Genomic DNA, 52,647 nt, shown 5'->3' with positions numbered 1-52,647 from the left:
TCGGCCACCGGCTGCAATGCCTGCCGCAGGTAATGGGTGGGCGACAGCAGCAGCAACCCCTCGGCATCGGCGCCGCCGCCGATCAGCGCCACCTTGCGCCGCTTCAGGCTGTCATCGGTCAGCGTCACAGCCCCGGCAGAACGGGTGCCAGAAATCTCGAACCGTGTCAGACGGTTGCGCAGTTCAGGCGGCAGTTCCAGCGCCGTCTCCGCCTCGGTCGCGCCGCTGGCAAAGGTAAGCGTGGCGCGGGCGAGTTCGCGGTCGATCCCCGAAGGGTCCAGCCCGCGGGCCGACACCTCGACCGCCTGTTCGCCCGCCGCGGGCAGGCGCAGCGCGACGATCTGCACCGCCCCATCCTGAAAGCGCACCGGGCGCAGCGCCAGCAACGGGCGCGGCGCCTCGAACACGCGCAGGCGACCGGCATCCAGCAGCGTGGCTTGCAACACCGCGCGCCCCGGCCAGTCCAGCCCGTCGGAATACCAGACCGTTTCCACGGCCCCGGCCTGTTGCAGCAGGGCCGCCCAGCCCGCCAGATCAACCGGGCCGAAAGGATGCGGCTGCATCCCGGCCAGCCGCGCCGCCACCGCATCGGCGGATTGGAACAACGGCAGTTCGGGCCGGTCGCTCAGCCGCGCCAGCGCCACGGTGCGCCCGGCGCGGCCCGCCGCCTCGACCAACACCTGCGCGCGTTCCACCCGGCGCGGCCAGTCGGCGGCATCGGCCCAGGTGCCATCCATCAGCACCAGCAGTGGCAGATCGCTTGCCGGTTCAACGGGTTGCGGGTTCAGCACCGGCCCGGCAAAGGCCAGAATCGCCGCCCCGATCGCCGCCGCGCGCAGCAACAGCAGCCAGAGCGGTGTCTTGTCGGCCTCGGCCTCCTCATCCCGCAGGCCCAGCAGCAGCGCCACGCCGGGAAAGCGGCGGCGGATCGGCGCCGGGGGCACGGCGCGCAGCAACAGCCACAGCACAGGCAGCGCGATCAGGCCCAGCAGAACCAGCGGGGCGGTGAAACCAAGGGGGCCGAGCATGAACATCAGAGCGCCGCCTCCAGCGCGCGGTAAAGCCAGAGCAGCGCGGGTTGCGGCGGGGCCGCGCTGTGATGGGTCAGCATGTGCCAGCCCGAAGCGCGGGCCAGATCGGCCAGTCGCGCCTTGCGTTCGGCCAGCCGTACCAGATAGCGCCCGCGCAGATCCGAGGCGCGCAGGGTTTCATGGCGCAGCGCGCCGGACATGGATTCAAAGATGGTGCGCCCGTCGAACGGAAAATCTTCCTCTGCCGGATCAAGCACTTGCAGGATGACGCCGCGCGCGCCGCGATCCGTGGCCGCCGCCAGCGCCGCTTCGACCCCCGCCAGATCGCCCAGGAAATCCGAGATCAGCACCACGCGGCCATGCGGCGGCACGCCTGCGGTTTCGGGCCGACCGTAATCTTCGGCGCTTTCGGCGGTCAACGCCAGCGCCAACCGTTCCGCCTGCGCCCGGCCAGACCGGGGCGGCGTCTCGGCCCCCAGCAGCCCCACCCGTTCGCCGCCGCGCAGCAGCAGCACCGCCAGCGCCAGCGCCAGCAGTTGCGCCCGGTCGGCCTTGGGCGGGCGGGATTTATCGCCGGAAAACCGCATCGAGGCCGACGGATCGACCCAGAGCGACACGCTTTGCGCCGCCTGCCATTCGCGTTCGCGCACGAAATGCGTGTCGGACAGGGCCGAACGGCGCCAGTCGATCATCCGCGCGCTGTCACCGCTATGGGCTTGACGATATTGCCAGAATTCATCGCCCATCCCCGCCCGCCTGCGCCCGTGATCGCCCAGGATCACCGCCTGTGCCAGATGATCCGCCGCCGCCAGCAAGGGCGGCAGGGTCTGGCCCAGCGCGGCAGCGCGCCCGCGCAGATCGGCGGTCAGGCTCACGCCGCGGCCTCGATCCCGAGGCTGCGGGCTGTCACGCGGTCGATCACCGCGCCAAGGCTTTCGCCCCGGGCCCGCGCCGCGAAGTTGAGCGCCATGCGGTGGGTCAGCACCGGCCGCGCCAAGGCCGCCACATCGGCCACCGAAGGCGCCAGCCGCCCGTCCAGCAGCGCCCTTGCCCGCACCGTCAGCATCAGCGCCTGCGCCGCACGCGGGCCGGGGCCCCAGCTCAGCGTATCGGCCAGAGCCGCGCCCTCCGGCTCGCCGGGGCGGCAGGCGCGGACCAGATCAAGGATCGCCTCGACCACGCTTTCGCCCACCGGCATCCGGCGGATCACGGATTGCGCCTCTAGCAGTTCACCGGCGCTAAACACTTGATGAACCTGCGCTTCTTCGGAGCCTGTGGTGGCAAGAAGGATGTCGCGTTCGGTCGCCCGCGTGGGATATTCGACATCAACCTGCACCAGAAACCGGTCAAGCTGGGCTTCGGGCAGCGGGTAGGTGCCTTCCTGTTCGATGGGGTTCTGGGTGGCCAGAACGTGGAAGGGGCGGCCCAGCGGGCGGTGCTGGCCGGCGATGGTGACCTCTTGTTCCTGCATGGCTTGCAGCAGGGCGGATTGGGTGCGGGGGCTGGCGCGGTTGATTTCGTCGGCCATCAGGAGCTGGCAGAAGATCGGGCCTTCGATGAAGCGGAAGGCGCGGGTGCCGTCGGCGGCGGTTTCCAGCACCTCGGAGCCCAGAATGTCGGCGGGCATCAGATCGGGGGTGAACTGGATTCGGCTGCCGCGCAGCCCCATGACCGTTGACAGAGTGTCAACGAGGCGGGTCTTGCCCAGCCCCGGCAGGCCCACCAGCAGCGCGTGCCCGCCGCACAGCAACGCGGCCAGCACCAGATCCACCACTTTTTCCTGCCCGATGAAGCGCTTGTCGATCGAGGCCTTGGCGGCGACCAGCCGGTCCCCCAGAGATTCGATCTGCTGCACCAGCGCCTCGGCCATGACATTCCTCCTCAGAAGTTTATACTTCGCTATTAGAGCGAATTGGTTGACCGGGCACAAATGACAAACGCGGAGGGGGCACAAATGATCGTGAAACCGGGGGGCGAAAACCTGATGGAAGCGGTGCAGAAGGCCTCGAAAATGGGGCCGCCGCCGGTGCATCTGTGGAATCCGCCGTTTTGCGGCGACATGGACATGCGGATTGCGCGCGACGGGACGTGGTTTCACGAGGGCACACCGATCGGGCGGCTGCCGATGGTGAAGATGTTCGCCTCGATCCTGAAGCTGGAGGAGGGAAAGTATTTTCTGGTCACCCCGGTGGAGAAGGTGGGCATCGTCGTGGAGGATGTGCCCTTCATCGCGGTGGATTTTTCCGTGGAAGGTGAAGGGGATAGCCGGGTCATCACCTTCACGACCAATGTCGGAGACACCGCCACCGCAGGCCCCGAACACCCGCTGCGGGTGGAGCGGGATGCGGCCACGGGCGAGCCTGCGCCCTATGTGATGATCCGCCGCGGGCTGGAGGCGCGGATCGACCGCAAGAGCTTTTACCGGCTGGTCGAGATCGGCGAGACGGCCCCGCATGAGGGGGCGGACTGGTTCGGCATCCGATCCGCCGGGCAGTTCTTTCCGGTGATCCCGGCGGGGGAATTGACGGGGTGACCGGCGTCTGACAAGCGTACACCCCCTGTACACCCCCCGTCGTGCCTTTTTTGCGCACGCCCTGCCCCGAGGCCCCGCATGATCCCCGCCCGTTTTGCCCCCGTTCTGTTCGGCCTGATCCTGTCGGGCCTGATGTCCTGCATCGTCAGCGGCATCGCCACCCTGCGCGCGCTTGGCCCGGTGCCCGGGTTCTTTGGCAACTGGATGGGAAGCTGGGCCTTGGCCTGGGCCATCGCCTTTCCGACAGTGCTGGTCGTGGCGCCGGTGACACGGCGGATCGTGGCGCGGCTGGTGGCGTGATGCCGCAGTGCGGCTTCGGCCTTGCCGCGCGGGGCGGGATCGCTAGAATGGCGCGAACGCGGCCCCTGCGGGCCAGCCATTCCAAGAGGATCAGCCATGTCGATTGAAGCGCCGGAAACCCAGGTTGTCACCACGTGGAAAGTGGCCTGCGACGGGGGTGAAGGCGCGTTGGGCCATCCGCGCGTCTGGCTGTCCATTCCGCAGGATAGTGGCTTTGTCGAATGTGGCTATTGCGACAAGCGCTATGTGATCGACCGCGATCACGCGCATGACGACCACTGAGCGGAAACGCAGTCGTTTCAGGTTTTGGGGGCGCTGGCTGGGCATGGGTCTGGCCGCGCCCTTTTTCGTGGCGGCCTTGTGGGGGTTGGCTGGGCTGGCGGGGGCGCTGATCCCGGCGCCGGTGGCGGTGCAGACGGGCGAGGCCACGGTGGAGATCGGGCTGATCGCCACGCCGATCCATTATGACCTGCTGTTGCCGCTGACCCCCGATCTGCGGGCGCGGTTCGGCTTTGCCGCGCAGGCCGGGGTGGCGGTGGATTCGCCCGAGGCGGGCTGGCTGCTGGTCGGCTGGGGCGCGCGGGAGTTTTACACGGCGGGCGGCGGTTATGGCGACCTGCCGCTGCGGGCGGTGGCCAAGGGCATTGCGGGCGATGCCTCGGTGCTGCGGCTGGAGGCCTGGGGGCGGTTTGCGCTGCGCGACGCGCCCGAGGTGACGCGGCTGCGGCTGACACCGACGGGCTATGCGGCGCTGCTGGCGCGAATCAGTGCCGAACTGGGCGCGCCGGAACTGGTGAAGGCGCCGGGGCTGACGCAGGCGGATGCGTTCTTTGCCGGGCGAAGCGGGTTTTCGGCGCTGCGCACCTGCAATGTCTGGATGGGCGAGGCGCTGCGCGCCGCAGGCGTGCCGCTGGGCCGCTGGACCCCGACGCCCCAGGCGCTGCGGCTGTCGCTGTGGGTCTGGGGCTGAGGGGCGCGCGCTGAGGCGCCCCCTTTACCCCGCCCCATTTTACCCATTGCGCCTTGGCCATCGCGGCTTACAGCGCCACCGCAAAGCGCGGGCCGGTGGCGGGAAGCTCGGTCAGGCCCATCGCGCGACAGGCTGCGGCGGCTGCGGCATTTGCAGGCGGCGCGCCAATGACCAGCGCGGCCCGCCCTTCACCCTGCGCCAGATCGCGCGCGGCTGCGATCAGGGCACGCGCCACGCCCTGCTGGCGGAACGGTTCCTGCACATAAAGCTGGTCGATCACATAGCTGGCGGCGCCGGTGAGGGCGTTCTGCCGCAGGATCAGCAACGCATAGCCCACCGGATGCCGCGCCGGGCTGTCATCGACACAGGCAACCAGCAACCGGGCCTGCGGCGCGTTGAGCGCCAGACGGGCCAGCGCCTGAGGCGTGATGGTGGCGACATCGCCGTGATGGGCGGCAAGGCCGATCAACATGCGATGCACTTCGGGCAGGTCTTGGGCGGCGGCGGGGTGGATGGTGACGGGGATCATGGGGCGTCCTTTGCGGGGGCGGTCCGCAAGGGGAGCGTGACATGAGCGGCCCTTGCGGGCGGCCTGATGTCAGATGATTGGCATGAATCGCTGACCGGCCGCCTATGTGGCGTCGGGCCAATAAAACGAGAAAGAGGCGTTCCGGGTCAGCATGGCGCGAAACCTGCCGCTTTTGGCGGGCGCCGTCAAGCGTTCAGCGCCGCGGTTCAGCGCCGCCGCGGTCCGAACAGCGCGCCAAGGATCGCGCCGAAGATCGCCCCGACCGGCACCCAGAAGAACACCAGCCCCATGGCATAGGCGCCCTCGGCCTGCGAAATGGGCGTGACATAGGGCAAGGCGATACCCGCCAGCAGCACGCCCCCTGCCCCCAGCACCAGCCCGGCCAAGGCCCAAAGCAGTCTCCGCATCTCTCCCCTCCCCTGACTTTGCCCCGATGGGTGGAAGCCCGCGCGGCTTCGTGGCAATACTGGCATGGAACGGCGTGCAGAGGGGCGGAAAATGACGGGTGACCAGCAAGGCTTCGGCAAGGGGTGCCACCTGCATCTGATCGACGGATCGGCCTTCATCTTTCGCGCCTATCACGCGCTGCCGCCGCTGACGCGCAAATCCGACGGGCTGCCGATCGGCGCGGTGGCGGGGTTCTGCAACATGCTGTTCCGCTATGTCGAAGGCAACAAGGGCCCGGACGCGCCGACCCATGTGGCGGTGATCTTCGACCATTCGTCGAAAACCTTTCGCAACGAGATCTACCCCGCCTACAAGGCCAACCGGCCCGAACTGCCGGAAGACCTGCGCCCGCAATTCCCGCTGACCCGCGACGCGACGCGGGCCTTCAACATCGCCTGTATCGAGACCGAGGGCTATGAGGCCGATGACATCATCGCCACGCTGTCGTGCAAGGCGCGCGACGCGGGCGGGCGGGTGACGATCATCAGTTCCGACAAGGATCTGATGCAGTTGATCGGCGATGGCGTGGTGATGTTCGACGCGATGAAGAACAAGACCATCGACCGCGACGAGGTGTTCGAGAAATTCGGTGTGGCGCCGGAGCGGGTGGTGGATGTGCAGGCGCTGGCGGGCGATTCGGTCGATAACGTGCCGGGCGCGCCGGGGATCGGCATCAAGACGGCGGCGCTGCTGATCACCGAATATGGCGATCTGGAAACCCTGCTGGACCGGGCGGGCGAGATCAAGCAACCCAAGCGGCGCGAGGCGCTGGTGAACAATGCCGATCTGATCCGGGTATCAAAGCGGCTGGTGCAACTGGATTGCGAAACGCCGCTGGATTTCTCGCTGGAAAGCCTTGAGGTGCTGGCGCCGGAGCCGGAGGTGCTGCTGCCCTTCCTGACGGAGATGGAGTTCCGCACGCTGACCAAACGGGTGGCGGACAGTCTGAAAGTGGCCGCCCCGGTGGCGCAGGCGGCGCCCGAGGCCGAGGTGGCGGCGCCCGAAGTGTTGCCGTTTGAGGCGGCGGGCTATGAGGCGGTGACCACGGCAGAGGCGCTGGCGGAATGGGTCGCACGCATCCGCGCGCGGGGCTATGTGGCGTTCGACACCGAAACCACTTCGCTGGACGAGATGCGCGCCGATCTGGTGGGGATCTCGCTGGCCGTCGAGGCCGGGCGGGCCTGCTATATCCCCATCGGGCACCGGGCGGGGGGGGGCGATCTGTTCGCCTCGGACAGTCTGGTCGAGGGGCAGTTGCCGCTAGCGGAAGTGCTGGCGGCGCTGAAGCCGGTGCTGGAAGACCCGTCGATCCTGAAGATCGGCCAGAACATGAAATACGATGCCAAGATCATGGCGCGGCTGGGGGTCACGGTCGCGCCGATCGACGACACCATGCTGATGAGCTATGCGATGCATGGCGGGCTGCACAATCACGGCATGGACGAGCTGTCGGAGCGCTATCTGAACCACCGGCCGATCCCGATCAAGGATCTGATCGGGTCGGGCAAATCGGCGGTGACCTTTGATCGGGTGGCAGTGGCCGATGCGGTGAAATATGCCGCCGAAGATGCCGATGTGACGCTGCGCCTGTGGCAGTTGTTCAAGCCGCGCCTGCATCGCGCGCAGGTCACCACGGTCTACGAGACGCTGGAGCGCCCGCTGATCCCGGTGCTGGCCGAGATGGAGATGCACGGCATTCAGGTGGACCGCGATACGCTGTCGCGCATGTCCAACGCTTTCGCGCAAAAGATGGCGGGGCTGGAGGCGGAGATTCACGAACTGGCGGGCGGGCCGTTCAATGTAGGCAGCCCGAAACAGTTGGGCGAGATTCTGTTCGACCGGCTGGGCGTGCCCGGCGGGGTGAAGGGCAAGACCGGCGCCTATGCCACCGGCGCCGATGTGCTGGAAGACATCACCACGCTGGAAGACAGCCAGCCGCAGGGCGCCCGTCTGGCGGCGCGGCTGCTGGACTGGCGGCAGTTGTCGAAGCTGAAATCCACCTATACCGACGCGCTGCAAGACCATATCAACCCGGAAACCGGGCGGGTGCATACGTCCTATTCCATCGCCGGGGCCAATACCGGGCGGCTCGCCTCGACCGACCCGAACCTGCAGAACATCCCGGTGCGCAGCGAAGAGGGCCGCCGCATCCGCGAGGCGTTCGTGGCGCCAGAGGGGCGGGTGCTGGTCAGCCTTGACTACAGCCAGATCGAGCTGCGCATTCTGGCCCATGTGGCGGGGATTCCGGCGCTGAAACAGGCGTTTGAACAGGGGCATGACATCCATGCAATGACCGCCTCGGAAATGTTCAACGTGCCGCTGGACCAGATGACGCCCGAGATCCGCCGTCAGGCCAAGGCGATCAATTTCGGGGTGATCTACGGGATTTCCGGCTTCGGCCTCGCCCGCAACCTGCGCATCCCGCGCGGCGAGGCGCAGGGATTCATCGACCGTTATTTCGAGCGTTTCCCCGGCATCCGCGCCTATATGGACGACACCATCGCCTTCGCCAAGGCGCATGGCTATGTGCAGACCCTGTTCGGGCGCAAGATCCATACGCCAGAGATCAACGCCAAGGGGCCGGGCGCGGGCTTTGCCAAACGCGCCGCGATCAATGCGCCGATTCAGGGCACGGCGGCGGATGTGATCCGCCGCGCGATGATCCGCATGCCGCAGGCGATTGCCGGGCTGGATGCGAAAATGCTGTTGCAGGTGCATGACGAACTGCTGTTCGAGGTGGCCGAAGCCGATGCCGCCGCCCTGACCCAAGCCGCGAAAGAGGTGATGGAGGCGGCGGCGGCCCCGGCGGTGCATCTGTCTGTTCCGCTGACGGTCGAGGCCGGTCAGGGGCAAAGCTGGTCCGCCGCGCACTGACCCCTTCTTCTTTGTAAAAATACCCCCTGCCGGAGGCAACCTGAGCCGATCTGCCGCAGGCGGATCGGCGAGGACCGTCGTGCAACCGGGCCACAGGCCCGGTTGCTCTGCCGGATCACCGCCAGAGGCCTGTCAGATCCGGGGCGGGGTCAGGCGCGGTCGATCCGGCATTGGTAGCAATTGTTGCGGGCAGATCGCACATGCAGATAGGCCACGCGCGGATCGGCCAACCGCGCCGCCGCCTCGGTCAGGATCTGGCCGGTCAGCACCACCGCGCCGGTGCCATAGACGATGCGGTGCTGCCGGCTGTAGCCGCGCAGGATGTAATCGGGCGATGCGAGGATTTCCGGCAGTGACGGGCCGCCGCCTGCCGGGCAGGGATCGGCACACAGGAAGATCGGGCCAGATTCGGCATAGGGTTGCAGTGCCGGAAAGGGCCGGTAGCCAAGGATCAGCATCCCCGCCCCCTGCGGGATCATCCGCAGGCAATGGCGGCAGGGGGTGCCGGGGCCGTCAGACAGCGCGCGTTCGGGCGGCTGGCCGTTGGCATCGGGGCCGCCCGCCTGCAAGGCGCGGACGGCGGCGGTGGGCAGTGGGGTGAAATGCAGCATCATGGCGCTCTCCTTTGCCGCCAGACTGGCGGCAAAGGGGTGGGTCAGGCGACCCGGAAGCTGCGGATTGCGGCGCCGCGCTCAGGCCGCGGGGGCAAGCATCCGGCCCAGCGGGCGGCCACCGAGGATATGCATGTGGAAATGCGGCACTTCCTGCACCCCGGCCTCGCCCGCATTGGTGATGCCGCGAAAGCCCGCCCCGCCCTCGCCCGGTTGCACGCCGGTCATCGCGCAGACCTGCGCCACCACGCGGTGGAAATCGACGATTTCGGCATCCGATGCATCGCGGGCGAAATGATCGTAGGTGACATAGGGCCCTTTCGGGATCACCAGCACATGCACCGGCGCCTGCGGGCGGATGTCGTGGAAGGCCAGCGTATGCGCGGTTTCCAGCACGGTCTTGTTGGGGATTTCGCCGCGCAGGATGCGGGCGAAGATGTTTTGCGGGTCGTAATCATAGGGCATGGTGTCAGTCCACAAACAGATAGTCGGTTGCGGCGATCTGGCGGGCCTTTTCGGCGGTGATGCCGAGAAAGCTGGCCAGCGGGCCGGTATTCTCTTCGACACTCGCAGATTGCCGCATCCGATGGAAGTTCTCGAAATCGGCATCGCGCAGACGGTCGCTTTCAAAGCGCACATCGTAGCGGATGGTGGGCAGCAGCCGCTCCACCGTTTCCTGGGGCGAGTTGTCGGAGGCGAGGCCGACGCGGCGGGCATGGCCCATCAGATAGTCGTCGGTGAAATCGCATTCGATTTCCAGCAGGCGCACGGTTGATTTGTCGTTGTAGAAATCCTGCATCAGATCGACATTTGCCGGGTCGATACAGACGATCAGGCGGTCGGACTTCCAATAATCGAACAACATGCGCATCAGCGCCCGGCGATGGCGGGTGCGCTTTTCCAGCGTGCTCTGGATGCCGCCCAGATCGGGCAGCGGGGTGGAGGCTTCGTTGAACAGATAGTCCACCGCAGGCAGGCCGGTGACCTGGCGCACCCGTTCGACCAGCCGCTTGGCGACATGCCATTTCTTGCAGGTGACGATCAGCAGGGTGCGTTCGCGCCCCAGACTGGCCTCGGTTTCCCAGAAGCGCGGCGCGAAGCGGCGACCGATCCGACCGCGCCCGGTGAGGAATTTATACAGGCTGCGCCCCTCGTTCGAGATGGGGAAGCGCACGCCGGTCGCGTTGTAGAGATTGCCCAGCCGGTCTTTCAGCTCTTTCGCATCGGGTGAGATCTTGCGGGCGAACAGGTAATCCTGCGAGGTCAGCAGGTCATACTGATCGTTGTAGAAATTCACCGGCATCCCATAATCGGTGAACATCAGGAAGGTCAATGTGCGGGTGCGGATTTCATGCTGCGGCACCAGATGGCGCACAAGGGTCTGAAAGAAGGTCTCGTCGGGAATCCATGTGGTGCGGAAAAAACGCATCACATCGCGGCGGCGGTCGCAGAACTCCAGCAGCCATTCCACCGTGCGCCGCCGCAGGCACCACCATTGCGAGCCGATCTGGATCGACAGGTCGGCGGGGATCTTGCGCTCCAGTCCGAAACGCTGTTGCAGCGACATCGCGGTGTAGAACAGCCATTTCTGGGTGCGTTCGTTGAAATAGTGGCGGTAGATCAGCCGTTCCGCCTTGATGCCGGTTTTGATCCAGTCGGAGGTGAAGAAATCGAAGCTTTCGATATAGTCCACATCGTCGCGGTCGAGGAAATCATGGGCATATTCGGCGGTTTTCACCGGCATGCAATCGCCCGACAGCATGTAGAAATGCGTGGCGCGCGGAAAGGCCGCAACGGCGGCGCGCACCGCCTGCAGCGAGGCATCGACCAGGCTCCATTCGCCCCAGCCGCATTTCAGGCGTCTGGCCGCGAAGGTGACCGAGCGGTTGGCGGCCAAGGCGTTGCGGATGCGGTCATAATCGGCGCGTTTGGCGCGGGCGTCGAAATGGATGGCGATGTAATCGCCCGCCTCGGTCAGCCTTTGGGCCTGGGCGATGATGCCCTCGGGATCCTTGTGGCACAGAAGAATGTAAGCAATTCGCGCCATTCAGGAAACTCTACCCGTTTCATCCCAGACAGTGTTTCCATAAAGTGCTTTATGGGTCATTGAAAAGACAGAGATTGTTTGCTTTTTCTCAGGATAATCAGAAGGTGCTGCGGACCCTGCGGCGCTTGAGGCACTGGAGGCGTGGCAGATGGGGTTTCCCGGCACCTGGATGACGGAGAGTGAGAGTGTGGTGTATCGGGTCGTCCCGAAATGCGCCTGCTCCACCATCGGGCAGATCATGTTCTATTCCGATCACGGGAAATTCTTTGACGGCGACATCCATGATGCCACCACCGGGATGCACAAATGGAGCATGGAGGCCAGCCAGCCGAAGATCGAGCGGAACGTGAAGGCGCACAAGAGCTATGCCTTCACCTGCGTGCGCAACCCATACACGCGCATCCTTTCAAGCTTTTTTGACAAGATCTGCGGCATCCAGCGCAATGGCAAACGCTATCGCGGCAACCTCGTGCCGCTGCTGGTGCAGAAATACGGGATCGAGGTCGGCGGCGACGATGGCAAGCAGGAGTTCGACCAGATCGCCAGCTTCCGCCGCTTTCTTCTGTTCGCGCGCGACACCATCCGCTGGAAGAAACCGATGGAGCCGGACATCCACTGGTCGGCCATGTCGGGCCATGTGTCCACCTTCATCGTGAATGGCGGGCGCTATGACCACATCTTCTTCACCGAGACGTTCAACGAGGGGATGCAGCACGTTCTGGACAACATCAAGGTGAAGAAGAAGGTCGATCTGAAGAAGATCCCGAAGTTCAACGAAAGCGAAGGGCATGGCCCGGCGCGGTTGCATCCGGTGGAGGATTACTTCGACGATCTGTCGCGCCATCTGGTGTGGGAGATCTACAAGCGCGATTTTCAGCTTTTCAAATATGATTTCGACAATCCGGCCAACAAACTGCCGATCGGCGAGATTGATCTGGACGAGGTGCACGCCAAGCTGGGCGAATAGGCAGCGGCGCCGATCCTTCTGCGAAGGATCGGAGAGGCCCCCCGGATCGAGGGGCCTGCGATTTTTCGCAGAAAAATCGGGGGATTACCCGGCGACCTTCAGCACGATCTTGCCGATATGGCCCGAGCTTTCCAGCCGCCAATGCGCCTTGGCGGCATCGGCCAGGGAAAACTCGCTGTCGATCACCGGGCGCAGGGTGCCGCGCGCGACCATCGGCCAGACATGTTTGAGCAGGTGGCGGGCATAGCGGGCCTTGGCATAATCGCTTTGCGGGCGCAGCGTCGATCCGGTGATCGTGAGCCGGCGCATCATCACCTCGGCGAAGTTCAGCTCGACCTTCGATCCTTGCAGGAAGGCGATCTGTACAAGGCGGCCCTCATCGGCCAAGGCCTTGATATTGCGGGGCAGATAGCTGCCCCCCACCATGTCGAGGATGACATGGGCGCCGCCCTCGGCCTTGAGGATCGGCACGAAATCCTCGTCATGGTAGTTGATCGCACGTTCGGCCCCGAGGGCGAGGCAGGCGGCGCATTTCTCGGCCGAACCGGCGGTGGTGAAGACGCGGGCGCCCATGGCGCGGGCCATCTGGATCGCCGTCGTGCCAATGCCGGACGACCCGCCATGCACGAGGAACCGCTCGCCCGCCACCAGCCCGCCACGAATGGCGATGTTCGACCAGACGGTGAAGCAGGTTTCCGGCAGGCAGGCCGCCTCGCGCAGGGTCAGCCCGTCGGGGATGGGCAGCGCGTGGTCTTCGTGGCATTTGGCATATTCGGCATAGCCGCCCCCGGGCAGCAGGGCAGTGACCATATCGCCCACCTTCCAGCGGCTGGCGCCCGGGCCGACGGCAGCGACCACGCCCGACGCCTCCAGCCCCGGCAGGGGCGAGGCGGTGGGCGGCGGCGCGTAAAGGCCCGCGCGTTGCAGCGCATCGGGGCGGTTGACCCCGGCATAGGCCACCTTGATCAGGATCTGGCCATGGGTGGGCACCGGCACGGTCACTTCGGTGGGTTGCAGCACCTCGGGATCACCGGGAGACGTGATTTCAATGGCTTGCATCGTGTGGGGTGGCGAGAGGCTCATGCTTGGTCTTTCAGGCTTCCGGGAAGATCGTCAGGGGTGCGGGGGGCGCGGATCTGGCCCAGCAGCCTCAATGGCCCGGCCAGCAGCGCCTTGGACAACGGGTTTTCCCGCAGCCCGGCTTTCAGCTTTTCGATCTGCATCACGTCGCCGATGCGGCGATCGAGAAAATCGCGGGTGTTTTCATGGCCGGGGCTGTCATCGCCGAGCCAGAACAGCACGGTGGCGGAGTAGACGGCAGAGAGCGTGGCACGTTTGGAATACCAGTTCACATCCTCCGACGTATCGCCCAGCGCCGTCCAGATCGCATCGGCAGTGCCCCAGATTGCTTTCGCGCCTTCGGCGGCGTTCTGCGGCAGGGCGAACAGGGTGGAGCCGCGGCGCACCAGTTCCTTGTCTTCGACCAGATCGAGCCGGGCCATGACGGCGGCGGCGATGCGGTCGCGGTAGCGCAGCGCGGCCAGATCCATCTCGGCAAGCTGCGCGGCCATGCGCCGGTCGCCGCGCCGGTGATAGGCCAGCGCCAGATCCAGCGCCCCGCGCGGGAACAGTGCGGCACCCAGCGCGGGCGCCACACCCGAATCGGCCAGAGCGGCCTTGAGGGTGGCCGCAGACCAGCCATCGAAGGGCACATGCGGCACCGCAGCGTCGAGAACGGCCTCGCGCGTGGCGTGAAGGGTGTTTTCCGGGTCCATCGGGCCTCCTTTCCGGGCAGACGGTAGACAAGGCCTGCGCGCTTTGCTATGGGGCGCGAGCCTGCACATCAGTGCAACTCTAGCTTAGGAAGGTGGTGACAACCACATGCAGGTCAGCGTTCGTGACAATAACGTCGAACAGGCCCTTCGGGCCCTGAAGAAGAAGCTCCAGCGCGAAGGCGTGTTCCGCGAAATGAAGCTCAAGCAACATTTCGAGAAGCCGTCGGTCAAGAAAGCCCGTGAGCAAGCCGAAGCTGTCCGCCGTGCGCGCAAACTCGCGCGTAAAAAGGCGCAGCGTGAAGGCGGTCTTTAAGTAGACGTGTCTGAAAGCTGGACGGGGCGACCCGTCTGACAAGATCAACCCCCGTCCGTTTGGCCGGGGGTTTTTCTTTGCGATCAGACCATCAGGAAATCGCTGGCCGACAGATCGGGGGCCCCGTCGAGAATGGCGATCAGCGTCATCCCCCCTGCCCCGTCGCCATTGGCATCGTAGAACAGCTTGCCGGTGCGGGCCTGATAGATCAGGTGATCATCCGCATCGCGCGCGCCGGCCAGCCGGAATTCGCTGTCTTCGACCGTGGCGCCCAAGGCGCTGAACACGCTGCGCTTGAGCGCGATCTGGTCGGCCGCGGTGAAATCGGTCAGCCGGTCGCCGCCGAAATCGGCAAAGCGGAAGGTATCCGGCCCGTCGCCCCCGGTCAGCACATCGCGGCCTTTGCCCCCATCGAGTAGGTCGCGCCCGCCGCCACCCTTGAGGATATCTGCCCCCTTCAGCCCCAGAATCAGGTCGCTGAAGCCGGTGCCGTCGATCCGGTCATCTTTCTGGCTGCCGTGCAGTTCGGGCGGGGCCGTATCAGCCGTGTCGCTGAACCAGACATGCAGGATCGTTTCGCCACTGGCCAGCCGGTCGATGCCAACTCCCATCGCCTTGAATTTGACCTGCCCCCAGACATCCTGATTGAGGATGACAGCGTTATGCGGCCCGGACCCTTGCCACAGCGCCAGTGCCTGTTGGATCGTGCCGTCATCGCCGATGGAGACGGAGATTTCATAGCCATTGCCGGTAAAGCCGGTGCCGATACGTTCGGGCGCCTCCCACATGATTTCCGGGTCGCGGTGATCGGCGAAATAGGGCGCGTCGGACCAGCTGTGCAGGTTGGTGCCCTCTGGCAGATCCAGCCCGGTGGCCCAGATGTTCTGCGTGGTATCTTCGGCATGGCGCCCGGCGGTGGCGGTCAGCGCCTGCGACAGGGCGATGGGGGCCAGGCCGTTTTCGGCGCGGTAGGCCATGATGAGATTGTAGAGCGCGTATTCTTCAAGGCTGAGCGTATCGTTCGGGGTCGGTTGGTAAATGTCGATGGTCATGGCGCCTCTCCTCCGGGAAAACCGGCAAACCTGTCTTGCTGAAATCAGAGGCAGGATAGGCCGCTTCCCCCCGATGCGACAAGCGCGCCGTGGGGATCAGACGGCGAAGGCGGTGGTTTTCAGCACGGTGCGCAGCGCGAAAGAGCTTTGCATCTGCGCCACGCCGGGCAGGCGGCTGAGATACTGGCGGTGGATGCGGGCGAAATCTTCGGTGTCCTGCGCCACGATCTTGAGCAGATAGTCGGCGCTGCCTGCCATCAGGTGACATTCCAGAATGTCAGGGATGCGCGCCACCTCGCGTTCAAAGGCGTCCAGCGTCTCGTCCGCCTGCCCTTGCAGGGTGATTTCGACGAAGACGGTGGTGGGGCGGCCCAGACGGCGCGGATCGAGCAGGGCAACATAGGCGGCGATGAAGCCTTCCTCCTCCAGCCGTTGCACGCGGCGGTGGCAGGCCGAGGCGGACAGGTTCACCTGTTCCGACAGTTCGGCATTGGTGATGCGGCCATTCTTTTGCAACACGGTGAGGATGCGGCGGTCTGTTGCGTCAAGGTCCATACGGGCGGTGATTTCTTCGATGAAGGGGGCCAGTTTCGGGAATTTCTACCACCAGAGGCGGTGCTTGCGCCACAGAATTCAAACTTCCACCAGCGATTCGGGCGCAGGCTGATCGGCACAAACCGTGCCGGGAGACGCGGTGATCTGGGAGGATGAGATGAAGATTGGTTGCCCGAAAGAAATCAAACCGCAGGAGTTTCGCGTTGGGATGACCCCCAACGCGGTCCGGGAAGCGGTGGCACATGGCCATCAGGTGGTTGTGGAAACCGGCGCAGGGACAGGCGCCGGTTTTTCTGATTCTGATTATGTGGCCGCCGGGGCCACGATGCTGGGCACGGCAGAGGACGTGTTCGCGCAGGCCGAGATGATCGTGAAGGTGAAAGAGCCGCAGGCGGTGGAGCGGGCGCGGCTGCGCGAGGGGCAGGTGCTGTTCACCTATCTGCATCTGGCGCCCGATCCGGCGCAGACCGCCGATCTGCTGGCCAGCGGCGTGACGGCGATTGCCTATGAAACGGTAACGGACGAGCGCGGCGGGCTGCCGCTGCTGGCGCCGATGTCGGAGGTGGCGGGGCGGCTGGCGCCGCAGGTCGGCGCCTGGACGCTGCAAAAGGCCAATGGCGGGCGCGGCGTGCTGCTGGGCGGTGTGCCGGGGGTTTCACCGGCGAAGGTGCTGGTGATCGGCGGCGGCGTGGTGGGCACCCATGCGGCGCGGGTTGCGGCGGGGATGGGCGCGGATGTGACGGTGATCGACCGCTCGGTGCCGCGGCTGCGCTATCTGGACGATGTGTTCGGCGGGCAGTTCAAGAATGCCTATGCCAGCGCGGGCAATACGATGGATCTGGCGCGCGAGGCCGACATGATCATCGGCGCGGTGCTGATCCCCGGCGCGGCGGCGCCCAAGCTGATTTCGCGGGCGCAACTGGCCGAGCTGAAACCCGGCGCGGCACTGGTCGATGTGGCGATTGATCAGGGCGGCTGTTTCGAGACCTCGCGCGCCACCACGCACCAGGACCCGGTGTATGAGGTGGACGGGATCATGCATTACTGCGTGGCGAACATGCCGGGGGCGGTGGCGCGCACCTCCACGCTGGCGCTGGGCAATGCGACGCTGCCCTTCCTTCTGGCGCTGGCCGACAAGGGCTGGAAGCTCGCCTGTGCCGAGGACAAGCACCTGATGGCCGGGCTGAACACCCACAAGGGCAAGCTGACCTATGCGGCGGTGGGTGCGGCACTTGGCCTGCCCGCGATTTCGGCGGCAGCCGCGCTGGATCTGTGATCTGATCCTGTCAGAATCGCATATTCCGAGGTGAAAAAGCCCCCTGCCTGCGCGGGGGGCTTTTGCTTTTGCAACACTTCACTTCTGCAGCGCGTCGCGGATCTGCAGCAGCACCTCAAGTTCGGTCGGGCCTGCGGGGGCCGCGGCGGCGGCGGCCTCTTCCTTCTTCGCCATGGTTTCTTTCAGCGTGTTCACCGCCTTGACGATCAGGAACACCACCCAGGCCACGATCAGGAAGTTGATGCAGGCGGTCAGGAAAGCGCCATAGGCAAAGACCGGGGCGCCCGCCTCTTTCGCGGCGGCCAGCGACGGATAGACGGTTTCATCCGAGAAATTGAGATTGAAGAACAGGTTGGAGAAATCCACCCCGCCGGTGACCACCCCGATCAGCGGGTTGATGAGGTCGGAGACCAGCGATGTGACAATGGCGGTGAAGGCCGCCCCGATGATGATCCCGACAGCAAGATCGACGACATTGCCGCGGGCGATGAAAGCCTTGAACTCGTTGAGCATTCCTTGTTCCCTCATATTCACGGGCGGCCGCTTTTGGCGCAGTCTTACCCGGGTCGTGCACAGATGCCCCGCTGTTATCGCACAGTCAAAGCGGTTTTGTGACGGGGAAAACGTGCCTATCTTCGGCAGATCCTCACATTCGGAGCGCAAATGACCGTTCTTGCCAATTTTCCGATCACCCGCCGCTGGCCTGCCACCCGGCCCGAGGCGATCCAGTTGTATTCGCTGCCCACGCCGAACGGGGTGAAGATCTCGGTCGCGCTGGAAGAGATGGGGCTGGACTATGAGCCGCATCTGGTGAGTTTTGCCACCCATGACCAGATGACGCCGGAATTCCTGAGCCTGAACCCCAACAACAAGATCCCGGCGATCATCGACCCGAACGGGCCGAACGGGCCGCTGACACTGTTTGAAAGCGGGGCGATCCTGATCTATCTGGCCGAGAAATCGGGGAAGTTTCTGCCGCAGGCGCGCCGCTACGAGGTGCTGCAATGGCTGATGTTCCAGATGGGCGGGTTGGGGCCGATGTTCGGGCAGTTGGGGTATTTTCACCATTTCGCGGGCAAGGAGATCGACGACCCGCGCCCGAAGGAACGCTATCGCGCCGAGGCGGAACGGCTGCTGAAGGTGCTGGACGGGGCGCTGGCGGGCAAAGACTGGATCGCGGGCGAGTACAGCATCGCCGATATGGCGATCGGGCCGTGGCTGAACACGTTTCTCAATTACTACAAGGCGGGAGAGATCACCGGCTGGGACAGATTGCAGCATGTGCCGGACTATCTGGCGCGGTTTCTGGCGCGGCCCGCAGTGCAGAAGGGGCTGACGATCCCGGCGCGGGGGTGAGGGCGGGGCCCTGCGTCCCTTCCTCCCTCACCCTGCCCTCTCCCCCAAGGGGAGAGGGTGGCGTGGCGCGGGGTGATGAGGGCAGTTTGCATGATGGCGCGGGTTCTGGCATAAGCCCGCGATCCTGCGCGCGAGGACCAGATGGCCGACGATCTTTCCCTTCCCGACGACATGCTTGACGACATCCACCCGCTGTTTCACGGCGCGCCCGCCAGCACCGAGTTCAAGAAGCTGCGCAAGCGGATCGTGCGCGAGGTGCGCGAGGCGATCGAGCAGTATGGCATGATCGAACGCGGCGCGCGCTGGCTGGTCTGCCTGTCGGGCGGCAAGGACAGCTATACGCTGCTGGCCGTGCTGCACGAGCTAAAATGGCGCGGGCTGCTGCCGGTCGATCTGCTGGCCTGCAATCTGGATCAGGGCCAGCCGAACTTCCCCGCGACGGTGCTGCCCGAATTTCTGAAGCGGATGGGGGTCGAGCACCGGATCGAGTATCAGGACACCTATTCGGTGGTGATGGACAAGATCGGGCCGGGCAAGACGATGTGTTCGCTCTGCTCACGGTTGCGGCGCGGCAACCTGTACCGGATCGCGCGGGAAGAAGGGTGTTCTGCGGTTGTTCTGGGCCATCACCGCGACGACATTCTGGAAACCTTCTTCATGAACCTGTTCCATGGCGGGAGGCTGGCAACGATGCCGCCGAAGCTGGTGAATGAGGAAGGCGATCTGTTCCTGTATCGCCCGCTGGCCTTCGTGGCCGAGGCGGATTGCGAAAAGTTTGCCAAGGCCATGAATTACCCCATCATTCCCTGTGATCTGTGCGGGTCGCAGGAAGGGTTGCAGCGCCAGCAGGTGAAGCAGTTGCTGGATGGTTGGGAGGCGCGCAGCCCGGGGCGGCGGCAGGTGATGTTCCGCGCGCTGATGAACGCGCGGCCCTCGCATCTGCTGGACCCGGCGATCTTCGATTTCGCCGGGCTGACAGTACAGACGAGAACATTTGATGAAAATCTTCCGCAACTTCGGGATGAAAATTAACGAAACCGGAACCGCGATTCCCTAACCTGCGGCAGAGGGGGCTATGTCGGCCCCGGCAGGAACGGAGAATCGCGATGCGGGATCAGCTCCGCGCAGGGCTCTGGCAAGGGATGCGGCGGCTCGGCCTCTGGCTGCGCAAGCCGGAACTGATGGTGTTTCTGCCGGCGGTGACGCTGGCGGCCTTCTGGCTGGGCGGGGAGCGGGTGCTGTTCCTTGTGGCGCTGGGGGCGCCGCTGGTGTTTCTGATGGCCGGGGCCTTCCGCTTTCACGACACGCCGCCGTCAGCGCTGGTCGAGGGGTTGAGCGGGCTGTCCTACCGCCCCCAGCTGATTTCCACCTTCGACCGGGTGCTGCGCGAGGCGCCAGTGACCGGGCGCAATACCGGCTGTCTGGTGCTGCAATTCGACGAGGCGGATCTGTTGCTGGACCGGCACGGCCGCGCCACGCAGACCGAGATTCTGGCGCGCAGTGCCGAACGGATCTGCGCCGCGCTGCGCGAGGGTGATACGGTGGCGCGGCTGGAAGGTGGCGGCTTTGCGGTGTCGCTGGCACCGCAGCGGCGGCTGGAACTGGAGGCGATGGTGCAACTGGCCGCCCGGCTGCAGGCGGCGATTGCCCCGCCGGTCAGCCTGGATGCCGCGCGGATCTATGTGACCTGCTCGGTCGGGTTCTGTCTGGGCGCGCAACTGACCGAGCCTTCGGGCAAGGCGCTGCTGGATGCGGCGCAGGTGGCAGCGGACGAGGCGCTGCGCAACGGGCCGGGCGCGATCCGCGCCTTTGCGCCGGAAATGCCGCGCAAACGGGCCGACCGCGATGCGCTGCGCCAGACGCTGGAACTGGCGCTGGATACCGGCGAGATCCGCGCGCATTTCCAGCCGCAGGTCAGCACCGATACCGGGGAGATCACCGGGTTCGAGGCGCTGGCGCGCTGGCATCACCCGGACCGTGGCATCGTGCCCCCGGCGGAGTTTCTGGGCGCGATCGAAGAGGCGGGCCTGGCGGAACGGCTGGGCGAGACGATGCTGTACAACGCGCTGACCGCGCTGACCCGCTGGGAAAAGGCGGGGCTGCGCATCCCGACGGTGGGGGTCAACTTCTCGGCCGAAGAACTGCGCAACCCACGTCTGGTGGAGCGGATCCAGTGGGAGCTGAACCGCTTTGACCTGACGCCCGACCGGCTGTCGGTGGAGATTCTGGAAACCGTGGTGGCCAGCACCGAAAATGACGTGATCGTGCGCAACATCGCCGCACTGGCCCGGCTGGGCTGTGGCATTGATCTGGACGATTTCGGCACCGGCCATGCCGGGATCACCAATATCCGCCGCTTTTCGGTGCGCCGGTTGAAGATCGACCGCAGTTTCGTGACGCATGTCGATGAGGATCGCGAACAGCAAAAGATCGTCTCGGCGATTCTGTCGCTGGCGGAACGGCTGGGGCTGGAGACGCTGGCCGAGGGGGTGGAGACCCCGGGCGAACATGCGATGCTGGCGCAGCTGGGCTGCGGCCATGTGCAGGGGTTCGGCATCGGGCGGCCCATGCCGTTCGAGCAGACGGTGGACTGGATCACCAGCCACCGCGCCCGCCATCCCGCCCCGCCGAAGATCGGCCATCGCGCAAAATGAGCGGCGGAGCGCAGGAATCGCGCCGCGCACCCCGCCCTGCGGCGGGCGAACCGGGAAAACTGCTTGACCTTTCCGCCCCCCTTCTGTTGAACCACGCCTGACCCGAAAGGGGCCAAGCCTATAAAGGACGGTGGGGATCGCAGATGGACGATCAGAACAAGAACCTCATTCTTGCAACCGCGCTCAGTTTCCTCGTGATCCTGGTGTGGTTCGTGCTCTTCCCGCCGGAAGAGCCCGCGGTCGATCCGAATGCCCCGGCAGCGGTGCAGATGACCGACGCCGCGACCCCGCCCGCCGCCCCGGCCGCTGTGGCCGCGCAGCCCGAAGTGGCGCCGGTGCCCGAAGCGCCGCGTCTGGCGATCGACACGCCGAAGCTGCAGGGCTCGATCTCGCTGCTGGGCGGGCGGATCGACGACCTGTCGCTGAAAGGCTATCGCGTGACCCAGGATCCGAAATCGGATCTGGTGCGCCTGCTGTCGCCGGTGGGCGAAGAGCACGCCTATTATGCGCTCTATGGCTGGGCGCCGGGCGGCGCGCTGCAAACCGGCGATGTGCCGGATGCGACGACCGAATGGCGTGTGGTCTCGGGCAGCACGCTGGCCCCCGGCCAGCCGGTGACGCTGGGCTGGACCAATGGCAAGGGCCTGACCTTCACGCGGACGCTGTCGGTGGATGAGGACTACATGTTCTCGATCACCGAAACGGTGGAAAACGCCGGCACCGCCCCGGCGACGCTGCAACCCTATGGCGTGGTGGCGCGGCATGGCCGCCCCACCGGCTTGCAGAATTTTTACGTTCTGCATGAAGGCGTTGTCGGGCGCAGCGACGGCACGCTGTCAGAGATCAAATATGACGATCTCGCCGAATTGCCGGTGGTGGAACGCGAAGGCGCGCAGGCCGAGGTGACAGAGGCCAAGACCGATGGCTGGCTGGGCTTCACCGACAAATACTGGATGACCACGCTGATCCCGGAACAGGGCAAGCCCTACACCGCCGTGATCAAATACAACCCGACCGCCGACATCTATCAGACCGAAACCCGCCAGCCCGCGATGACCGTGGCGCCGGGGGCGACGGCCGAGGTCAGCTCGCGCCTCTTCGCCGGGGCGAAGGAGTGGGAGACGATCCGCGCCTATCAGAACGAGGACGGGATCGCGGGCTTCATCGATTCGATTGACTGGGGCTGGTTCTTCTTCTTCACCAAGCCGATCTTCTGGCTGCTGCACCACCTGCACGGGCTGATCGGCAACATGGGTCTGGCGATCATGGCGCTGACGCTGGTGCTGAAGGTGCTGGTGCTGCCGCTGGCCTATAAATCCTACGTCTCGATGGCGCGGATGAAGGAATTGCAGCCCGAGATGGAGGCGCTGAAAGAGCGCGCCGGGGAAGACAAGACCAAGCTGCAGAAGGAAATGATGCAGCTTTACAAGGACAAGAAGATCAACCCGGCGGCGGGCTGCCTGCCCATGCTGATCCAGATCCCGATCTTCTTCAGCCTGTACAAGGTGATCTTCGTCACGCTGGAACTGCGCCATGCGCCGTTCATCGGCTGGCTGACCGACCTGTCTGCCCCCGATCCGTCGTCGCTGTTCAACCTGTTCGGCCTGCTGCCCTGGGCCGCGCCGGAGCCGGGCAGCTTTCTCGCGCTGGGCTTCATCGGCGCGCTGCCGATCCTGCTGGGCATCTCGATGTGGCTGCAACAGAAACTGAACCCGGCACCCGCCGACCCGGCGCAGGCGATGATCTTCACCTGGATGCCCTGGGTCTTCATGTTCATGCTGGGCAGTTTCGCAAGCGGGCTGGTGCTGTACTGGATCACCAACAACTCGATCACCTTTATCCAGCAATATCTGATCATGCGCAGTCACGGGCACAAGCCGGATATTTTCGGCAATATCCGGGCTGGCTTTGCCAAGAAGCCCAAGCCTGCGGCCCCGGCGAAAGGCAAGAAATGACGGCACGGCTGGCCCATATCTGCCGCCACCCGATCAAGAGCCACGGACGCGAAGACCTCGCGTCCGTTCGGCTTTTGGCGGGGGAGGCGCTGCCATGGGATCGCCACTGGGCCGTGGCCCATGAGGCGGCGAAGCTGCGCGCGGGCTGGAGCCCCTGCGTGAACTTCGCGCGGGGCGCCAAGGCGCCAGCGCTGATGGCGATTGCATGTGCCTTCGACCCGGAGACGGCGACAATCACGCTGACCCATCCCGAGCGTGCGGCGCTGACCTTCCGGCCCGACGCGGCGGAAGATCTGCCGCGCTTTCTGGACTGGGTGCGCGGGCTGACCCCGCCGGAGCGGGCGCAGCCGCAGCGCATCGTATCGGCCCCGCAGGCGATGACGGATACCGAGTTTCCGTCGATCTCGATCCTCAACCTCGCCTCCAACCGGGAGTTGGAAGCGCGGATGGGGATGACGCTTTCGCCCCACCGCTGGCGCGGCAATCTGTGGGTGGAGGGCTGGGCGCCTTGGGCCGAGTTCGATCTGATCGGCGCGAAACTGCGGATCGGCGACGCGGTGCTGGAGGTGCGCGAACGCATCACCCGCTGCAACGCGACGAAAGTGAATGTGACGACAGGCCGGATCAGCGGTGATACGCTGGGGGCCTTGCAGGCCAGCTATGGCCATCAGGATTTCGGCGTCTATGCCGTGGTGACCGAGGGCGGAACGATCGCGCTCGGCCAGGAGATTGAAGTTATATGACCGCCCTGCCCTTTCCGTTGGCCCCTGAACCCGATGACTTCATGCGCGAGCGTGGACGGCTGCTGTTTGCCGGCCCCGTCGATTTCGTCAAGGGCGTGGTGGCGATGCCCGGCCTGCCCCCGGCGGACCGGATCGAGATCTGTTTCGCAGGCCGGTCCAACGTCGGGAAATCGAGCCTGATCAATGCGCTGACCGGGCGCAAAAGCCTTGCCCGCGCGTCGAACACGCCGGGGCGGACGCAGGAGATCAACTTTTTCGCGCTGGGCGATCATCGCTATATGGTGGACCTTCCGGGCTATGGATATGCCGAGGCGCCGGTGGCGACGGTGATGAAATGGCAGGCGCTGCTGAAATCCTATCTGCAGGGCCGCCAGACGCTGCGCCGCGCCTTTGTGCTGATCGACTCGCGCCATGGTGTGAAGGCGGTGGATGAAGAGATCCTGACGCTGCTGGACCGTTCGGCGGTGACGTTTCAGGTGGTGATGACCAAGATGGACAAGCTGTCGCGCCCGGAGCGGGAAAAGAACCTTGATCAGGTGCGCGCGGCGCTGGCGAAACACCCGGCGGCCTTCCCGGAAATCGTGATGACCAGTTCGGAAAAGGGTGACGGGGTGGAAACGCTGCGCGCCATCATCGCGGGGCTGGAGTGAACCATGTGGGTGCTGGCACAGGTCGCGCTGGGGGGCGCGCTGGGCGCATCGTTGCGCTATCTGGCCAATGTCTCGATCCAGCGGATCGCGGGCCATGGCTTTCCGTGGCATACGCTGTTCGTGAATGTCGCAGGCTCGGCGATCATGGGGGGGCTGATGGTGGCGCTGGCGCATAAGGGGGGGCTGCGGTTCGCGCCTTTTCTGATGACCGGCGTGCTGGGCGGTTTTACCACGTTTTCCGCCTTCTCGATGGATGCGATCCTGCTTTGGGAACGCGGCCAGATCGGGGCGGCGGCTTTGTATATCGGCGGCTCGGTGCTGCTGTCGTTGGCGGCCTTTGCGGGGGCCGCCCTGATCCTGCGGGGACTATTGACATGAGCGGTGTAAAACTGCTGACCGTTTCGGCGGATGAGGGCGAACAGCGGCTGGACCGCTGGTTCAAGCGGCGCTTTCCGCAACTGACGCAAGGCGCGGTGGAAAAGATGTGCCGCACCGGGCAGGTGCGCGTTGATGGCGCGCGGGCCAAGGCGAATGACCGCGTGGTGCCGGGTCAGGTGATCCGCGTGCCGCCGCTGCCGGAAAACGAGGCGCCGTCGCGCCCGCGCCCCGACGGGGTGAGTGCGGCGGACGAGAAGATGATTCAGGACTGCGTCATCTTCAAGGACGAGCATATCATCGTGCTGAACAAGCCGCCGGGCCTGCCGTCGCAGGGCGGATCGGGGCAAGGCGACCGGCATGTGGACGGGCTGACCGAGGTGCTGAAATTCGGCTACAAGGACCGGCCGAAACTGGTGCACCGGCTGGACAAGGATACCTCGGGGGTGCTGGTTCTGGCGCGGACCGACCGGATCGCGCGCGCGTTGTCCGAAGCGTTCCGGCATCGCAACACGCGCAAGATCTATTGGGCGCTGGTGGCGGGCGTGCCGCATCCGCGGCAGGGCAGCATCAAATACGGGCTGATGAAGGCGCCGGGCCACGGGCGCGGCGGCGAAGGCGAGAAGATGATCTGCATCCATCCCGCCAAGATGGCCGATTACCCGGATGCCAAGCGCGCCCATACCGACTATTTCACCCTGTGGTTCCTGGGCACGCGGATGAGCTGGATGGCGCTGGAGCCGGTGACGGGCCGCACCCACCAGTTGCGCGCGCATATGGCGGAGCTGGGGCATCCCATTCTGGGGGATGGGAAATATGGCGGCTCGGGTTCGGAAAACCTGGGCGATGGCTGGGGTGCCAATATCGGCGGCGACATGTCGAAGAAGCTGCATCTGCACGCGCGGCGGCTGATGGTGCAGCACCCGATCACCAAGGCCGAAATGGTGTTCACCGCGCCCTTGCCCGAGCATATGAAGCGGACATGGAAAATGCTGGACTGGAACGAAGGCGACGTGCCGGAGGATCCGTTCGAGGGGATCAGATGAGCGGCTGGACGGCGAAACGATTCTGGAAACAGGCCAAGGCCTGCGCCTGTGAGGGTGGCCATACGGTGCGGCTGGACGGGCGGACGCTGAAGACCCCGGCCAAGACGCCGCTGGTGGTGCCGACGCGCGCGCTGGCCGAGGCGATTGCGGCGGAATGGGACGCACAGCACGGCGCGGTGCGGCCTGACACGATGCCCGCGACTCGTGCGGCCAATTCGGCACTGGACAAGGTGGCGACGCAATTCGCCGAAGTGGCCGACATGATCGCGGCCTATGGCGGCACCGATCTGCTGTGCTACCGCGCCATCGGGCCGGAGCCGCTGGTGGCGCGGCAGGCGGCGGGCTGGGATCCGCTGCTGGGCTGGGCGGCGGAGCGCTATGGCGCGCCGCTGGGGACGACGGCGGGGGTGATGCATATCGCGCAGCCTGCGGCGAGCCTCGCCGCGCTTTCGGCGGCGGTGCATGGGCAAAACCCGTTCCAGCTTGCAGCGCTGCATGATCTGGTGGCGATCTCCGGCTCGCTGGTGCTGGGGCTGGCGGTGACCGAGGGGCGGCTGGATGTCGATACCGCCTTCGCGCTGAGCCGAATCGACGAGCATTGGCAAATCGAGCAATGGGGCCCCGATGACGAGGCTGCCGCGCTGGAAGCGATGAAGCATCAGGCGATGCGGGACGCGGCACGATTCTACACCCTGTGCCAATGAGCAGATTGTATCGGTAACATTCGTGCTTAAATTTTGAGCGGGGCGACAGCACATTGCGCGCCCGGCGCGGATGCCCCCGATCGACCACTCAGTTAGCGCTATCGGAACAGTTTTGCTTGACGATCCAAAGCGCTTTACACGAGACTGGCCGATACCGAGGGGGCACTCCCCCCTCTGCGGTTCTTTGCCCCGCCACAGGGGTATCAAAAACACCGCCTGAAATCGGGCGGAAACTCAGGAAGAGGTACGCATGAACAAATCCGTATTCCTTGGCACGCTGTCGGCCGCTGCGCTGGCAGCCGGCCTTGCAGGCGCCGCCACGTTGGATGACGTGAAGGCCCGCGGCGAGCTGATCTGCGGCGTCAACGTTGGCCTGACCGGCTTCGGCGCCCCGGATGCCAATGGCAATTATCAGGGTTTCGACGTGGCAATCTGCAAGGCAGTGGCTGCGGCCGTGCTGGGCGATGCCTCGAAGGTGAAATATGTGCCGACCACCGGCGAGACGCGCTTTACCGCGCTGGCCTCGGGCGAAGTGGATCTGCTGGTCCGCAACTCCACCTGGACCTTCTCGCGCGATAACGATCTGAAGTTCGATTTCGTCGCGGTGAACTATTATGACGGCCAGGGCTTCATGGTGAAGAAGGATCTGGGCGTGACCTCGGCCAAGGAACTGGATGGCGCCACCGTCTGTATCCAGACCGGCACCACCACCGAGCTGAACCTCGCCGATTTCTTCAAGGCGAACAACATGACCTATACTCCGGTCAACATCGCCGATGACGCGGAAGGCCAGCGCCAGTATCTCGCCGGCGCCTGCGACACCTATACCACCGACGCTTCGGGCCTTGCCGCCTCGCGCGCGACGATGCCGGATGCCGAAAACCACATCATCCTGCCGGAAATCATCTCGAAAGAGCCGCTGGGGCCGCTGGTGCGCCATGGCGACAGCCAGTGGGGCGACATCGTCCGCTGGACCTATTTCGCGCTGGTTGCTGCGGAAGAATATGGCGTGACCTCGGCCAATGTCGCCGAAGTGGCGGCCAGCAGCACCAACCCGGAAGTGAAGCGGATCCTGGGCACCGAGGGTGAACTGGGCGCGATGCTGGGTCTCGACAAGGACTGGGGGATGCGCGCGATTGCTGCCGTCGGCAACTATGGCGAGATCTTCGAGGCGAATATCGGTTCGGCCACGCCGATCGGCCTGTCGCGCGGGCTGAACGCGCTGTGGACGCAGGGCGGCCTGCAATACGCCCCGCCGTTCCGGTAATCTGATCACCGACCGGGGCGCATCGTAAGGATGCGCCCCGTTCCACAAAGACCATTCCATCTGAACCGCCCTGATAAGCCCGGACCAAACCGGCTGCGGTCAGATCTCTGGGGGTACATTCCATGGCTTTCGTCCAAGAGGCGCCGAAAGAAGGCTTTCGGCTGTCAATGCTCATTTACGACACGCGCTACAGGGCAATCACCATTCAGGTGGTGGTGCTGTTCCTGTTTCTGCTGTTCCTGTCCTGGCTGGTGAACAACACCATTGCCAATCTGGCCGCAAAAGACCGGACCTTCGATTTCGGGTTCCTGTGGATGCGCGCCGGATATGACATCAACCAGACGCTGATCCCCTACACCAATGACAGCACGCATATGCGCGCGGCGGTGATCGGGCTTTTGAACACGCTGCTGTCGGCGCTGGTCGGCTGCACCATTGCCACCGTGCTGGGCGTGGTGATCGGGGTGCTGCGGCTGTCGAAGAACTGGCTGGTGAGCCGGTTGATGACGCTTTACGTCGAGATCTTCCGCAACGTGCCGGTGCTGCTGTGGATCCTGCTGGCGGCCACGCTCCTGTCGGAGACGATGCCGGAGCCGAAGGATTTCAAGGTCACGCAGGCGATGGTGGAAAGCGGCGCCGAACCTGCCGCGTCGAACATCCTGTTCGGGACCGTGGCGATCACTAACCGCAGCTCGCTGATTCCGGCACCGCTGCTGGACCGCCCGCTGGGCGGGATGGAGATTGCCAGCATTCCGGTGAACTTTTCGCTGCTGGCGGTGCTGGCGGTGTTCATCGGCTCGGTTCTGGTGAACGCCCGCTTCCTGCGCCGGGTGAAGGCGATTCAGGAGGAAACCGGCGAGCGCCCGGTGACCTGGTGGAAATCGCTGGCGATCCTGTTCGTGCCGGTGATCGCCCTGCTGATGGCGATGGGGTTCCATCTGGAGATTCCGGGCTTTCCAACTGATGCCAGTGGCGTTTCCAAAGGGTTCAACTTCAAGGGCGGCATCGAGGTTCTGCACAGTTTCAGCGCACTGACGCTGGCGCTGGCGCTGTATACGGCGGCCTTCATCGCGGAAATCGTGCGCTCTGGCATCATGGCGATTGCGCGCGGCCAGTCGGAAGCGGCCTTTGCGCTGGGTCTGCGCCCGGCACGCACGATGCGGCTGGTGATCCTGCCGCAGGCGCTGCGGGTGATCATCCCGCCGCTGATCAGCCAGTATCTGAACCTGACCAAGAACACCTCGCTGGCGATTGCCGTGTCCTACATGGACCTGCGCGGCACGCTGGGCGGCATCACGCTGAACCAGACCGGGAAAGAGCTGGAATGCATGTTGCTGATGATGGGGATCTATCTGGTGATCAGCCTGATCATCTCGTCGGTGATGAACGCGTTCAACCGCGCCGTGAAGCTGAAGGAGCGTTGAGATGCCGAAACAGCTGACTTATGTGCGCGGCGAAATGCTGGCACCGAAAGAGCCGCCGCTGCGCGAAGCGGGGGTGGTGAAATGGCTGCGCGAGAACCTGTTCTCGGGGCCGCTGAACACGATCCTGACGCTGCTAGGGCTGTTGGCCACGGCGTGGCTGCTGCTGCATCTGGTGCCCTGGCTGATGCATTCGGTGTGGAATGCCGGGTCGCTGGGCGAGTGCCGGCAGATCATCGCCGCCACCTGGGGCGAAGGCGCTACGGGGGCCTGCTGGGCCGTGGTGCGCGAACGCTGGCCGCAATACATCTTCGGTTTCTATCCGCAGGATTTCGCGCTGATCGCCCGGCTGTCCTTCGCCGATCAATATGCGGCGGCGGGCGGCTATGAAGGCGTGTTCGGCGCGGCGGTCAATGGCGCGGTGCGTGAGGCGTTCATCGCCGATCTGCGCGCCAATGCCGGGCTGTTCGACCTGTATGTGCTGGGCTACTGGCGCCCGATCCTGGCCTTTGTGCTGATGTTCGTGGCGATTGCGCCGGTGCTGTTCACCGCCCTGCCGCGCAAGATGATCTGGTTCAGCCTGCTGTATCCGGCACTGGCCTTCTGGCTGCTGTGGGGCGGCACGGTCTGGCTGCCCGTGGTGGCGCTGCTGGGCTTTGCGGTGATGGGCGCCGTGTTCACGCTGCTGAAAGATCAGCTGGGCGTGCCGGTTTCGGCGGGCCTTGGCCTTGTGGCGGCGGTGCTGTGGTGGCTGTTTGCGCAGGCGCCGGTGACGGCGGGGCTGCAATCGGCACTGCCCTTCGGGCTGGCCTCGGTGGACAGTGACCAGTTCGGCGGCTTCCTGCTGTCGATCGTGATCGGGGTCACCGCGATTTCGGCCTCGTTGCCGATGGGCATCCTGCTGGCGCTGGGGCGGCGGTCGGACATGCTGCTGGTGCGCACGCTGTCGGTGGGCTTTATCGAGTTCATCCGGGGCGTGCCGCTGATCACGCTGCTGTTCACCGCATCGCTGCTGCTGCAATACTTCCTGCCGCCGGGCAACAATTTCGACATCATCCTGCGCGTCATCATCCTCGTCACCTTCTTCGCCGCGGCCTATATCGCCGAGGTGATCCGGGGGGGCCTGGCCGCGCTGCCGCGCGGGCAATACGAGGCGGCGGATGCGCTGGGGCTGGATTACTGGCAGGCGCAGCGGCTGGTCGTGATGCCGCAGGCGCTCAAGATCTCGATCCCCGGCATCGTCAGCAGCTTCATCGGCCTGTTCAAGGATACCACGCTGGTCGCCTTTGTCGGCCTGATGGACCCGCTGAAAGGCATCACCGCCGTCGTGCGCGCCGACATCGACTGGAAGGGCATCTACTGGGAGCCCTACATCTTTGCCGGCACCCTGTTCTTCATCATCTGTTTCGGCATGTCCCGCTACTCCATGTGGCTGGAACGCAAGCTGAAAACCGACCACCGTTAAGGAGCGACATCCATGTCGGAACAAGCAATCGACCGCCGCAAGTTGCAGGTCTCGGATGAAGTCGCCATCCAGATCACCAATATGAACAAGTGGTATGGGCAGTTTCATGTGCTGCGCGACGTGAACATGACGGTGCAGCGCGGCGAGCGGATCGTGATCTGCGGCCCTTCGGGGTCGGGGAAATCGACGCTGATCCGCTGCATCAACCGGCTGGAGGAACATCAGGCGGGCCAGATCATCGTGGATGGCACCGAGCTGACCAGCGACCTGAAGAACATCGACAAGGTGCGGTCGGAGGTGGGGATGGTGTTCCAGCACTTCAACCTGTTCCCGCATCTGACGATTCTGGAAAACTGCACGCTGGCGCCGATCTGGGTGCGCAAGGTGCCGAAGAAGGAAGCGGAAGAAACCGCGATGCATTACCTGCGCAAGGTGAAGATCCCGGAACAGGCGCACAAGTATCCGGGGATGCTGTCGGGCGGGCAGCAGCAGCGCGTGGCGATTGCGCGCAGCCTGTGCATGAAGCCGCGGATCATGCTGTTCGACGAGCCGACCTCGGCCCTTGACCCCGAAATGATCAAGGAGGTGCTGGATACCATGATCGAACTGGCGGAAGAGGGGATGACCATGCTGTGCGTGACCCACGAGATGGGCTTTGCACAGGCGGTGGCGAACCGCGTGGTGTTCATGGACCAGGGGCAGATCGTGGAGCAGAACGAGCCGGGCGAGTTCTTCCGCAATCCGCAGTCGGAGCGGACCAAGCTGTTCCTGAGCCAGATTCTGGGGCATTGAGCGCGGTTTTGGGGGCTTGGCGCCCCCTGCCCGACGGTATGGAAAGGGGGCGCGCTGCGCCCCCTTTTGCTTTCAGGCCATGACTTCGCGCGGGATGATGAAATCATCGACGGCGCCGCTGGCCCAGGTGACCGCATCCCATGTGTCGATGCCGAAATCGACGACGAGGGTCGCGCCGGTGGGATAGCGCTGGAAATCGGGCGACAGCGGCGCGCGGGCGACGATGCGATTGGCAAACTCGGCGATGCCGGGGTTATGGCCGATCATCATCACCGTGTCGCCGGTGGCATGGCGCAGCACGGCCAGCATGACATCGGGACCGGCATGATAGAGCGCGGGCTTGAGGTCGAGCGCGGGCGTGCCGGGCAAGGCGGGGGCAATGCCTTCCCATGTCTTGCGGGTGCGCAGCGCGTCGGAACAGAGCACCTGATCGGGCACATAGCCGCGCGAGGCGAGCCATTTGCCCAGATCGGTGGCCGCCGCCGTGCCACGCGCGTTCAGCGGGCGGTCATGGTCAGTCATCAGCGGGTCATCCCAGCTGGATTTCGCGTGCCGCGTCAGGATCAGGCGCTTGGTCATCTGTGAAACGTCCCCCCGTGAAACACCGCCATGTGATAGGCGGAATGGACGGCCAGTCTTGCATGGGATTGCGAGACCGGGCAAGCGCGGCGCACAAGGCAACCGCCAGCGAGGCAATCGCCCCCTGCCCCCGTATCGAGATAGGTGTGGCAAGCGGGCACGTCATAGCCCGCGCCCGTCAGGGCCGCGGCGGGGCAGGCGCTGAGGCAGGGCTGGTCGCATCTGTCGCAGGGGCGCGGGCCGGGGGGCGGCAGGTCGAGCCGCTGTTTCAGCGCCAGCGCGCCGCGATACGAGACGAAAAGCCCGGCACGTTCATGCACCAGCAGCCGCACCGGGCTTTGCCAGGCCGAACCGGAACGCAGCGCCCATTGGAAGAACGGGTGCCAGGGCGGACCACCGAAGGGAAACAGCGCCTTGGCGCCCAGATCACAGGCCAGCCGCCCGATCACCCGGCGTGACCAGCGGTCCATCGGATCGGGGGCACCATCCTGCCATTCCGGCTGGGCGGTGAAATGCGGCCAGAAGCCCGGCTCGGCGGGGCCGATCAGCAGCAGAGTGCTTGTGCCGGGGGGTAGGCCCGGATCCTCCTCGGCGGAGAACCCGCCAAGGACGGTGAGGCAATGCGCGGCAAGCTGCGCCGCGATTCCGGTCAGGGTCACCGGCGGAGGCGTGGCTTGACCCGCGGCTCGGTCGAACGGATCTGCGACCCGGCGCCGTGATCGGTGAACAGTTCCAGCAGGCAGGCATTGGGCAGGCGGCCATCCAGGATGGTCACCGCGCGCACGCCCTGATCCAGCGCCATCAGCGCGGTTTCGGTCTTGGGGATCATGCCACCTGCGATCACCCCATCGGCGGTCATCTGGCGGATTTCCTCGGGGGTGATCTGGGTCATCACCACGCCTTCGGCATTCTTGACGCCCGACACATCGGTCAGCAGCAACAGGCGGTCGGCCTGCAGCGCCCCGGCAATCGCCCCGGCCGCCGTATCGCCATTGACGTTGAAGGTTTCGTTATCCGCCATGCCGGTGGCGACCGGCGCCACGACCGGGATGATGCCGGCATTGTAAAGATCCCGCAGCACCTGCACGTTCATCTCTACCGGGGTGCCGACGAAGCCCAGTTCCGGGTCATCGGCGACGCAGACCATCAGATCGTCATCCTTGCCGGAAATGCCGACGGCCCGCCCGCCCTGATCATTGATCGCCTGCACGATACGTTTGTTCACAAGGCCCGAGAGGATCATCTCGACCACCTCGACGGTGGCCTTGTCGGTCACCCGCTTGCCGCGCACGAATTCGGATTTGATGCCCAGCTTGGCCAGCATTTCGTTGATCATCGGCCCGCCGCCATGCACCACGACCGGGTTCACGCCCACCTGCCGCATCAGCACGATGTCGCGGGCAAACTCGGCCATCGCCTCGTCATCGCCCATGGCATTGCCGCCGAATTTCACGACGACAACGGCACCGGAATAGCGTTGCAGATAGGGAAGCGCTTCAGAGAGCGTCTTGGCGGTGGCAATCGAATCCTGCATGGTCGCGGTCTGCTTTTTCATGGAAGGGCCCTCGGGGTTCGGGGTTTTTCGTAGCTTCTTTGGCGCCCCCTGCCAAGGTTGCAATTCCCATGCCAGCGCGTAGGGTGGCGCCAAATGGCGGAGGCTGCGATGAGCGAACAGAAGGTCATGGTGCTGACGGGGGCAAGCCGGGGCATCGGACATGCCACGGTAAAACGCTTTGGCGCCGAGGGCTGGCGGGTGCTGACCTGTTCGCGCCAGGCCTTCGATCCACGCTGCCCCTGGCCGGGTGGCGAGGAAAACCATATCCAGATCGACCTCGCCTCGCCTGATGCCACCATCGCGGCGATTGCGCGGATCAAGGAAAAGATCGGCGGCAAGCTGCATGCCTTGGTGAACAATGCGGGCATTTCACCCAAGGCGCCGGGCGGCGGGCGGCTGAGCACGCTGGACACCGATCTGCGCACCTGGGGGCAGGTGTTCCATGTGAACTTCTTCGCCTCGATCGTGCTGGCGCGCGGCTTCAAGGATGAACTGGCGGCGGCGAAAGGCTCTGTCGTCAACGTGACCTCGATTGCCGGGGTGCGGGTGCATCCCTTCGCGGGGGCGGCCTATGCCACGTCAAAGGCGGCGCTGGCGGCGCTGACGCGGGAAATGGCGCATGATTTCGGGCCGATGGGGGTGCGGGTCAACGCCATCGCGCCGGGCGAGATCGAGACGGCGATCCTGTCGCCCGGCACCGACAAGATCGTCGAGAAACTGCCGATGCGGCGGCTGGGGCAGCCGAAAGAGGTGGCGGATGCGATCTGGTTCCTGTGTTCCGATCAATCCAGCTACATTTCCGGCGCCGAGATCGAGGTCAACGGCGCGCAGCACGTCTGATCCTTTCATCCTGGCAAAAATACTCCGGGGGAATCGCCGCAGGCGATGGGGGCTGCGCCCCCTCTTCTGCCGCGCGCCCGGCTTTGCCGGTGGAAAGGTGAGTATTTAGACCAGGGTGAAATGGCAGGCCGTTATCCGCCCTGCCGTTTGCCGCGCAGTTTGGCGAAATATTCCACGCGCTTTTTCAACTCACGCTCGAACCCGCGTTCGGGCGGGGTGTAGAAGACCGGGCGCTTCATGCCTTCGGGGAAGTAATCCTGCCCGGAAAAGCCGTCTTCGGCGTCATGGTCATAGGCATAGCCCGCGCCATAGCCGATATCCTTCATCAGCTTGGTCGGCGCGTTGCGGATATGCAGCGGCGGTGGCAGGCTGCCGGTGTCACGCGCGGCGGCGCGGGCGGCCTTGTAGGCGACATAGACGCCGTTCGATTTCGGCGCGAGCGCGAGATAGACCACCGCATTGGCCAGCGCCAGTTCCCCTTCGGGGCTGCCCAGCCGTTCATAGGTTTCCCAACTGTCGATGCAGACCGCCTGCGCCTGCGGATCGGCCAGACCTATGTCTTCGACCGCCATGCGGGTCAGGCGGCGGGCGAGAAAGCGCGGGTCTTCGCCGCCTTCCAGCATCCGCGCGAACCAGTACAGCGCCGCGTCGGGATCAGAGCCGCGCACCGATTTGTGCAGGGCGGAGATCAGGTTGTAATGCTCCTCGCCCGATTTGTCGTATTTCGTGGCCCGGCGCATCAGGCGTTGCGAAAGCTGGTCGCGCGTCAGGGGGGCGCCTTTATAGGCGGCCACCTGCTCGATCAGGTTCAGCAGGGCGCGACCGTCGCCATCAGCCATGTCCAGCAGCGCCTCGCGCGCCTCGGCTTTCAGCGGCAGGGCGCGGTGCAGTTCCTGTTCGGCCCGCTGGGCGAGGCGTTCCAGATCGGCGAGGCTGAGCCGTTCCAGCACCACGACCTGCGCGCGCGACAGCAGGGCGGCGTTTAACTCGAACGAGGGGTTTTCGGTGGTGGCACCGACGAGGAGGATGGTGCCATCCTCCATATGCGGCAGGAAGCCATCCTGCTGCGCCTTGTTGAAGCGGTGGATCTCGTCCACGAACAGCAGCGTCCCCTGCCCGTTCGCCCGGCGGATCTTGGCCTGTTCGAACACTTTGCGCAGGTCCGGCACGCCGGTGAAGATCGCAGAAATCTGCACGAAGGCCAGATTGGTCTGATCGGCCAGCAGCCGCGCGATGGTGGTCTTGCCCACACCGGGTGGCCCCCAGAGGATCAGCGACGACAGGCTGCCCGCCGCCAGCATGGCGCCCAGCGGCGCCTCGGGGCCAAGCACATGGGTCTGGCCGATCACCTCGGCCAGGGTTTTCGGGCGCAGGCGGTCGGCCAGAGGGCGCGGGGCCTCGGGTTGCGGACGGGCGGGGGTGTCGAACAGATCGGACATGGCGCGAGATTACGCCCTCCCCCGCGCGGGGGGAAGGTCAGATGCGGAAGCGCAGCAGCAAGGGATCGCCGCGGCGCTGCACCTCGATGGCCCAGCGGCCGCGGGCGGGTTGCGACAGGGTTTCGACATCCTCGGGCGTGGTAACGGGCGTGCCGTTGATCGCGGTGATCACGTCGCCCGGTTGCAGGCCCACACGGGCGGCAAGCCCTGCCACCTCGGTCACCACCACGCCGTCGGACAGGCCATCCGGCAGGTCCATCTCGGCGGCGACGGCGGGGTTGATGCGGCTGATGCCGAGCCCGCGCAGCACCAGATCGCCGGTCAGCGTGCGCGCATCGCGGGCCGGGCTATCCGGCGGGGTGATGAGCGAAAGGGTCGCGGTTTCCTCGTCCCCGTCCTGCAGGTAGCGGACGGTGACATCCTTGCCGATGCCAAGCGCGGCGAGGCGGAACATCACCTCTTGCGGGCTGTCGGTCGGTTCGCCTTCCAGCGACAGGATCACGTCACCGACGCCCAGCCCCGCCGCCTTGAACGGGCTGTCGGGATGCAGGCCCGAGATGACCACGCCTTCGGGGCGTGGCAGGCCCATCGCCTCGGCCATGGCGGCATCCATCGCCTGCCCGGTGACCCCGGCCCAAGGGCGCTGATAGCGGGTTTGGCCGGCCACCGCCTGATCAATGAAATTCTGCACCAGATTGGCCGGAATGGCGAAACCGATGCCGTTGGAGCCGCCGCCGCGTGTCAGGATCGCGGTATTGATGCCGACCAGCGCGCCATTCATGTCCACCAGCGCGCCGCCGGAATTGCCGGGGTTGATGGCGGCATCGGTCTGCACGAAATAGCCGCGCCCCGCCCCGATCGACAGGGTGGAGCGGCCGAGGCCCGAGATGATGCCCGAAGACACCGTTTGCCCCACGCCGAACGGGTTGCCGATGGCCAGAACCAGATCGCCCACCTCGACCGTATCGGAATTGCGCAGCGTCAGCGCGGGCAGATCGGCGGCGTCCTCCAGTTGCAGCACCGCGAGATCGGCCTCCTCATCCGCCAGCAGCACATGCGCCTTGAACTCGCGCCGGTCCGAAAGCTCCACGGTGATTTCGGTCGCATTGCCGACGACGTGGTAGTTGGACACGACCAGCCCGTCGGCGCCGACAATCACGCCGGAGCCCAGCGAGTTTTCGATGCGCGGGGTGGTGCGGCCATATTGCTGGAAGAACTGCTCGAAGAACGGGTCGCCCGCGAAAGGGGTTTCGCGGCGCTGCACCAGTTTGGAAGCGTAGATGTTCACCACGGCGGGTGCGGTCTGTTTCACCACCGGGGCGAAGCTGAGCTGCACCTGGGGCTGCGATTGCGGCACGGTTTGCGCAAGCGCGGTGCCGACCAGAAGAAGCGCCAGAAGCGGCGCCGCAAGAAAGGGCTTGATCCGGGACATGAGGGCCTTCGTCGCTGTCAGTGTGACCCCCGATATGGCGCAAGGTCCGGGCTGCCGCAATCGTCACGCGGCGGGGTCACGCGGGCTTGATGGCCCAAAGCAAAAGGCCCGCCAGAGGGCGGGCCTTTCTGTCACCGGGGTGACGGATCTCAAGCTTCGGATGCTTCTTCCGCTTCCAGGCGGGCGCGGTCGCTGGCGCCTTTGGCAGAAGTGTCACGATCCACGAATTCGATGATCGCCATCGGCGCCATGTCGCCATAGCGGAAGCCGGCCTTCATGATGCGGATATAGCCGCCCTGACGGTTGGCATAGCGCGGGCCGAGAATGGCGAACAGACGCTCGACATGCTTGTCTTCCTTGAGCTGCGCATCCGCCTGACGACGGGCGTGCAGATCGCCGCGCTTGGCCAGCGTGATCAGCTTTTCGACGATCGGACGCAGTTCCTTCGCTTTCGGAAGGGTGGTCTTGATCTGCTCGTGCTCGATCAGGGCGCCGGACATGTTGGCGAACATGGCCTTGCGGTGTTCGTGGGTACGGTTCAGACGGCGGTAGCCGCGAGCGTGACGCATGATGATCTCCTAGCGTTTTGCTTTGTCTTGCAGCCCTGCGTTGGGGCCACTTCGTTGGGGCGGAATTGCCCGGGCTTTCCCCGCCAGTGCGGGCATTTGGGGGGCGTTGCCGCCCCCCAAACTCTTAGAACTGGTCTTCGAAGCGCTTGGCCAGATCTTCGATGTTTTCCGGCGGCCAATCCTCGACATCCATGCCAAGGTGCAGGCCCATGCCGGACAGAACTTCCTTGATCTCGTTCAGCGACTTGCGGCCGAAGTTCGGGGTGCGCAGCATCTCGGCTTCGGTTTTCTGGATCAGATCGCCGATATAGACGATGTTGTCGTTCTTCAGGCAGTTGGCCGAACGCACCGAAAGTTCCAGCTCGTCCACTTTCTTGAGGAGGAGCGGGTTGAATTCCAGCCCGGTTTCCAGCTCGGCCTTGGTGGCCGATTCCGGCTCGTCGAAGTTGACGAACACGGCAAGCTGGTCTTGCAGGATACGCGCGGCATAGGCCACGGCGTCATCCGGCGTCAGCGCGCCATTGGTTTCGATCTTCAGTGTCAGTTTGTCATAGTCCAGCACCTGACCTTCGCGGGTCGGGGTGACTTCGTAGGACACTTTCTTGACCGGCGAGAAAATCGCGTCGATGGCGATCAGGCCGATCGGTGCATCTTCGGGCTTGTTCTTGTCGGCGGAAACATACCCTTTGCCGGTGTTCACGGTCAGTTCCATGAACACGTCCGCACCATCGTCGAGGTGGCAGATGACGTGATCCTTGTTCAGAACCTCGATGCCATTCGATTCAGAAATGTCGCCAGCCGTCACGACGCCCGGGCCCTTGGCAGAGATCGACAGGCGCTTCGGCCCTTCGACTTCCATCTTGAGCGCGACACCCTTGAGGTTCAGTACGATGTCGGTGACGTCTTCACGCACACCGGCGACCGAAGAAAACTCGTGCAGCACATTGTCGATCTGCACGGAGGTGATGGCGCCCCCCTGCAGCGACGACATCAACACGCGCCGCAGCGCGTTGCCGAGCGTGAGGCCAAAACCCCGCTCCAGCGGTTCGGCGATGACGGTAGCGGTGCGCGAGGCATCGGGCCCCGGCTTCACGACCAACTGCGTCGGCTTGATGAGTTCAGCCCAATTCTTGTGGATCATGCTATCGCCTCCATACCTGTTCTCTGCCCATGTCCCTAAGCAGAAAACGCCCGAGGATCAGAAATAGACAACCGGGCCGCGCAAAGATGCGCGGCCCGATTGATAAAATCGCGTCAGACGCGGCGACGCTTCGGCGGACGGCAGCCGTTATGGGCCAGCGGCGTCACGTCACGGATCGAAGTGATGGTCAGGCCAACGGCGGCCAGGGCGCGCAGCGCCGATTCACGGCCCGAACCCGGGCCTTGCACTTCCACTTCGACGGTTTTCATGCCGTGTTCCTGCGCCTTGCGGGCAGCATCCTCGGCGGCCATCTGGGCGGCGTAAGGCGTCGATTTGCGCGAGCCCTTGAAGCCCATGGTGCCCGAGGACGACCAGGAAATGGCGTTGCCCTGAACGTCGGAGATCAGGATCTTGGTGTTGTTGAAGGACGAGTTCACATGAACGACGCCAGCGGCGATGTTCTTGCGCTCTTTGCGCTTCATACGGGTCTTGTCGCGAGCCATGTGCTACCCTCCCCTTACTTCTTCTTGCCGGCAATGGCCTTGGCGGGGCCTTTGCGGGTACGGGCGTTGGTGTGGGTGCGCTGACCGCGAACCGGCAGGTTGCGACGGTGACGCAGGCCACGGTAGCAGCCAAGGTCCATCAGACGCTTGACGTTCATCGACACTTCGCGGCGCAGGTCGCCCTCGACGGTGAAGTTGGCGTCAATGTATTCACGGATCGCCAGCACTTCGGCATCCGAAAGCTGGTTCACGCGGCGGGCACGGTCGATCGACAGCGCTTCGCAGATCTGTTCAGCGAAATGGTCGCCGATGCCATGGATATAGGTCAGTGCGATCGGGACGCGTTTCCCGGTCGGAATGTTGACGCCAGCAATACGTGCCATGCGTTCTTCCTCTTGTTGCGGTTCCGTAATGCCAGAACCTTTTTTCACAACCCCGGATCGGCGCGAGAGTGCATTAAACGCCGTCCGGATCGAACATCCCGGCAACCGGGATCAAACCCGAAAGCCACGGACGATTCCCATGCGGGACGCCGTGGATTAGGGGGTTTTCACAGGCCCGTCAAGGGCCGAGAGGTGGATTTCAAGACTTGTCAAGAACTTTCGCAACGGCCGCTGCAACAGCGTCCATTTCCGCCAGCCCATCCACCGTGCTGAGCTTGCCCTTGGCATAGTAATAGCCGATCAGCGGCGAGGTTTTCTTGTAATATTCCATCAGCCGCTGCTTCAGGCTGTCTTCGTTGTCATCGGCGCGGCGCACCATCTTGTCGCTGCCACAGGCATCGCAGATGCCCGGCTGGGCGGTGGGCTTGGTCTGATCGTGGTAAACCGCACCGCAAGTACCGCAGGTGTAGCGCCCGGTGATGCGGGCAACTAGTGCCGCGTCATCCACCTGCATTTCGATCACCGCATCCAGCCCCTGCCCCATCTTTGCCAGCAGCGCCCCCAACGCATCCGCCTGCGGCAGGGTCCGGGGGAAACCATCAAAGATGAACCCACCGCCGGCATTGCCGGTGATCTTTTCCTCGATCAGCCCGATCACGATCTCGTCCGTGACCAGACCGCCCTTGTCCATGACCTCGGCCACGCGCTTGCCCATCTCGCTGCCCGAGGATTTCGCCTCGCGCAGCATGTCTCCGGTGGAAAGCTGCACCATGTTCCGCTCGTCCACCAGCCGCTTGGCCTGAGTGCCTTTGCCGGCGCCAGGCGGGCCGAGAAGGATGATATTGACCATGGTGCGACGTTCCTCTCGTTGTGTCAGCGACGGGTGGGAGCTTTCGCCCCGCGTTTCTTGCCACGCAGTTGCGATTTCTCGATCAGGCCTTCGTATTGATGGGCCAGAAGATGCGACTGGATCTGGTTGATGGTGTCCATGGTGACCGAAACCACGATCAGCACGGAAGTCCCACCAAAGTAGAACGGGATCGCCAGCTGGCTGCGCAGGATTTCGGGCAGCAGACAGATCAGCGCCAGATACCCCGAGCCAAGCACCAGAACGCGGTTCACCACATATTCCAGATAATCCTCGGTCTTCTTGCCGGGACGGATGCCGGGGACGAAGCCGTTCTGGTTCTTCAGGTTCTCGGCCACGTCATCAACCTTGAAGCTGACATTGTGGGTGTAGAAATAGGCGAAGAACACCACCATCGAGGTGAAGAACAGCAGGTAAAGCGGCTGACCGGGGCCGAAATAGGCCAGGATCGTGGACATGACCGGGCCGGACTGGCTGTGCGAGAAGGCGGCGATCGTGGTCGGCAACAGCAAGAGCGACGAGGCGAAGATCGCCGGAATCACACCCGCCGGGTTCACCTTGATCGGCAGATGGCTGGAGCCACCGTCATAGATCTTCATGCCCACCTGACGGCGGGGGTACTGGATGTGGATCTTGCGCAGGGCGCGTTCCATGAACACCACCGCCGCGATGACCAGAACGACCATGACCAGCACACCAACGATGACGAAGGGCGAGATGGCGCCCGACCGGCCCTGGCTGAAGAAGTTGGCGAGAGCGGCAGGAATTTCGGCCACGATGCCAACGAAGATGATCAGCGAGGTGCCATTGCCGATGCCGCGTGCGGTGATCTGCTCGCCCAGCCACATCAGGAACATCGTGCCGCCGACCAGCGTGATGACGCAGGAGGCATAGAAGAACGCGTCAGGCGTATGTGCCAGACCGCCGGAGGCCAGCGAGGCGGCGATGCCATAGGCCTGGAAGGTCGCCAGCGCCACGGTGCCGTAGCGCGTGTACTGGTTCATCTTCTTACGGCCCTGCTCGCCCTCTTTCTTGAGCTGCTCCATCGCGGGGATCATCGACGCCAGAAGCTGCACGATGATCGAGGCCGAGATATAGGGCATGATGCCAAGGGCAAAGATCCCCATGCGGCTGATCGCGCCGCCGGTGAACATGTTCAGGATGCCGCCCAGACCGGATGACACATCCGACATGAACTGACGCAGCGCAGCACCGTCGATTCCCGGCACGGGGATATAGGTGCCAAGGCGATAGACGATCAGAAGCCCGATGGTGAAAAAGATGCGTTGGCGAAGATCAGTCGCCTTGCCGAGGGCGCCCCAACTGAGGTTCGCCGCCATTTGCTCTGCAGCAGATGCCATGCCCAGACTCTTTCCGAGAACAAGTCTCTTTCATGAGAGCGCCGCCGAACCGGGCTTTCCGGTCGGCGGCGCGGGAAAACTTGCGCTTGATGTAAGCGGTCTTGCGACCGCTCACAACATTATTCCGCAGCCGACGCCGTTTCCGCAACGGTCAGCGAGCCGCCAGCCTTGGCGACCGCTTCGACCGCCGCAGCCGAAGCGCCGGTGACCTTCAGGGTCACGGCCGAAGTAATCTCGCCCTTGGCCAGCACGCGGATACCGTCCAGTGCGCGACGCACCAGACCCGACGCGACCAGCGCCTCTTCGGTGATGTCATTGGCCGCGTTCAGCTTGCCTTCGGTGATGAATTTCTGGATCAGGCCCAGGTTCACAACCGCGTAATGCTTGGCGTTCGGCTTGTTGAAGCCACGCTTCGGCAGACGACGGTAAAGCGGCATCTGGCCGCCTTCATAGCCGCCGATCGCCACGCCCGAACGCGATTTCTGGCCCTTGATCCCGCGGCCAGCGGTCTTGCCCTTGCCCGAGCCCGGGCCACGCGCCACGCGCTTTTGCTTCTTGGCGGCGCCGGCGTTGTCTGACAGTTCGTGAAGTTTCATGTCGCACTCTCCTAGGCCGGAATAGCCCCGCCTGCGACGGATGGGGCCAACACGGCATTTCTTGCTTGTTGCACGGCGTCCCTACGGATTCCGTAGGTGCCTATTAAAAGGGAAAGGCGCGCGGTGCAACCCGCGCGCCCTTCAATTCACTGACAAGGTTGCCCCTGCCCTGCCGCTCAGCCGCGCTCTTCGATGATCTCGACGAGGTGCGAGATCTTGCGGACCATGCCACGAACCGAAGGGGTATCTTCCAGTTCACGGGTGCGGTTCATCTTGTTCAGGCCAAGACCCTTGAGGGTCGCGGTCTGGACTGCCGGGCGGCGTGCTGCCGAGGCGACCTGCTTGACGACGATGGTTTTCTTCGCGGTCATGCTCAGGCCTCCACAACTTCAGCTTCGGGCTTCTTCAGGATGTCAGCCACTTTCTTGCCGCGACGCTGCGCGACCTGACGGGGGCTCGATTCCTGCTTCAGACCGTCGATGGTCGCGCGGATCATGTTGTAGGGGTTCTGCGAGCCGAGCGATTTCGCCACGACGTCCTGCAGGCCAAGCATCTCGAACACGGCGCGCATCGGACCACCGGCGATGATGCCGGTCCCCGCGACAGCGGCGCGCATCACGACTTTACCGGCGCCATGACGGCCTTCCATGTCGTGGTGCAGGGTGCGGGCGTCCTTCAGCGGCACGCGGATCATCTGGCGCTTGGCCTGTTCCGTTGCCTTGCGGATCGCTTCCGGCACTTCTTTCGCCTTGCCCTTGCCGAAACCAACGCGACCGCGCTGATCCCCGACAACGACCAGAGCTGCAAAGCCGAAGCGCTTGCCGCCCTTCACGGTTTTCGAAACGCGGTTGATCGCTACGAGACGATCGGCGAATTCCGGAGTTTCCTCGCGGGCATCGCTGCGACGGTCATCACGACGGCCTTCCCGACGGTTTTCACGTTCTGCCATTTTTCAACTCCTCAGAACTTCAGGCCGCCTTCACGGGCAGCATCGGCCAAGGCCTTGATCTTCCCGTGAAAGAGGAAACCACCGCGGTCGAAGTAGCACTCTTCGACACCGGCCGCTTTGGCGCGTTCGGCAATCGTCGCGCCCACCTTGGTGGCGGCCTCGACGTTGTTCTTGCCCACGAAGCCCAGATCCTTTTCGAGGGTCGAGGCCGAAGCGAGCGTGACACCGTTCACGTCGTCGATCAGCTGAACAGAAATGTTCTTGCTGGAGCGGTGCACGGACAGGCGCAGGCGCCCGTTCGACATCGCCTTGATTTTGTTCCGGACGCGCAGGCGGCGCTTGAGGAACAGCTCTCTCTTGTTGTTCGCCATGATCCCGGTCCTTACTTCTTCTTGCCTTCCTTGCGGAAGACGAACTCGCCCTTGTAGCGGATACCTTTGCCTTTATAGGGCTCGGGGCGCTTCCAATCGCGGATGTTCGCGGCGACTTGACCAACGAGCTGCTGGTCGATGCCTTCCACAACGATTTCAGTTTGTTTCGGAGCCGTCACAGTGACGCCAGCCGGAACTTCGAAGTTGACCTCATGGCTGTAGCCCAGCGAGAGCTTCAGCACATTGCCGGCCATCGCGGCGCGGTAACCCACGCCCTGGATTTCCAGCTCTTTCTTGAAGCCTGCGGTCACGCCGGTCACCAGGTTTTCGACCTGCGACCGGACCATGCCCCACTGCTGTCGGGCGCGCTTGGAGGTGCCGCGCGGCGTCACCTTGACCGAGCCCTCTTCCAGCGACAGCGTCACGTCGTCGGCCGCGGTGAAGCTGCGGGTGCCTTTCGGCCCCTTCACTTCGACGGTCTGGCCGGACACCGAGGCCGAAACGCCTTGCGGCAGTGCGACGGGTTTCTTGCCGATACGAGACATTTAACCCTCCTCAGAACACGGTGCAGAGCACTTCGCCACCAACATTGGCGGAGCGTGCTGCTGCATCGGACATGACGCCTTTCGGCGTGGAGACGATGGAAATGCCGAGACCGTTACGGACGGACGGAATGTCCTTCACGCCCATATACACACGGCGGCCCGGCTTGGAGACGCGTTTCACTTCGCGAATGACCGGCGTGCCTTCGAAGTATTTCAGCGAGATCACCAGCTCACCCTGACCGTTTTCGGTCGTGGCGCGCTCGTAGCCGCGGATATAGCCTTCATCAGCCAGCACATCGAGAACCCAGGCGCGAAGCTTGGATGCCGGGGTGGCGACAGTCGATTTTCCGCGCAGCTGAGCGTTGCGGATGCGGGTCAGCATATCGCCGAGAGGATCGTTCATAGACATGTGCCTCTCTCCCTTACCAGCTCGACTTCACCATGCCGGGGATCTGACCGAAGGAGGCCAGTTCGCGCAGCATGATCCGCGAGAGTTTGAGCTTACGGTAGTAAGCATGAGGACGGCCCGTCAGCTGGCAGCGGTTGTGCAGCCGGGTGGCGGACGAGTTGCGGGGCAGACCAGCGAGTTTCTGAGCAGCGGTGAAGCGCTCGGCAACCGGAAGGTCCTGGTTCTTGATGATCTCTTTCAGCGAGGCGCGCTTGGTGGCGTAAACGTCCACCAGATGCTGACGCTTCTTCTCGCGTTCGATCATGGATTTCTTGGCCATAATATCTTTCCTCGCGCGATCAGCTTGCGAACGGCATGTTGAAGTGCTTCAGCAGCGACTTCGCTTCGGCGTCGGTCTTTGCGTTGGTGCAGATGATGATGTCCATCCCGAGCACGTCGTCGATCTTGTCGAACTCGATTTCGGGGAACACGATCTGCTCCTTCAGACCCATGGCATAGTTGCCACGGCCATCAAACGAGCTGCCCTTCACGCCGCGGAAGTCGCGGACGCGCGGCAGCGCGATGTTGATGAGACGGTCGAGGAATTCGTACATGCGGTCGCCACGCAAGGTGACTTTGCAGCCGAGCGGCATTTCTTCACGCACGCGGAAGCCGGCGATCGACTTCTTGGCATGGGTGATGACAGCCTTCTGACCCGCGATGGCCGTCATCTGCTCGGCGGCAGCTTTGACCTTCTTGGTGTCTTTCACGGCTTCGCCAACGCCCATGTTGATCACGATCTTGTCCAGACGCGGGATCTGCATGTCGTTCTTGTAGCCGAACTCTTCCTTCATGGCCGCACGGATGCTGGCCTTGTAGGTCGCCTTCAGGCGCGGGGTATATTGTGCAGCGTCAAGCATCAGATCACGTCCCCCGTGGTCTTGGCGTAACGGACCTTCACGTCGCCTTCCATGCGGAAGCCCACGCGGGTCGGTTTGCCGTTCTTGTCAACGATCGCCAGGTTCGACAGGTCGATCGGCATCGCTTTCGCGATCCGGCCGCCTTGCGAGGCTTGCGACTGCTTGGTGTGCCGGATGGCGATGTTGACGCCTTCGACCACGGCCTTGTTGACCGAGGGGTTCACCGAGGCGATTTCGCCTTGCTTGCCCTTGTCCTTGCCGGTCAGCACGACAACCTTGTCGCCTTTTTTCAGCTTAGCGGCCATCAGAGCACCTCCGGAGCCAGCGAGATGATCTTCATGAAGTTCTTCGCACGCAGTTCACGCACGACCGGCCCGAAGATACGGGTGCCGACCGGTTCGCCCTGGTTGTTCAGGATGACGGCGGCGTTACGGTCGAAACGGATGGTGGTGCCATCTTCACGACGAACTTCTTTCGCGGTGCGAACGACGACGGCTTTACGCACGTCCCCCTTCTTCACGCGACCTTTCGGAATCGCCTCCTTGACCGACACCACGATGATGTCGCCCACGGATGCGTAGCGGCGGTGTGAACCGCCCAGAACCTTGATGCACTGAACTCGGCGAGCGCCAGAGTTGTCAGCAACATCCAGATTGGTCTGCATCTGGATCATTTGGTTTCTCCCGACCTTTGGTTCCGCTAATCCGTCACGGTCCCAGGGTTTCGTTCAAGGCCGAACGATGGGCCGAGGCTTACGCCTCGACTACCACCGTCCAGCGTTTGGTCTTCGAGATCGGCGCGCACTCTTCGATACGAACAGAGTCGCCAACCTTGAATTTGTTTTCCGCATCGTGAGCGCGATATTTCTTCGACTTACGGACGGTCTTTTGCAGCAGCGGGTGCTTGAAACGGCGCTCGACGAGAACGGTGATGGTCTGCTCGTTCTTGTCCGAGGTGACGACACCCTGCAGGATACGCTTCGGCATGGGTCTTCTCCTCAGTTCGCCGCCGCTTCAGCGGCTTTCTGGTTCAGCACCGTCTTGATGCGGGCCACGTCCTTGCGGACAGCGCGCATGCGGGCGGTGTTTTCAAGCTGGCCGGTCGCTTGCTGGAAGCGCAGGTTGAACGCTTCCTTTTTCAGCGCCAGCAGCTGCTCGCGCAGCTGTTCCGGCGTCTTGGCCTTGAATTCCGTGGCGGTCATTCGCCTTTTCCTTTTTTCAATCACCAGAGGGCCCCTGCTGCTTGCTGCAAGGTCACCTGTGATCTGGTGGATCAATGATAAGCCGACGAATCCCGGTAGCCCGGAATCCGCAGGATGGGTTCCTCTACAGGAGCGCACCCAACAGGGCAAGGGAAAGTTTGCCCCTGCCCCATTGAGAAAGGGCCCCGCCATTTCTGGCAGGGCCCCCTGTCTCAGACGGGTTTGACCCCGGCCCGATCTTACCAGTCTTCGCGCACGATCACGCGGGTGGTGACCGGCAGCTTCATCGCACCCAGACGCAGGGCTTCACGCGCGATCGTTTCGGCAACGCCGTCGATCTCGAACATGATGCGGCCCGGCTTCACCTTGGCTGCCCAGTAATCCACCGACCCCTTACCTTTACCCATGCGGACTTCGGTAGGCTTCGACGAGACCGGGACATCCGGGAAAATCCGGATCCAGACGCGGCCCTGGCGCTTCATGTGACGGGTGATCGCACGACGGGCGGCTTCGATCTGGCGCGCGGTCACACGCTCCGGCTCGGTCGCCTTCAGGCCGAAGGTGCCGAAGTTCAGGGCGAAACCGCCCTTTGCTTCGCCATGGATCCGGCCCTTGTGCTGTTTGCGGAACTTCGTCCGTTTCGGTTGCAGCATCTCTACTACTCCTTAGGCGCGTTCGCGGTCGCGGCGCGGAGCGCGCGGCGCGGGGCCGTCTTGGGCTTCGCTGAGGCGACGGTCATGCGCTTGCGGATCATGCTCAAGGATTTCGCCTTTGAAGATCCAGACCTTCACGCCGATGATCCCGTAAGGGGTCTTGGCTTCGGACAGCGCATAGTCGATGTCGGCACGCAGGGTATGCAGCGGCACGCGGCCTTCACGATACCATTCGGTCCGGGCGATTTCGGCACCACCAAGGCGGCCACCGACGTTCACACGGATGCCGAGCGCACCGATGCGCATCGCGTTCTGCACGCCACGCTTCATGGCGCGACGGAAGGACACGCGACGCTCCATCTGCTGGGCGATCGATTCGGCCACAAGCTGGGCGTCCAGTTCGGGCTTGCGGACTTCAACGATGTTGAGGTGCAGTTCCGATTTGGTGAACGCGGTCAGCTTCTTGCGCAGACCTTCGATGTCCGCGCCTTTCTTGCCGATGATCACGCCCGGACGTGCGGTGTGAATGGTCACACGGCACTTCTTGTGCGGACGCTCGATGATGACGCGCGACACGCCAGCCTGCTTGCATTCCTCGTGGATGAACTCACGCATCTTGAGGTCTTCAAGCAGCAGGTTGCCGTAGTCTTTCGAGTCGGCGAACCAGCGGCTGTCCCAGGTGCGGTTGACCTGGAGGCGCATCCCGATGGGGTTAACCTTCTGACCCATTACGCAGTCTCCCCTTGCTGACGCACCTTGATGGTGATTTCCGAGAACGGCTTCATGATCTTGCCGAACCGGCCACGCGCACGCGGACGGCCCCGTTTCATCACCAGGTTCTTGCCGCAATAGGCTTCGGCAACCACCAGGGCGTCAACGTCGAGCCCATGGTTGTTTTCAGCGTTGGCAATGGCCGACTGCAGGCACTTCAGCACGTCTTGCGCAATCCGCTTCTTGGAGAAGGTCAGATCGGCAATCGCCTTTTCCACCTTCTTGCCACGGATCAGGCCAGCGACGAGGTTCAGCTTCTGCGGCGAGGTGCGAAGCATTTTCGCCTTGGCGAAAGCCTCGTTCTCCGCCACGCGGCGCGGATTCTTTTCCTTACCCATGGCGATTACTTCCTCTTGGCTTTCTTGTCGGCGGCGTGACCGTAGTAGGTCCGGGTCGGCGAATACTCACCGAATTTCTGGCCGATCATTTCTTCGGTCACATTCACCGGGATGTGCTTCTTGCCGTTGTAGACGGCGAACGTCAGCCCGACGAATTGCGGCAGGATGGTGGAACGACGCGACCAGATCTTGATCACTTCGCTTTTGCCCGAGTCACGCGCTTTTTCGGCTTTCTTCAGCACATAAGCGTCGACAAAGGGGCCTTTCCAAACAGAACGCGACATGGATTAACGCCCCTTCTTCGCATTGCGCGACCGGACAATGTACTTGTCGGTCTGCTTGTTCTTGCGGGTCTTGTTGCCCTTGGTGCCCTTGCCCCACGGCGTAACCGGGTGACGACCACCAGAGGTCCGGCCCTCACCACCACCATGCGGGTGATCGATCGGGTTCATGGCAACACCGCGAACCGTCGGACGCACGCCTTTGTGGCGCATGCGCCCGGCCTTACCGAAGTTCTGGTTCGAGTTGTCAGGGTTCGACACGGCACCAACGGTGGCCATGCATTCCTGACGCACCATGCGCAGTTCGCCCGAGGACAGGCGGATCTGGGCATAGCCACCGTCACGACCAACGAACTGGGCATAGGTGCCAGCAGCGCGGGCCAGCTGGCCGCCCTTGCCGGGCTTCAGCTCGACGTTGTGAACGATGGTACCGATCGGCATGCCGGAGAACGGCATTGCGTTGCCCGGTTTCACGTCGGTCTTGGCACCGGCGATGACGGAGTCACCCACGGCGAGGCGCTGCGGCGCGAGGATATAGGCAAGCTCGCCATCCTCGTACTTGATCAGCGCGATGAAGGCGGTGCGGTTCGGATCGTATTCGATCCGTTCAACGACTGCCGCCATATCGAATTTACGACGTTTGAAATCCACAACGCGGTAGAGACGCTTCGCGCCGCCGCCCTTGTGCCACATCGTGACGCGTCCGGTATTGTTCCGGCCACCAGTCTTGATCAAACCCTCGGTGAGGGCTTTGACCGGACGGCCTTTCCAAAGCTCCGAACGGTCGATCAGAACCAGCCCACGCTGGCCAGGCGTCGTCGGTTTATACGACTTGAGTGCCATGCTTTCTGTCTTCCGTTAGCTTGCGAATAGCGCCCCTGTTGGCTCTGATTGCTCAGACTTGGGTCGCCGTCTCGCGGTTGTAGGGCTCCGAAGATCCCCGTCGAAAAAATCCGCGGCCCCGGTCAATTCACCGGGGCCGCAAGATTCGCTGGGCTTCTATCAGAGGCCGGAGGCCACGTCGATAGAGTTCCCCTCTTCAAGGGTCACATAAGCCTTCTTCTTGTCGCTCCGCTCGCCGATCCGGCCGCGGAACTTCTTGACCTTGCCTTTGGTGATGGTGGTGTTCACCGCCTTCACCTTCACACCAAAGACGGCCTCGACGGCTTCCTTGATCTGCGGCTTGGTCGCATCCATCGCCACCTGGAAAACGACGGCATTGGCCTCGCCCACCATGGTGGCTTTTTCGGTGATGATCGGCCTCTTGATCAGGTCGAAATGTTCGGGCTTGACGGTCATTTCAGACGAGCCTCCAGAGCTTCGACACCTGCTTTGGTGATCACGAGCTGATCACGCTTCAGGATGTCATAGACGTTGGCACCGATCGACGGCAGCACATCGATGGTCTCGATGTTGCGGGCCGCCATGACGAAGTTTTCGTTCACGTCGGAGCCGTCGATGATGAGGACGCGTTTCCAGCCCAGTTCCTTCGCAGCCTTTGCAAGCTGTGCGGTCTTGGCCTCGGTCATCACCAGCGAGTCGATGATGATCAGCTCGCCCGCCTTGGCTTTCGCCGAAAGGGCATGGCGCAGGCCGAGCGCGCGGAACTTCTTGGGCAGGTCATGCGCATGGCTGCGCGGCTGCGGGCCCTTGTACACACCACCGTGACGGAAGATCGGCGCCTTCTTGGAACCGTGACGTGCGCCGCCGGTGCCTTTCTGACGATAGATCTTCTTGGTGGAGTAGGACACATCCGACTTGCCAAGCGTCGAGTGCGTGCCAGCTTGCGATTTCGCGCGCTGCCAGCGCACCACACGGTGCAGGATGTCGGCGCGCGGCTCGAGGCCGAACAGCGCTTCGTCCAGATCGATGGAACCGGCGGTGCCGCCGTCCAGCTTGATCACATCAAGTTTCATGCTTCACCCCCTTCGACGGCAGCTTCAGCAACCGGAGCTGCCGAGCGGATGGCAGCCGGAAGCGGCAGGCCCGCCGGAGCAGCCTTTTTCACGGCATCCTTGACGGTGACCCAGCCACCCTTGGAGCCCGGGACGGCGCCCTTGACCATGATCAGGCCACGGTCGGCGTCGGTGCGGACAACCTGCAGGTTCTGCGTGGTGACGCGTACGGCACCCAGATGACCCGCCATCTTCTTGCCCTTGAACACCTTGCCGGGGTCCTGGCACTGGCCGGTGGACCCGTGCGAACGGTGCGAGATCGACACACCGTGCGAGGCCCGCAGACCGCCGAAGTTGTGACGCTTCATCGCACCGGCAAAGCCTTTACCGATCGAGGTACCCGCGATGTCCACGAACTGGCCAGCGAGGTAGTGGTCGGCGGTGATTTCCGCGCCCACTTCGATCAGGTTTTCAGCCGAAACGCGGAACTCGGCCACTTTGCGCTTGGGTGCCACATTCGCTTTCGCGAAATGGCCACGCATACCAGCGGTCGTGTTCTTGGCCTTGGCGGAACCGGCACCCAGCTGAACGGCCGTGTAGCCATCCTTGTCGGCGGTGCGCTGTGCAACCACCTGCAGGGCGTCGAGTTGAAGAACGGTCACAGGAACCTGCTTGCCGTCTTCGAGGAACAGCCGGGTCATGCCCAGCTTCTTGGCGATAACACCAGAACGCATAATGTTCGCCTCCCCTTACACTTTGATCTCGACGTCCACGCCAGCGGCGAGGTCGAGCTTCATAAGCGCGTCCACGGTCTGGGGGGTCGGGTCAACGATGTCGAGAAGACGCTTGTGCGTGCGGATTTCCCACTGGTCGCGCGACTTCTTGTCGATGTGCGGACCACGGAGAACCGTGAATTTCTCGATCTTGTTCGGCAGCGGGATCGGGCCACGCACTTGCGCGCCGGTCCGCTTGGCCGTGTTCACGATTTCCTGCGTGCTGGCATCCAGAACGCGGTAATCGAAGGCTTTGAGCCTGATGCGGATGGTCTGAGTCATATAGTCGCCCCTTGGGCTCGGCGGGTAGCGAAGGGGCGGCTTCCCGCCCCCGGCCCCTCTTCCGAAGGTTTCGTGCATAAGGATGAAATTGAGCGAGTCAGCCCTTGGGCTGACTCGCCTACGCATCATCGCGCGTTTAGTTGGGCCTGCCCTTTCGGGCAAGCCCCAAAATCATCAGGCGATGATTTTCGAGACGACGCCTGCGCCGACGGTACGGCCGCCTTCACGGATGGCGAAGCGCAGCTTCTCTTCCATGGCGATCGGCGCGATCAGTTCGACGTTGAACTTCAGGTTGTCGCCCGGCAT

68 protein-coding genes (1 of these 68 only partly in view) are annotated in these 52,647 nt (G+C 64.0%); 22 read left to right on the top strand and 46 right to left on the bottom strand.

What is annotated here, in order from left to right; translation table 11 throughout:
- The 3 genes in view from BMX43_RS14610 to BMX43_RS14600 are tightly spaced (each overlapping or abutting the next) and all read right to left on the bottom strand, a layout consistent with a single transcriptional unit that may run on beyond the window.
- Window positions 1–1,034: the start of a DUF4159 domain-containing protein gene (locus tag BMX43_RS14610; RefSeq protein WP_091302680.1), read on the bottom strand. It extends 1,714 nt beyond the left edge of the window; only the first 1,034 of its 2,748 coding nucleotides appear in the window; the start codon lies at window positions 1,032–1,034; the stop codon falls past the left edge of the window.
- Window positions 1,034–1,906, bottom strand: coding sequence for a DUF58 domain-containing protein (locus tag BMX43_RS14605; protein ID WP_091302678.1), 873 nt, complete (start codon window positions 1,904–1,906; stop codon window positions 1,034–1,036). Before BMX43_RS14605 ends, BMX43_RS14610 begins: the two co-directional genes overlap by 1 nt.
- A complete protein-coding gene (locus tag BMX43_RS14600) occupies window positions 1,903–2,901 on the bottom strand; it encodes an AAA family ATPase (protein WP_091302676.1) in 999 nt (332 codons plus the stop codon). Before BMX43_RS14600 ends, BMX43_RS14605 begins: the two co-directional genes overlap by 4 nt.
- 84 nt (window positions 2,902–2,985) lie before the next feature.
- On the opposite strand from BMX43_RS14600, the gene BMX43_RS14595 reads away from it, so the two are divergent.
- The 4 genes from BMX43_RS14595 to BMX43_RS14580 all read left to right on the top strand — a co-directional run bounded on the left by BMX43_RS14595 (window position 2,986) and on the right by BMX43_RS14580 (window position 4,834).
- On the top strand, window positions 2,986–3,564 hold the full coding sequence (locus BMX43_RS14595) for a DUF1285 domain-containing protein (protein WP_091302865.1): 579 nt from the start codon (window positions 2,986–2,988) through the stop codon (window positions 3,562–3,564).
- A gap of 78 nt (window positions 3,565–3,642) precedes the next feature.
- On the top strand, window positions 3,643–3,864 hold the full coding sequence (locus BMX43_RS14590) for a DUF2798 domain-containing protein (RefSeq protein ID WP_091302674.1): 222 nt from the start codon (window positions 3,643–3,645) through the stop codon (window positions 3,862–3,864).
- Between the two features lie 96 nt (window positions 3,865–3,960).
- Window positions 3,961–4,146, top strand: a complete 186-nt coding sequence (locus tag BMX43_RS14585; RefSeq protein WP_091302672.1) for a zinc-finger domain-containing protein — start codon at window positions 3,961–3,963, stop codon at window positions 4,144–4,146.
- The gene (locus BMX43_RS14580; protein WP_091302670.1) at window positions 4,133–4,834 is read left to right on the top strand and encodes a DUF2459 domain-containing protein; all 702 of its coding nucleotides are present in this window, start codon (window positions 4,133–4,135) and stop codon (window positions 4,832–4,834) included. The genes BMX43_RS14585 and BMX43_RS14580 overlap by 14 nt, the downstream gene beginning before the upstream one ends.
- A 67-nt stretch (window positions 4,835–4,901) precedes the next feature.
- On the opposite strand, the gene BMX43_RS14575 is transcribed toward BMX43_RS14580, so the two are convergent.
- Both BMX43_RS14575 and BMX43_RS14570 read right to left on the bottom strand, forming a co-directional pair.
- Complete coding sequence (locus BMX43_RS14575) at window positions 4,902–5,363, bottom strand: GNAT family N-acetyltransferase (protein WP_091302666.1); 462 nt, start codon at window positions 5,361–5,363, stop codon at window positions 4,902–4,904.
- 206 nt (window positions 5,364–5,569) lie between these two features.
- Window positions 5,570–5,770, bottom strand: a complete 201-nt coding sequence (locus BMX43_RS14570) for a hypothetical protein (protein WP_091302664.1) — start codon at window positions 5,768–5,770, stop codon at window positions 5,570–5,572.
- 91 nt (window positions 5,771–5,861) lie between these two features.
- On the opposite strand from BMX43_RS14570, the gene polA reads away from it, so the two are divergent.
- On the top strand, window positions 5,862–8,684 hold the full coding sequence (gene polA / locus BMX43_RS14565; protein ID WP_091302863.1) for a DNA polymerase I: 2,823 nt from the start codon (window positions 5,862–5,864) through the stop codon (window positions 8,682–8,684).
- A gap of 149 nt (window positions 8,685–8,833) precedes the next feature.
- Here the strand turns inward: polA and BMX43_RS14560 are convergent, their stop codons facing one another.
- The 3 genes from BMX43_RS14560 to BMX43_RS14550 all read right to left on the bottom strand — a co-directional run bounded on the left by BMX43_RS14560 (window position 8,834) and on the right by BMX43_RS14550 (window position 11,342).
- Window positions 8,834–9,298 carry a DUF1203 domain-containing protein gene (locus BMX43_RS14560; protein WP_342711627.1) on the bottom strand — a complete coding sequence of 155 codons (465 nt, stop codon included), beginning with the start codon at window positions 9,296–9,298 and terminating at the stop codon, window positions 8,834–8,836.
- Between the two features lie 78 nt (window positions 9,299–9,376).
- The gene (locus tag BMX43_RS14555) at window positions 9,377–9,760 is read right to left on the bottom strand and encodes an HIT domain-containing protein (RefSeq protein ID WP_091302662.1); all 384 of its coding nucleotides are present in this window, start codon (window positions 9,758–9,760) and stop codon (window positions 9,377–9,379) included.
- Window positions 9,761–9,764: 4 nt separating this feature from the next.
- Window positions 9,765–11,342 (bottom strand): DUF5928 domain-containing protein, encoded by a 1,578-nt coding sequence (locus BMX43_RS14550; protein WP_091302660.1) that lies wholly within the window; start codon window positions 11,340–11,342, stop codon window positions 9,765–9,767.
- 148 nt (window positions 11,343–11,490) lie between these two features.
- Between BMX43_RS14550 and BMX43_RS14545 the strand changes: the two genes are divergently transcribed.
- Entirely contained in the window at window positions 11,491–12,309 is an 819-nt protein-coding gene (locus BMX43_RS14545; protein ID WP_091302658.1) for a sulfotransferase family protein, read from the top strand.
- Window positions 12,310–12,393: 84 nt separating this feature from the next.
- On the opposite strand, the gene BMX43_RS14540 is transcribed toward BMX43_RS14545, so the two are convergent.
- Window positions 12,394–13,392: an NAD(P)H-quinone oxidoreductase gene (locus BMX43_RS14540; RefSeq protein WP_091302656.1), complete on the bottom strand. Its 999-nt coding sequence runs from the start codon at window positions 13,390–13,392 to the stop codon at window positions 12,394–12,396.
- Window positions 13,389–14,084 (bottom strand): COQ9 family protein, encoded by a 696-nt coding sequence (locus tag BMX43_RS14535; RefSeq protein WP_091302654.1) that lies wholly within the window; start codon window positions 14,082–14,084, stop codon window positions 13,389–13,391. The genes BMX43_RS14540 and BMX43_RS14535 overlap by 4 nt, the downstream gene beginning before the upstream one ends.
- Window positions 14,085–14,190: 106 nt before the next feature.
- Between BMX43_RS14535 and rpsU the strand changes: the two genes are divergently transcribed.
- Window positions 14,191–14,397 carry a 30S ribosomal protein S21 gene (gene rpsU / locus BMX43_RS14530; RefSeq protein ID WP_091302652.1) on the top strand — a complete coding sequence of 69 codons (207 nt, stop codon included), beginning with the start codon at window positions 14,191–14,193 and terminating at the stop codon, window positions 14,395–14,397.
- Window positions 14,398–14,480: 83 nt separating this feature from the next.
- Here the strand turns inward: rpsU and BMX43_RS14525 are convergent, their stop codons facing one another.
- Window positions 14,481–15,449, bottom strand: a complete 969-nt coding sequence (locus BMX43_RS14525; protein ID WP_091302650.1) for a CAP domain-containing protein — start codon at window positions 15,447–15,449, stop codon at window positions 14,481–14,483.
- A 96-nt stretch (window positions 15,450–15,545) separates the two neighbouring features.
- Window positions 15,546–16,004 (bottom strand): Lrp/AsnC family transcriptional regulator, encoded by a 459-nt coding sequence (locus BMX43_RS14520; RefSeq protein ID WP_091302648.1) that lies wholly within the window; start codon window positions 16,002–16,004, stop codon window positions 15,546–15,548.
- A 157-nt stretch (window positions 16,005–16,161) separates the two neighbouring features.
- Between BMX43_RS14520 and ald the strand changes: the two genes are divergently transcribed.
- Window positions 16,162–17,280 carry an alanine dehydrogenase gene (ald, locus tag BMX43_RS14515; RefSeq protein ID WP_091302859.1) on the top strand — a complete coding sequence of 373 codons (1,119 nt, stop codon included), beginning with the start codon at window positions 16,162–16,164 and terminating at the stop codon, window positions 17,278–17,280.
- A gap of 78 nt (window positions 17,281–17,358) precedes the next feature.
- Here the strand turns inward: ald and mscL are convergent, their stop codons facing one another.
- Window positions 17,359–17,793: a large conductance mechanosensitive channel protein MscL gene (gene mscL / locus BMX43_RS14510; protein WP_091302646.1), complete on the bottom strand. Its 435-nt coding sequence runs from the start codon at window positions 17,791–17,793 to the stop codon at window positions 17,359–17,361.
- A gap of 150 nt (window positions 17,794–17,943) precedes the next feature.
- On the opposite strand from mscL, the gene BMX43_RS14505 reads away from it, so the two are divergent.
- The 13 genes from BMX43_RS14505 to BMX43_RS14445 all read left to right on the top strand — a co-directional run bounded on the left by BMX43_RS14505 (window position 17,944) and on the right by BMX43_RS14445 (window position 31,708).
- Window positions 17,944–18,636 (top strand): glutathione S-transferase family protein, encoded by a 693-nt coding sequence (locus BMX43_RS14505; protein WP_091302644.1) that lies wholly within the window; start codon window positions 17,944–17,946, stop codon window positions 18,634–18,636.
- Window positions 18,637–18,777: 141 nt separating this feature from the next.
- Entirely contained in the window at window positions 18,778–19,668 is an 891-nt protein-coding gene (gene ttcA / locus BMX43_RS14500; RefSeq protein WP_091302642.1) for a tRNA 2-thiocytidine(32) synthetase TtcA, read from the top strand.
- Between the two features lie 74 nt (window positions 19,669–19,742).
- Window positions 19,743–21,290, top strand: coding sequence for a putative bifunctional diguanylate cyclase/phosphodiesterase (locus BMX43_RS14495; protein WP_245749485.1), 1,548 nt, complete (start codon window positions 19,743–19,745; stop codon window positions 21,288–21,290).
- A gap of 143 nt (window positions 21,291–21,433) precedes the next feature.
- Entirely contained in the window at window positions 21,434–23,245 is a 1,812-nt protein-coding gene (gene yidC / locus BMX43_RS14490; protein ID WP_091302640.1) for a membrane protein insertase YidC, read from the top strand.
- Window positions 23,242–23,988, top strand: a complete 747-nt coding sequence (locus tag BMX43_RS14485) for an MOSC domain-containing protein (protein WP_091302638.1) — start codon at window positions 23,242–23,244, stop codon at window positions 23,986–23,988. The genes yidC and BMX43_RS14485 overlap by 4 nt, the downstream gene beginning before the upstream one ends.
- A complete protein-coding gene (gene yihA, locus BMX43_RS14480) occupies window positions 23,985–24,638 on the top strand; it encodes a ribosome biogenesis GTP-binding protein YihA/YsxC (RefSeq protein ID WP_091302637.1) in 654 nt (217 codons plus the stop codon). The genes BMX43_RS14485 and yihA overlap by 4 nt, the downstream gene beginning before the upstream one ends.
- Window positions 24,639–24,641: 3 nt before the next feature.
- Window positions 24,642–25,016 carry a fluoride efflux transporter CrcB gene (gene crcB / locus BMX43_RS14475; protein WP_091302635.1) on the top strand — a complete coding sequence of 125 codons (375 nt, stop codon included), beginning with the start codon at window positions 24,642–24,644 and terminating at the stop codon, window positions 25,014–25,016.
- Complete coding sequence (locus BMX43_RS14470) at window positions 25,013–26,059, top strand: RluA family pseudouridine synthase (protein ID WP_091302633.1); 1,047 nt, start codon at window positions 25,013–25,015, stop codon at window positions 26,057–26,059. The genes crcB and BMX43_RS14470 overlap by 4 nt, the downstream gene beginning before the upstream one ends.
- On the top strand, window positions 26,056–26,763 hold the full coding sequence (locus tag BMX43_RS14465) for an ATP12 family chaperone protein (RefSeq protein ID WP_091302631.1): 708 nt from the start codon (window positions 26,056–26,058) through the stop codon (window positions 26,761–26,763). Before BMX43_RS14470 ends, BMX43_RS14465 begins: the two co-directional genes overlap by 4 nt.
- A gap of 250 nt (window positions 26,764–27,013) precedes the next feature.
- Window positions 27,014–28,030 (top strand): amino acid ABC transporter substrate-binding protein, encoded by a 1,017-nt coding sequence (locus BMX43_RS14460; protein ID WP_091302630.1) that lies wholly within the window; start codon window positions 27,014–27,016, stop codon window positions 28,028–28,030.
- A gap of 122 nt (window positions 28,031–28,152) precedes the next feature.
- Entirely contained in the window at window positions 28,153–29,454 is a 1,302-nt protein-coding gene (locus BMX43_RS14455; protein WP_091302628.1) for an amino acid ABC transporter permease, read from the top strand.
- A 1-nt stretch (window position 29,455) separates the two neighbouring features.
- Window positions 29,456–30,916, top strand: coding sequence for an amino acid ABC transporter permease (locus BMX43_RS14450; RefSeq protein WP_245749484.1), 1,461 nt, complete (start codon window positions 29,456–29,458; stop codon window positions 30,914–30,916).
- 12 nt (window positions 30,917–30,928) lie between these two features.
- Window positions 30,929–31,708 carry an amino acid ABC transporter ATP-binding protein gene (locus tag BMX43_RS14445; RefSeq protein ID WP_091302626.1) on the top strand — a complete coding sequence of 260 codons (780 nt, stop codon included), beginning with the start codon at window positions 30,929–30,931 and terminating at the stop codon, window positions 31,706–31,708.
- Between the two features lie 72 nt (window positions 31,709–31,780).
- Here BMX43_RS14445 and BMX43_RS14440 read toward each other — a convergent pair whose 3' ends face one another.
- From BMX43_RS14440 to argB, 3 genes are read right to left on the bottom strand one after another with little or no spacing between them, the layout of a single operon-like run.
- Window positions 31,781–32,287 carry a SixA phosphatase family protein gene (locus tag BMX43_RS14440; protein WP_091302625.1) on the bottom strand — a complete coding sequence of 169 codons (507 nt, stop codon included), beginning with the start codon at window positions 32,285–32,287 and terminating at the stop codon, window positions 31,781–31,783.
- Window positions 32,284–32,946 (bottom strand): ferredoxin, encoded by a 663-nt coding sequence (locus tag BMX43_RS14435; protein ID WP_245749483.1) that lies wholly within the window; start codon window positions 32,944–32,946, stop codon window positions 32,284–32,286. The genes BMX43_RS14440 and BMX43_RS14435 overlap by 4 nt, the downstream gene beginning before the upstream one ends.
- Window positions 32,943–33,842 (bottom strand): acetylglutamate kinase, encoded by a 900-nt coding sequence (gene argB, locus BMX43_RS14430; RefSeq protein WP_091302624.1) that lies wholly within the window; start codon window positions 33,840–33,842, stop codon window positions 32,943–32,945. Before argB ends, BMX43_RS14435 begins: the two co-directional genes overlap by 4 nt.
- A 108-nt stretch (window positions 33,843–33,950) precedes the next feature.
- On the opposite strand from argB, the gene BMX43_RS14425 reads away from it, so the two are divergent.
- Window positions 33,951–34,682, top strand: a complete 732-nt coding sequence (locus BMX43_RS14425) for an SDR family NAD(P)-dependent oxidoreductase (RefSeq protein ID WP_091302851.1) — start codon at window positions 33,951–33,953, stop codon at window positions 34,680–34,682.
- Between the two features lie 131 nt (window positions 34,683–34,813).
- Here BMX43_RS14425 and BMX43_RS14420 read toward each other — a convergent pair whose 3' ends face one another.
- From BMX43_RS14420 to BMX43_RS14275, 30 genes are all read right to left on the bottom strand, one after another.
- On the bottom strand, window positions 34,814–36,121 hold the full coding sequence (locus BMX43_RS14420) for a replication-associated recombination protein A (protein ID WP_091302623.1): 1,308 nt from the start codon (window positions 36,119–36,121) through the stop codon (window positions 34,814–34,816).
- 37 nt (window positions 36,122–36,158) lie between these two features.
- A complete protein-coding gene (locus BMX43_RS14415; protein ID WP_091302621.1) occupies window positions 36,159–37,553 on the bottom strand; it encodes a Do family serine endopeptidase in 1,395 nt (464 codons plus the stop codon).
- Between the two features lie 149 nt (window positions 37,554–37,702).
- Window positions 37,703–38,122, bottom strand: a complete 420-nt coding sequence (gene rplQ / locus BMX43_RS14410) for a 50S ribosomal protein L17 (protein ID WP_091302619.1) — start codon at window positions 38,120–38,122, stop codon at window positions 37,703–37,705.
- A gap of 124 nt (window positions 38,123–38,246) precedes the next feature.
- On the bottom strand, window positions 38,247–39,263 hold the full coding sequence (locus BMX43_RS14405; protein ID WP_091302617.1) for a DNA-directed RNA polymerase subunit alpha: 1,017 nt from the start codon (window positions 39,261–39,263) through the stop codon (window positions 38,247–38,249).
- Between the two features lie 113 nt (window positions 39,264–39,376).
- Complete coding sequence (rpsK, locus tag BMX43_RS14400) at window positions 39,377–39,766, bottom strand: 30S ribosomal protein S11 (RefSeq protein ID WP_054301602.1); 390 nt, start codon at window positions 39,764–39,766, stop codon at window positions 39,377–39,379.
- Window positions 39,767–39,780: 14 nt separating this feature from the next.
- On the bottom strand, window positions 39,781–40,149 hold the full coding sequence (rpsM, locus tag BMX43_RS14395; RefSeq protein ID WP_091302616.1) for a 30S ribosomal protein S13: 369 nt from the start codon (window positions 40,147–40,149) through the stop codon (window positions 39,781–39,783).
- Window positions 40,150–40,348: 199 nt separating this feature from the next.
- Window positions 40,349–40,999 (bottom strand): adenylate kinase, encoded by a 651-nt coding sequence (locus tag BMX43_RS14390; RefSeq protein ID WP_091302613.1) that lies wholly within the window; start codon window positions 40,997–40,999, stop codon window positions 40,349–40,351.
- 23 nt (window positions 41,000–41,022) lie between these two features.
- Entirely contained in the window at window positions 41,023–42,378 is a 1,356-nt protein-coding gene (gene secY / locus BMX43_RS14385; RefSeq protein WP_091302611.1) for a preprotein translocase subunit SecY, read from the bottom strand.
- 119 nt (window positions 42,379–42,497) lie between these two features.
- Window positions 42,498–42,974: a 50S ribosomal protein L15 gene (gene rplO / locus BMX43_RS14380; RefSeq protein WP_091302609.1), complete on the bottom strand. Its 477-nt coding sequence runs from the start codon at window positions 42,972–42,974 to the stop codon at window positions 42,498–42,500.
- A gap of 176 nt (window positions 42,975–43,150) precedes the next feature.
- Window positions 43,151–43,345: a 50S ribosomal protein L30 gene (gene rpmD, locus BMX43_RS14375; protein ID WP_091302607.1), complete on the bottom strand. Its 195-nt coding sequence runs from the start codon at window positions 43,343–43,345 to the stop codon at window positions 43,151–43,153.
- 2 nt (window positions 43,346–43,347) lie between these two features.
- Window positions 43,348–43,923 carry a 30S ribosomal protein S5 gene (gene rpsE / locus BMX43_RS14370; RefSeq protein ID WP_091302605.1) on the bottom strand — a complete coding sequence of 192 codons (576 nt, stop codon included), beginning with the start codon at window positions 43,921–43,923 and terminating at the stop codon, window positions 43,348–43,350.
- A gap of 11 nt (window positions 43,924–43,934) precedes the next feature.
- Complete coding sequence (gene rplR, locus BMX43_RS14365) at window positions 43,935–44,294, bottom strand: 50S ribosomal protein L18 (protein ID WP_091302603.1); 360 nt, start codon at window positions 44,292–44,294, stop codon at window positions 43,935–43,937.
- Window positions 44,295–44,305: 11 nt separating this feature from the next.
- Window positions 44,306–44,839 (bottom strand): 50S ribosomal protein L6, encoded by a 534-nt coding sequence (gene rplF, locus BMX43_RS14360; RefSeq protein ID WP_091302601.1) that lies wholly within the window; start codon window positions 44,837–44,839, stop codon window positions 44,306–44,308.
- A 10-nt stretch (window positions 44,840–44,849) separates the two neighbouring features.
- Window positions 44,850–45,248, bottom strand: a complete 399-nt coding sequence (gene rpsH / locus BMX43_RS14355) for a 30S ribosomal protein S8 (protein WP_091302599.1) — start codon at window positions 45,246–45,248, stop codon at window positions 44,850–44,852.
- 13 nt (window positions 45,249–45,261) lie between these two features.
- Entirely contained in the window at window positions 45,262–45,567 is a 306-nt protein-coding gene (rpsN, locus tag BMX43_RS14350) for a 30S ribosomal protein S14 (protein ID WP_091302598.1), read from the bottom strand.
- 19 nt (window positions 45,568–45,586) lie between these two features.
- Window positions 45,587–46,147, bottom strand: coding sequence for a 50S ribosomal protein L5 (gene rplE / locus BMX43_RS14345; RefSeq protein ID WP_091302596.1), 561 nt, complete (start codon window positions 46,145–46,147; stop codon window positions 45,587–45,589).
- Window positions 46,147–46,452, bottom strand: coding sequence for a 50S ribosomal protein L24 (rplX, locus tag BMX43_RS14340; RefSeq protein ID WP_091302594.1), 306 nt, complete (start codon window positions 46,450–46,452; stop codon window positions 46,147–46,149). The genes rplE and rplX overlap by 1 nt, the downstream gene beginning before the upstream one ends.
- Window positions 46,452–46,820 (bottom strand): 50S ribosomal protein L14, encoded by a 369-nt coding sequence (rplN, locus tag BMX43_RS14335; protein ID WP_091302592.1) that lies wholly within the window; start codon window positions 46,818–46,820, stop codon window positions 46,452–46,454. The genes rplX and rplN overlap by 1 nt, the downstream gene beginning before the upstream one ends.
- A gap of 79 nt (window positions 46,821–46,899) precedes the next feature.
- Entirely contained in the window at window positions 46,900–47,133 is a 234-nt protein-coding gene (gene rpsQ / locus BMX43_RS14330) for a 30S ribosomal protein S17 (protein WP_091302590.1), read from the bottom strand.
- 11 nt (window positions 47,134–47,144) lie between these two features.
- Complete coding sequence (gene rpmC, locus BMX43_RS14325) at window positions 47,145–47,348, bottom strand: 50S ribosomal protein L29 (RefSeq protein ID WP_091302588.1); 204 nt, start codon at window positions 47,346–47,348, stop codon at window positions 47,145–47,147.
- Between the two features lie 239 nt (window positions 47,349–47,587).
- Window positions 47,588–48,001 carry a 50S ribosomal protein L16 gene (gene rplP, locus BMX43_RS14320; protein WP_091302585.1) on the bottom strand — a complete coding sequence of 138 codons (414 nt, stop codon included), beginning with the start codon at window positions 47,999–48,001 and terminating at the stop codon, window positions 47,588–47,590.
- A gap of 12 nt (window positions 48,002–48,013) precedes the next feature.
- Window positions 48,014–48,730 carry a 30S ribosomal protein S3 gene (rpsC, locus tag BMX43_RS14315; RefSeq protein WP_091302583.1) on the bottom strand — a complete coding sequence of 239 codons (717 nt, stop codon included), beginning with the start codon at window positions 48,728–48,730 and terminating at the stop codon, window positions 48,014–48,016.
- A complete protein-coding gene (gene rplV / locus BMX43_RS14310; RefSeq protein ID WP_091302582.1) occupies window positions 48,730–49,110 on the bottom strand; it encodes a 50S ribosomal protein L22 in 381 nt (126 codons plus the stop codon). The genes rpsC and rplV overlap by 1 nt, the downstream gene beginning before the upstream one ends.
- A gap of 5 nt (window positions 49,111–49,115) precedes the next feature.
- The gene (rpsS, locus tag BMX43_RS14305) at window positions 49,116–49,394 is read right to left on the bottom strand and encodes a 30S ribosomal protein S19 (protein WP_091302580.1); all 279 of its coding nucleotides are present in this window, start codon (window positions 49,392–49,394) and stop codon (window positions 49,116–49,118) included.
- Window positions 49,395–49,397: 3 nt separating this feature from the next.
- Window positions 49,398–50,234 (bottom strand): 50S ribosomal protein L2, encoded by an 837-nt coding sequence (gene rplB, locus BMX43_RS14300; RefSeq protein WP_091302578.1) that lies wholly within the window; start codon window positions 50,232–50,234, stop codon window positions 49,398–49,400.
- 159 nt (window positions 50,235–50,393) lie between these two features.
- A complete protein-coding gene (locus BMX43_RS14295; RefSeq protein ID WP_091302576.1) occupies window positions 50,394–50,690 on the bottom strand; it encodes a 50S ribosomal protein L23 in 297 nt (98 codons plus the stop codon).
- The gene (rplD, locus tag BMX43_RS14290; protein WP_091302574.1) at window positions 50,687–51,307 is read right to left on the bottom strand and encodes a 50S ribosomal protein L4; all 621 of its coding nucleotides are present in this window, start codon (window positions 51,305–51,307) and stop codon (window positions 50,687–50,689) included. Before rplD ends, BMX43_RS14295 begins: the two co-directional genes overlap by 4 nt.
- Window positions 51,304–52,020: a 50S ribosomal protein L3 gene (gene rplC, locus BMX43_RS14285; protein ID WP_091302572.1), complete on the bottom strand. Its 717-nt coding sequence runs from the start codon at window positions 52,018–52,020 to the stop codon at window positions 51,304–51,306. The genes rplD and rplC overlap by 4 nt, the downstream gene beginning before the upstream one ends.
- A 15-nt stretch (window positions 52,021–52,035) precedes the next feature.
- Window positions 52,036–52,341: a 30S ribosomal protein S10 gene (gene rpsJ, locus BMX43_RS14280; RefSeq protein WP_091302849.1), complete on the bottom strand. Its 306-nt coding sequence runs from the start codon at window positions 52,339–52,341 to the stop codon at window positions 52,036–52,038.
- A gap of 174 nt (window positions 52,342–52,515) precedes the next feature.
- On the bottom strand, window positions 52,516–52,647 hold a 132-nt coding region (locus BMX43_RS14275; RefSeq protein WP_483863935.1), incomplete at its 5' end, for an EF-Tu C-terminal domain-related protein.

The sequence above is a fragment of the Gemmobacter aquatilis genome (assembly GCF_900110025.1).
Classification (GTDB): Bacteria; Pseudomonadota; Alphaproteobacteria; order Rhodobacterales; family Rhodobacteraceae; genus Gemmobacter; species Gemmobacter aquatilis.
Note: the sequence above shows the minus strand (reverse complement) of the source record. Positions and strands in the feature narration are given on the sequence as shown.

Coding starts and splice junctions, on each gene's coding strand:
- BMX43_RS14600 (WP_091302676.1), bottom strand. CDS start 2,901: ATGGCCGAGGCGCTGGTGCAGCAGATCGAATCTCTGGGGGACCGGCTG.
- BMX43_RS14595 (WP_091302865.1), top strand. CDS start 2,986: ATGATCGTGAAACCGGGGGGCGAAAACCTGATGGAAGCGGTGCAGAAG.
- BMX43_RS14590 (WP_091302674.1), top strand. CDS start 3,643: ATGATCCCCGCCCGTTTTGCCCCCGTTCTGTTCGGCCTGATCCTGTCG.
- BMX43_RS14585 (WP_091302672.1), top strand. CDS start 3,961: ATGTCGATTGAAGCGCCGGAAACCCAGGTTGTCACCACGTGGAAAGTG.
- BMX43_RS14580 (WP_091302670.1), top strand. CDS start 4,133: ATGACGACCACTGAGCGGAAACGCAGTCGTTTCAGGTTTTGGGGGCGC.
- BMX43_RS14575 (WP_091302666.1), bottom strand. CDS start 5,363: ATGATCCCCGTCACCATCCACCCCGCCGCCGCCCAAGACCTGCCCGAA.
- BMX43_RS14570 (WP_091302664.1), bottom strand. CDS start 5,770: ATGCGGAGACTGCTTTGGGCCTTGGCCGGGCTGGTGCTGGGGGCAGGG.
- polA (WP_091302863.1), top strand. CDS start 5,862: ATGACGGGTGACCAGCAAGGCTTCGGCAAGGGGTGCCACCTGCATCTG.
- BMX43_RS14560 (WP_342711627.1), bottom strand. CDS start 9,298: ATGATGCTGCATTTCACCCCACTGCCCACCGCCGCCGTCCGCGCCTTG.
- BMX43_RS14555 (WP_091302662.1), bottom strand. CDS start 9,760: ATGCCCTATGATTACGACCCGCAAAACATCTTCGCCCGCATCCTGCGC.
- BMX43_RS14550 (WP_091302660.1), bottom strand. CDS start 11,342: ATGGCGCGAATTGCTTACATTCTTCTGTGCCACAAGGATCCCGAGGGC.
- BMX43_RS14545 (WP_091302658.1), top strand. CDS start 11,491: ATGGGGTTTCCCGGCACCTGGATGACGGAGAGTGAGAGTGTGGTGTAT.
- BMX43_RS14540 (WP_091302656.1), bottom strand. CDS start 13,392: ATGAGCCTCTCGCCACCCCACACGATGCAAGCCATTGAAATCACGTCT.
- BMX43_RS14535 (WP_091302654.1), bottom strand. CDS start 14,084: ATGGACCCGGAAAACACCCTTCACGCCACGCGCGAGGCCGTTCTCGAC.
- rpsU (WP_091302652.1), top strand. CDS start 14,191: ATGCAGGTCAGCGTTCGTGACAATAACGTCGAACAGGCCCTTCGGGCC.
- BMX43_RS14525 (WP_091302650.1), bottom strand. CDS start 15,449: ATGACCATCGACATTTACCAACCGACCCCGAACGATACGCTCAGCCTT.
- BMX43_RS14520 (WP_091302648.1), bottom strand. CDS start 16,004: ATGGACCTTGACGCAACAGACCGCCGCATCCTCACCGTGTTGCAAAAG.
- ald (WP_091302859.1), top strand. CDS start 16,162: ATGAAGATTGGTTGCCCGAAAGAAATCAAACCGCAGGAGTTTCGCGTT.
- mscL (WP_091302646.1), bottom strand. CDS start 17,793: ATGCTCAACGAGTTCAAGGCTTTCATCGCCCGCGGCAATGTCGTCGAT.
- BMX43_RS14505 (WP_091302644.1), top strand. CDS start 17,944: ATGACCGTTCTTGCCAATTTTCCGATCACCCGCCGCTGGCCTGCCACC.
- ttcA (WP_091302642.1), top strand. CDS start 18,778: ATGGCCGACGATCTTTCCCTTCCCGACGACATGCTTGACGACATCCAC.
- BMX43_RS14495 (WP_245749485.1), top strand. CDS start 19,743: ATGCGGGATCAGCTCCGCGCAGGGCTCTGGCAAGGGATGCGGCGGCTC.
- yidC (WP_091302640.1), top strand. CDS start 21,434: ATGGACGATCAGAACAAGAACCTCATTCTTGCAACCGCGCTCAGTTTC.
- BMX43_RS14485 (WP_091302638.1), top strand. CDS start 23,242: ATGACGGCACGGCTGGCCCATATCTGCCGCCACCCGATCAAGAGCCAC.
- yihA (WP_091302637.1), top strand. CDS start 23,985: ATGACCGCCCTGCCCTTTCCGTTGGCCCCTGAACCCGATGACTTCATG.
- crcB (WP_091302635.1), top strand. CDS start 24,642: ATGTGGGTGCTGGCACAGGTCGCGCTGGGGGGCGCGCTGGGCGCATCG.
- BMX43_RS14470 (WP_091302633.1), top strand. CDS start 25,013: ATGAGCGGTGTAAAACTGCTGACCGTTTCGGCGGATGAGGGCGAACAG.
- BMX43_RS14465 (WP_091302631.1), top strand. CDS start 26,056: ATGAGCGGCTGGACGGCGAAACGATTCTGGAAACAGGCCAAGGCCTGC.
- BMX43_RS14460 (WP_091302630.1), top strand. CDS start 27,014: ATGAACAAATCCGTATTCCTTGGCACGCTGTCGGCCGCTGCGCTGGCA.
- BMX43_RS14455 (WP_091302628.1), top strand. CDS start 28,153: ATGGCTTTCGTCCAAGAGGCGCCGAAAGAAGGCTTTCGGCTGTCAATG.
- BMX43_RS14450 (WP_245749484.1), top strand. CDS start 29,456: ATGCCGAAACAGCTGACTTATGTGCGCGGCGAAATGCTGGCACCGAAA.
- BMX43_RS14445 (WP_091302626.1), top strand. CDS start 30,929: ATGTCGGAACAAGCAATCGACCGCCGCAAGTTGCAGGTCTCGGATGAA.
- BMX43_RS14440 (WP_091302625.1), bottom strand. CDS start 32,287: ATGACCAAGCGCCTGATCCTGACGCGGCACGCGAAATCCAGCTGGGAT.
- argB (WP_091302624.1), bottom strand. CDS start 33,842: ATGAAAAAGCAGACCGCGACCATGCAGGATTCGATTGCCACCGCCAAG.
- BMX43_RS14425 (WP_091302851.1), top strand. CDS start 33,951: ATGAGCGAACAGAAGGTCATGGTGCTGACGGGGGCAAGCCGGGGCATC.
- BMX43_RS14420 (WP_091302623.1), bottom strand. CDS start 36,121: ATGTCCGATCTGTTCGACACCCCCGCCCGTCCGCAACCCGAGGCCCCG.
- BMX43_RS14415 (WP_091302621.1), bottom strand. CDS start 37,553: ATGTCCCGGATCAAGCCCTTTCTTGCGGCGCCGCTTCTGGCGCTTCTT.
- rplQ (WP_091302619.1), bottom strand. CDS start 38,122: ATGCGTCACGCTCGCGGCTACCGCCGTCTGAACCGTACCCACGAACAC.
- BMX43_RS14405 (WP_091302617.1), bottom strand. CDS start 39,263: ATGATCCACAAGAATTGGGCTGAACTCATCAAGCCGACGCAGTTGGTC.
- rpsK (WP_054301602.1), bottom strand. CDS start 39,766: ATGGCTCGCGACAAGACCCGTATGAAGCGCAAAGAGCGCAAGAACATC.
- rpsM (WP_091302616.1), bottom strand. CDS start 40,149: ATGGCACGTATTGCTGGCGTCAACATTCCGACCGGGAAACGCGTCCCG.
- BMX43_RS14390 (WP_091302613.1), bottom strand. CDS start 40,999: ATGGTCAATATCATCCTTCTCGGCCCGCCTGGCGCCGGCAAAGGCACT.
- secY (WP_091302611.1), bottom strand. CDS start 42,378: ATGGCATCTGCTGCAGAGCAAATGGCGGCGAACCTCAGTTGGGGCGCC.
- rplO (WP_091302609.1), bottom strand. CDS start 42,974: ATGAAACTTCACGAACTGTCAGACAACGCCGGCGCCGCCAAGAAGCAA.
- rpmD (WP_091302607.1), bottom strand. CDS start 43,345: ATGACCGCGAAGAAAACCATCGTCGTCAAGCAGGTCGCCTCGGCAGCA.
- rpsE (WP_091302605.1), bottom strand. CDS start 43,923: ATGGCAGAACGTGAAAACCGTCGGGAAGGCCGTCGTGATGACCGTCGC.
- rplR (WP_091302603.1), bottom strand. CDS start 44,294: ATGGCGAACAACAAGAGAGAGCTGTTCCTCAAGCGCCGCCTGCGCGTC.
- rplF (WP_091302601.1), bottom strand. CDS start 44,839: ATGTCTCGTATCGGCAAGAAACCCGTCGCACTGCCGCAAGGCGTTTCG.
- rpsH (WP_091302599.1), bottom strand. CDS start 45,248: ATGTCTATGAACGATCCTCTCGGCGATATGCTGACCCGCATCCGCAAC.
- rpsN (WP_091302598.1), bottom strand. CDS start 45,567: ATGGCCAAGAAATCCATGATCGAACGCGAGAAGAAGCGTCAGCATCTG.
- rplE (WP_091302596.1), bottom strand. CDS start 46,147: ATGCTTGACGCTGCACAATATACCCCGCGCCTGAAGGCGACCTACAAG.
- rplX (WP_091302594.1), bottom strand. CDS start 46,452: ATGGCCGCTAAGCTGAAAAAAGGCGACAAGGTTGTCGTGCTGACCGGC.
- rplN (WP_091302592.1), bottom strand. CDS start 46,820: ATGATCCAGATGCAGACCAATCTGGATGTTGCTGACAACTCTGGCGCT.
- rpsQ (WP_091302590.1), bottom strand. CDS start 47,133: ATGCCGAAGCGTATCCTGCAGGGTGTCGTCACCTCGGACAAGAACGAG.
- rpmC (WP_091302588.1), bottom strand. CDS start 47,348: ATGACCGCCACGGAATTCAAGGCCAAGACGCCGGAACAGCTGCGCGAG.
- rplP (WP_091302585.1), bottom strand. CDS start 48,001: ATGCTGCAACCGAAACGGACGAAGTTCCGCAAACAGCACAAGGGCCGG.
- rpsC (WP_091302583.1), bottom strand. CDS start 48,730: ATGGGTCAGAAGGTTAACCCCATCGGGATGCGCCTCCAGGTCAACCGC.
- rplV (WP_091302582.1), bottom strand. CDS start 49,110: ATGGGTAAGGAAAAGAATCCGCGCCGCGTGGCGGAGAACGAGGCTTTC.
- rpsS (WP_091302580.1), bottom strand. CDS start 49,394: ATGTCGCGTTCTGTTTGGAAAGGCCCCTTTGTCGACGCTTATGTGCTG.
- rplB (WP_091302578.1), bottom strand. CDS start 50,234: ATGGCACTCAAGTCGTATAAACCGACGACGCCTGGCCAGCGTGGGCTG.
- BMX43_RS14295 (WP_091302576.1), bottom strand. CDS start 50,690: ATGACCGTCAAGCCCGAACATTTCGACCTGATCAAGAGGCCGATCATC.
- rplD (WP_091302574.1), bottom strand. CDS start 51,307: ATGAAACTTGATGTGATCAAGCTGGACGGCGGCACCGCCGGTTCCATC.
- rplC (WP_091302572.1), bottom strand. CDS start 52,020: ATGCGTTCTGGTGTTATCGCCAAGAAGCTGGGCATGACCCGGCTGTTC.
- rpsJ (WP_091302849.1), bottom strand. CDS start 52,341: ATGACTCAGACCATCCGCATCAGGCTCAAAGCCTTCGATTACCGCGTT.